45 protein-coding genes are annotated in these 57,671 nt (G+C 45.6%); 33 read left to right on the top strand and 12 right to left on the bottom strand.

What is annotated here, in order from left to right:
• Nucleotides 1-69: 69 nt before the first annotated feature.
• From NC796_RS09950 to NC796_RS09935, 4 genes are all read left to right on the top strand, one after another.
• Entirely contained in the window at nucleotides 70-1,362 is a 1,293-nt protein-coding gene (locus NC796_RS09950; RefSeq protein WP_310684240.1) for a hypothetical protein, read from the top strand.
• A gap of 89 nt (nucleotides 1,363-1,451) precedes the next feature.
• Complete coding sequence (locus tag NC796_RS09945) at nucleotides 1,452-2,063, top strand: YceI family protein (protein ID WP_310684239.1); 612 nt, start codon at nucleotides 1,452-1,454, stop codon at nucleotides 2,061-2,063.
• Between the two features lie 80 nt (nucleotides 2,064-2,143).
• Entirely contained in the window at nucleotides 2,144-2,761 is a 618-nt protein-coding gene (locus tag NC796_RS09940; RefSeq protein WP_310684238.1) for a YceI family protein, read from the top strand.
• Nucleotides 2,762-2,808: 47 nt separating this feature from the next.
• Nucleotides 2,809-3,450, top strand: a complete 642-nt coding sequence (locus tag NC796_RS09935) for a class I SAM-dependent methyltransferase (RefSeq protein ID WP_310684237.1) — start codon at nucleotides 2,809-2,811, stop codon at nucleotides 3,448-3,450.
• Here NC796_RS09935 and NC796_RS09930 read toward each other — a convergent pair.
• Nucleotides 3,447-4,892 (bottom strand): ATP-binding protein, encoded by a 1,446-nt coding sequence (locus NC796_RS09930; protein ID WP_310684236.1) that lies wholly within the window; start codon nucleotides 4,890-4,892, stop codon nucleotides 3,447-3,449. The genes NC796_RS09935 and NC796_RS09930 overlap by 4 nt on opposite strands.
• The gene (locus NC796_RS09925) at nucleotides 4,885-5,607 is read right to left on the bottom strand and encodes a response regulator transcription factor (protein WP_310684235.1); all 723 of its coding nucleotides are present in this window, start codon (nucleotides 5,605-5,607) and stop codon (nucleotides 4,885-4,887) included. Before NC796_RS09925 ends, NC796_RS09930 begins: the two co-directional genes overlap by 8 nt.
• 155 nt (nucleotides 5,608-5,762) lie before the next feature.
• Here NC796_RS09925 and NC796_RS09920 point away from each other — a divergent pair, with 155 nt between their 5' ends.
• The 16 genes from NC796_RS09920 to NC796_RS09845 all read left to right on the top strand — a co-directional run bounded on the left by NC796_RS09920 (nucleotide 5,763) and on the right by NC796_RS09845 (nucleotide 22,919).
• Nucleotides 5,763-7,583, top strand: coding sequence for a copper resistance system multicopper oxidase (locus NC796_RS09920; protein WP_310684234.1), 1,821 nt, complete (start codon nucleotides 5,763-5,765; stop codon nucleotides 7,581-7,583).
• 57 nt (nucleotides 7,584-7,640) lie between these two features.
• On the top strand, nucleotides 7,641-8,405 hold the full coding sequence (locus NC796_RS09915; protein WP_310684233.1) for a copper resistance protein B: 765 nt from the start codon (nucleotides 7,641-7,643) through the stop codon (nucleotides 8,403-8,405).
• A 57-nt stretch (nucleotides 8,406-8,462) separates the two neighbouring features.
• On the top strand, nucleotides 8,463-8,678 hold the full coding sequence (locus NC796_RS09910) for an SHOCT domain-containing protein (RefSeq protein ID WP_310684232.1): 216 nt from the start codon (nucleotides 8,463-8,465) through the stop codon (nucleotides 8,676-8,678).
• Between the two features lie 5 nt (nucleotides 8,679-8,683).
• On the top strand, nucleotides 8,684-10,150 hold the full coding sequence (locus tag NC796_RS09905; protein ID WP_310684231.1) for a multicopper oxidase family protein: 1,467 nt from the start codon (nucleotides 8,684-8,686) through the stop codon (nucleotides 10,148-10,150).
• On the top strand, nucleotides 10,150-10,599 hold the full coding sequence (locus NC796_RS09900; protein ID WP_310684230.1) for a hypothetical protein: 450 nt from the start codon (nucleotides 10,150-10,152) through the stop codon (nucleotides 10,597-10,599). Before NC796_RS09905 ends, NC796_RS09900 begins: the two co-directional genes overlap by 1 nt.
• Before the next feature lie 8 nt (nucleotides 10,600-10,607).
• Complete coding sequence (locus NC796_RS09895; RefSeq protein ID WP_310684229.1) at nucleotides 10,608-11,810, top strand: permease; 1,203 nt, start codon at nucleotides 10,608-10,610, stop codon at nucleotides 11,808-11,810.
• A 152-nt stretch (nucleotides 11,811-11,962) separates the two neighbouring features.
• Nucleotides 11,963-13,033: a DUF2231 domain-containing protein gene (locus NC796_RS09890; protein WP_310684228.1), complete on the top strand. Its 1,071-nt coding sequence runs from the start codon at nucleotides 11,963-11,965 to the stop codon at nucleotides 13,031-13,033.
• 16 nt (nucleotides 13,034-13,049) lie between these two features.
• Nucleotides 13,050-13,502 carry a nuclear transport factor 2 family protein gene (locus tag NC796_RS09885; RefSeq protein WP_310684227.1) on the top strand — a complete coding sequence of 151 codons (453 nt, stop codon included), beginning with the start codon at nucleotides 13,050-13,052 and terminating at the stop codon, nucleotides 13,500-13,502.
• Between the two features lie 172 nt (nucleotides 13,503-13,674).
• Entirely contained in the window at nucleotides 13,675-14,955 is a 1,281-nt protein-coding gene (locus NC796_RS09880) for a TolC family protein (RefSeq protein WP_310684226.1), read from the top strand.
• 37 nt (nucleotides 14,956-14,992) lie between these two features.
• Nucleotides 14,993-16,402: an efflux RND transporter periplasmic adaptor subunit gene (locus NC796_RS09875; RefSeq protein WP_310684225.1), complete on the top strand. Its 1,410-nt coding sequence runs from the start codon at nucleotides 14,993-14,995 to the stop codon at nucleotides 16,400-16,402.
• A 55-nt stretch (nucleotides 16,403-16,457) separates the two neighbouring features.
• Nucleotides 16,458-19,598, top strand: coding sequence for an efflux RND transporter permease subunit (locus NC796_RS09870; protein WP_310684224.1), 3,141 nt, complete (start codon nucleotides 16,458-16,460; stop codon nucleotides 19,596-19,598).
• Nucleotides 19,599-19,660: 62 nt separating this feature from the next.
• The gene (locus NC796_RS09865) at nucleotides 19,661-20,020 is read left to right on the top strand and encodes a P-II family nitrogen regulator (RefSeq protein ID WP_310684223.1); all 360 of its coding nucleotides are present in this window, start codon (nucleotides 19,661-19,663) and stop codon (nucleotides 20,018-20,020) included.
• 131 nt (nucleotides 20,021-20,151) lie between these two features.
• Nucleotides 20,152-20,532: a DUF411 domain-containing protein gene (locus NC796_RS09860; protein WP_310684222.1), complete on the top strand. Its 381-nt coding sequence runs from the start codon at nucleotides 20,152-20,154 to the stop codon at nucleotides 20,530-20,532.
• Nucleotides 20,533-20,681: 149 nt separating this feature from the next.
• The gene (locus tag NC796_RS09855; RefSeq protein ID WP_310684221.1) at nucleotides 20,682-21,002 is read left to right on the top strand and encodes a cytochrome c; all 321 of its coding nucleotides are present in this window, start codon (nucleotides 20,682-20,684) and stop codon (nucleotides 21,000-21,002) included.
• Between the two features lie 98 nt (nucleotides 21,003-21,100).
• Nucleotides 21,101-21,613: an AraC family transcriptional regulator gene (locus NC796_RS09850; protein WP_310684220.1), complete on the top strand. Its 513-nt coding sequence runs from the start codon at nucleotides 21,101-21,103 to the stop codon at nucleotides 21,611-21,613.
• Nucleotides 21,614-21,878: 265 nt separating this feature from the next.
• Nucleotides 21,879-22,919, top strand: a complete 1,041-nt coding sequence (locus NC796_RS09845) for a hypothetical protein (protein WP_310684219.1) — start codon at nucleotides 21,879-21,881, stop codon at nucleotides 22,917-22,919.
• A 55-nt stretch (nucleotides 22,920-22,974) separates the two neighbouring features.
• Here the strand turns inward: NC796_RS09845 and NC796_RS09840 are convergent, their stop codons facing one another.
• Nucleotides 22,975-24,129 carry a tyrosine-type recombinase/integrase gene (locus NC796_RS09840; RefSeq protein WP_310684218.1) on the bottom strand — a complete coding sequence of 385 codons (1,155 nt, stop codon included), beginning with the start codon at nucleotides 24,127-24,129 and terminating at the stop codon, nucleotides 22,975-22,977.
• 434 nt (nucleotides 24,130-24,563) lie between these two features.
• On the opposite strand from NC796_RS09840, the gene NC796_RS09835 reads away from it, so the two are divergent.
• The 3 genes from NC796_RS09835 to NC796_RS09825 all read left to right on the top strand — a co-directional run bounded on the left by NC796_RS09835 (nucleotide 24,564) and on the right by NC796_RS09825 (nucleotide 28,894).
• Nucleotides 24,564-26,117, top strand: coding sequence for a hypothetical protein (locus NC796_RS09835; protein WP_310684217.1), 1,554 nt, complete (start codon nucleotides 24,564-24,566; stop codon nucleotides 26,115-26,117).
• 532 nt (nucleotides 26,118-26,649) lie between these two features.
• A complete protein-coding gene (locus tag NC796_RS09830; RefSeq protein WP_310684216.1) occupies nucleotides 26,650-26,844 on the top strand; it encodes a hypothetical protein in 195 nt (64 codons plus the stop codon).
• Nucleotides 26,845-27,010: 166 nt separating this feature from the next.
• Nucleotides 27,011-28,894 (top strand): serine hydrolase domain-containing protein, encoded by a 1,884-nt coding sequence (locus NC796_RS09825; protein WP_310684215.1) that lies wholly within the window; start codon nucleotides 27,011-27,013, stop codon nucleotides 28,892-28,894.
• A gap of 165 nt (nucleotides 28,895-29,059) precedes the next feature.
• On the opposite strand, the gene NC796_RS09820 is transcribed toward NC796_RS09825, so the two are convergent.
• Together NC796_RS09820 and NC796_RS09815 are read right to left on the bottom strand one after the other, a co-directional pair.
• Nucleotides 29,060-29,821: an ABC transporter ATP-binding protein gene (locus NC796_RS09820; protein ID WP_310684214.1), complete on the bottom strand. Its 762-nt coding sequence runs from the start codon at nucleotides 29,819-29,821 to the stop codon at nucleotides 29,060-29,062.
• A 523-nt stretch (nucleotides 29,822-30,344) separates the two neighbouring features.
• On the bottom strand, nucleotides 30,345-31,925 hold the full coding sequence (locus NC796_RS09815) for a DEAD/DEAH box helicase (RefSeq protein ID WP_310684213.1): 1,581 nt from the start codon (nucleotides 31,923-31,925) through the stop codon (nucleotides 30,345-30,347).
• A 609-nt stretch (nucleotides 31,926-32,534) separates the two neighbouring features.
• On the opposite strand from NC796_RS09815, the gene NC796_RS09810 reads away from it, so the two are divergent.
• The 3 genes from NC796_RS09810 (at nucleotide 32,535) to NC796_RS09800 (ending at nucleotide 36,547) form a co-directional block, all read left to right on the top strand.
• On the top strand, nucleotides 32,535-32,750 hold the full coding sequence (locus NC796_RS09810; RefSeq protein WP_310684212.1) for a cold shock domain-containing protein: 216 nt from the start codon (nucleotides 32,535-32,537) through the stop codon (nucleotides 32,748-32,750).
• Nucleotides 32,751-33,565: 815 nt separating this feature from the next.
• Nucleotides 33,566-35,005, top strand: a complete 1,440-nt coding sequence (locus tag NC796_RS09805; RefSeq protein WP_310684211.1) for an alkaline phosphatase — start codon at nucleotides 33,566-33,568, stop codon at nucleotides 35,003-35,005.
• A 519-nt stretch (nucleotides 35,006-35,524) separates the two neighbouring features.
• Nucleotides 35,525-36,547 carry a medium chain dehydrogenase/reductase family protein gene (locus NC796_RS09800; protein ID WP_310684210.1) on the top strand — a complete coding sequence of 341 codons (1,023 nt, stop codon included), beginning with the start codon at nucleotides 35,525-35,527 and terminating at the stop codon, nucleotides 36,545-36,547.
• A gap of 440 nt (nucleotides 36,548-36,987) precedes the next feature.
• Here NC796_RS09800 and NC796_RS09795 read toward each other — a convergent pair whose 3' ends face one another.
• The 4 genes from NC796_RS09795 to NC796_RS09780 form a co-directional block, all read right to left on the bottom strand.
• The gene (locus NC796_RS09795) at nucleotides 36,988-38,352 is read right to left on the bottom strand and encodes a GntP family permease (protein WP_310684334.1); all 1,365 of its coding nucleotides are present in this window, start codon (nucleotides 38,350-38,352) and stop codon (nucleotides 36,988-36,990) included.
• Between the two features lie 538 nt (nucleotides 38,353-38,890).
• Nucleotides 38,891-39,658, bottom strand: coding sequence for a DUF5995 family protein (locus NC796_RS09790; protein WP_310684209.1), 768 nt, complete (start codon nucleotides 39,656-39,658; stop codon nucleotides 38,891-38,893).
• Nucleotides 39,659-40,233: 575 nt separating this feature from the next.
• Entirely contained in the window at nucleotides 40,234-40,449 is a 216-nt protein-coding gene (locus tag NC796_RS09785) for a cold shock domain-containing protein (RefSeq protein ID WP_310684208.1), read from the bottom strand.
• A 933-nt stretch (nucleotides 40,450-41,382) separates the two neighbouring features.
• Nucleotides 41,383-42,078: a DNA-binding domain-containing protein gene (locus NC796_RS09780; RefSeq protein WP_310684207.1), complete on the bottom strand. Its 696-nt coding sequence runs from the start codon at nucleotides 42,076-42,078 to the stop codon at nucleotides 41,383-41,385.
• 530 nt (nucleotides 42,079-42,608) lie between these two features.
• Between NC796_RS09780 and NC796_RS09775 the strand changes: the two genes are divergently transcribed.
• From NC796_RS09775 to NC796_RS09755, 5 genes are all read left to right on the top strand, one after another.
• Nucleotides 42,609-43,037, top strand: coding sequence for a DNA mismatch endonuclease Vsr (locus NC796_RS09775; protein ID WP_310684206.1), 429 nt, complete (start codon nucleotides 42,609-42,611; stop codon nucleotides 43,035-43,037).
• A 147-nt stretch (nucleotides 43,038-43,184) separates the two neighbouring features.
• Complete coding sequence (locus tag NC796_RS09770) at nucleotides 43,185-44,246, top strand: DNA cytosine methyltransferase (RefSeq protein ID WP_310684205.1); 1,062 nt, start codon at nucleotides 43,185-43,187, stop codon at nucleotides 44,244-44,246.
• Nucleotides 44,247-44,249: 3 nt separating this feature from the next.
• Nucleotides 44,250-47,147, top strand: a complete 2,898-nt coding sequence (locus tag NC796_RS09765) for an ATP-binding protein (protein WP_310684204.1) — start codon at nucleotides 44,250-44,252, stop codon at nucleotides 47,145-47,147.
• A gap of 5 nt (nucleotides 47,148-47,152) precedes the next feature.
• Nucleotides 47,153-48,802: a response regulator receiver domain gene (locus NC796_RS09760; RefSeq protein ID WP_310684203.1), complete on the top strand. Its 1,650-nt coding sequence runs from the start codon at nucleotides 47,153-47,155 to the stop codon at nucleotides 48,800-48,802.
• 3 nt (nucleotides 48,803-48,805) lie between these two features.
• On the top strand, nucleotides 48,806-49,570 hold the full coding sequence (locus tag NC796_RS09755) for a DUF3883 domain-containing protein (protein WP_310684202.1): 765 nt from the start codon (nucleotides 48,806-48,808) through the stop codon (nucleotides 49,568-49,570).
• Here the strand turns inward: NC796_RS09755 and NC796_RS09750 are convergent.
• Nucleotides 49,541-49,831, bottom strand: coding sequence for a hypothetical protein (locus NC796_RS09750; protein WP_310684201.1), 291 nt, complete (start codon nucleotides 49,829-49,831; stop codon nucleotides 49,541-49,543). The two genes, NC796_RS09755 and NC796_RS09750, sit on opposite strands and share 30 nt — an antisense overlap.
• Nucleotides 49,832-50,067: 236 nt before the next feature.
• Between NC796_RS09750 and NC796_RS09745 the strand changes: the two genes are divergently transcribed.
• Nucleotides 50,068-50,613, top strand: a complete 546-nt coding sequence (locus tag NC796_RS09745; RefSeq protein ID WP_310684200.1) for an REP-associated tyrosine transposase — start codon at nucleotides 50,068-50,070, stop codon at nucleotides 50,611-50,613.
• 423 nt (nucleotides 50,614-51,036) lie between these two features.
• Here NC796_RS09745 and NC796_RS09740 read toward each other — a convergent pair whose 3' ends face one another.
• Nucleotides 51,037-51,555, bottom strand: coding sequence for a hypothetical protein (locus tag NC796_RS09740; protein ID WP_310684199.1), 519 nt, complete (start codon nucleotides 51,553-51,555; stop codon nucleotides 51,037-51,039).
• Between the two features lie 619 nt (nucleotides 51,556-52,174).
• Here NC796_RS09740 and NC796_RS09735 point away from each other — a divergent pair.
• Complete coding sequence (locus NC796_RS09735) at nucleotides 52,175-53,197, top strand: radical SAM protein (protein ID WP_310684198.1); 1,023 nt, start codon at nucleotides 52,175-52,177, stop codon at nucleotides 53,195-53,197.
• Between the two features lie 980 nt (nucleotides 53,198-54,177).
• On the opposite strand, the gene NC796_RS09730 is transcribed toward NC796_RS09735, so the two are convergent.
• On the bottom strand, nucleotides 54,178-56,403 hold the full coding sequence (locus NC796_RS09730; RefSeq protein WP_310684197.1) for an amino acid permease: 2,226 nt from the start codon (nucleotides 56,401-56,403) through the stop codon (nucleotides 54,178-54,180).
• Nucleotides 56,404-57,671 lie beyond the last annotated feature (1,268 nt).

The raw sequence follows: 57,671 nt of genomic DNA, 5'->3' as shown, positions 1-57,671 counted from the left end.
TAAACAGACCTACTCTATGAATTTGAAAATTTTACTTTTTACTTATAACCCAAAAATCAAGACATCATTATGAAACTCCCAATTAAACATATCATATTCGGCGTTGTCGCACTCTTTTTAAGTGCGGGAAGCGCTTTCGCTCAACAGTTTGATCGTGAAATGCAATATTTCACATACCCTGATCAACGAGGGCTTAACCAGTTTGAAGCGCCCTTCTATACCGATGTTGAATTCGATGGCTTAAATATTCGCATTGGCGGGGCCAATACGCTACAGTTCCAAGGGCTGCGGCACGACAATGCAGCAGGCTCGCTATCCGAACTGGAGTCCAACTTTAACCTGGCTACGTCCAATCTGGATCTGGATGTTGCGCTTGTCAACGGCGTGCGCATGCACCTGCGTACCTACCTCTCTTCTCAAAACCATAATGAAGCCTATGTTAAAGGTGGTTACCTGCAGGTGGACCGACTCGACTTTATCCAGGAAGGATTTCTGGGCGGACTGATGGACAAGGTACGCTTTAAAGTGGGCCATATGGAGTTGAACTATGGCGATAATCACTTCCGAAGATCCGACAATGCCCAAGCCATTCACAACCCCTTTGTAGGCAACTACATTATGGATTCGTTTACCACCGAAGTGGCCGGTGAGTTGTACTACTACAATGAAGGCCTGCTAGCCATGTTCGGGGTAAGCAACGGCAAACTGAACCAAAGCGTGACCGATGCGGCCGAGGATGACTTTAAAACCAAACCCTCTGTGTACGGGAAGCTCGGTTACGACAAGCAGATCAACGAGGATCTGCGCGTGCGCCTAACCGGCTCCATCCTCAATATTGCACAGTCGGCATCCATTTACCTGTACTCGGGTGACCGGGCCGGTTCCCGCTATTACGATGTTATTACCCCGGGCAACTTTCGCGCCGGCCGCTTTGCCCCGAGCTTTACTCCGGGCTTCGGCCAGCCTGCAGCCCCCGGCGAAATGACCGCCTTCATGATCAACCCGTTCATCAAATATCAAGGACTGGAATTCTACGGTGTGTTTGAAAATACCAGCGGCAAAATCAAATCTGCCGATGACCGCCGCACCTTCAACCAGTATGGAGCCGAACTGCTGTATAGATTCGGTGCCGGTGAAGATCTCTATATCGGCGGTCGCTACAACCTGGTCGATGGTGAAATGACCAGTGGTGACATTGAAATCGATCGCTTCAACATCGGCGGTGGCTGGTTCCTGACCAAAAACGTACTGGCCAAGCTGGAGTACGTGACCCAGAACTATGATGGGGAAGGATATACCGGCTCGCCATTCGAAGGCGCTGAGTTTAACGGCGTTGTAATCGAAGCTGTCATCAGTTTCTAAAAATAGAGCAACCTGCGTTTAACGGCGCGGCTACAATCCGCGCCGTTAATTCACATAACCCTGCAACAATACCTGAATCCATAGTTATTATGAACATACTAAAAAACATGATATGGATAGCATCCATCTTGCTGCTTGTTCCCTTTATTGGATCGGCGCAGTCGGCAGAGTACACGCTCAACAAAAACAGCACTATGGTTATTACAGGAACTTCCACGATTCATGATTGGGAGGCCGATGTTGAGGAGATGGATCTTTCCGTTTCTTTGGACCCGGCTCTTTTAGACCAGAAAAATCCAGAAGCGCCGGTAACCTCCCTGTCTTTGAATATTCCGGTCAAATCTATCGAGAGTGGCAAGGGAGGAATGAATAGGAAGATTTACGGGGCGTTGAAAGAGAAAGATCATCCCCAAATTATGTTCAACCTTACTTCATCGGAACTGGCGGATACGGTACAGTCTGCTGAATCGTTTACCCTGAAGGTGAAAGGAAATTTGAATGTTGCCGGGACCGTAAATGAGGTTTCCTTTCCGGTGAAAGGAACCAAGGTTGGAGAAGACAACTACCGGTTTGAAGGAACCTATGGTATTAATATGAAAGATTATGGTGTTGATCCGCCTTCCGCAGTTTTTGGGACCATTAAAAGCGGAGAAGAAGTAACCATTAAATTCAATATTCTTTTAACAGCAAATCGACATTGAGACAACCACTATCACGGACCGGAAGTATTGTTGGATCTTTGGCTTCCAGTAATCTGACTCGCTCCAGCTGGATTTATATCATGCTACTTTTGAGTTTATTCTCAATGATCACTTTTCCGGCAGAAGCTCAAATTTCGCCACAAGGTGTGATTGAGATAGAACAGGGAGGCAAACTTTGGATCGAGGGATCTGCCAGCATTGTCGATTACAGATGTCAGGCCGAGCGGTTATCCGGCAACGGAACGATTGAAAATACCGGCAATCCTCAAGAAAATGTTAAAGGTCACGGTGCGGTTACTATCTCCGTCAGTATTCCGGTTTATTCCCTGGAATGTGGCAGAAAAGCCATGAACAACGACATGTATAAAGCCCTTAAGGCCGGGGAATACCCCTCCATTAGTTACAAACTCCTTCATGCGATCCTGGTTGATAGTACAACATCGTCAATCGATCAAAAGAACGACTGGATGAGTATCAAAACAACCGGAGTGCTCGAAATTGCGGGTATTCAAGATACTACGCAGGTGTACGTAAAAGGCAAGCTGCTCAGCGATGATCGGTTCAGGGTAAAAGGAAGCAAACAAATCAGCATGAAAACATATGATATAAAACCGCCTACGGCTCTGCTTGGATTAATCAAGGCCAGCAACAAGCTAACGGTCTATTTTGACGTAACGGTGCGACTTAAATCTTCCTGATAGAATTCCAGTGCAAAAAAATCTGCTGCAATTATAGTTAACATGAAATGATGGAACACAGCCGACAACATACCGAACATACCAAAAAGCGATATAACGCTACATCAGTTATTTATAACCTAATGGAGTGGCCGGTCGAGCAATTGTGGTATAAAAAATGGCGACAAAAACTATGGCAACAAATTCACGGACCAACGGTATTGGAAATCGGAGTAGGCACAGGCAAAAATATCCCCTACTATCCCGATGAGATTAAGTTAACAGGAATTGACCTTTCTCCGGGCATGCTAAAACGGGCCAAACAACTGCTTGATAAAAAGCAACAAGACCGTGTTACCCTTAAAGAGATGGATGCCCAAGACATGGACTTTCCTGACAACCACTTCGACGATCTGGTTGCCACTTTCGTGTTTTGCTCGGTGCCCGATCCCATATTGGGATTAAAGGAAGCCCTGCGCGTCACCAAGTCCAGCGGGAAACTGTATCTGCTAGAACACATGAAGCCGGAACAACCCGTTTTGGCCGGCATAATAGAAAAACTGGATGCTCCCATTCATTATTTAAGTGGCGTTCATATTGCCCGCCAGACAGTTGCGAATGTTGAAAAGGCTGGATGGAATATTGTACGGGTGCAGGATCTAACCGCAATGGGCATCTTCAAAAGGATTGAAGCAAAAAAACCCCATTAAACCTCCTTATCTTTTGCCAGGGGAAATTCGACTACAAACGTACTCCCTTTGTCTTGTCCCTCACTGTAGGCGCGAATTTTTCCGTTATATAATTCTACAATTGCCTTAACAAGTGGCAGCCCCAAGCCACTTCCGGACTGCTCCTGCACTTCTGACTCATTTGCGCGATAAAACCGTTCAAACAGGTGCTTTTTGGTCTCCTTATCAAAACCGATCCCAGTATCACTCAGGTGGATAACAGCTTTGTCACTACTTCGTTGAAGTTTCAGGTTTACCTTTCCGCTACCAGACGTATATTTTACCGCATTTTCAAGCAGATTATTGACAACCTCCTCAATATATGCTCCATGCGCGCGAACGTGCAGGTCGGGATCAATCTGCGTTTGAATATTGATGTTCTTGCCTTGGGCATTTTCCTGGTGTTTACTCGCTACTGCTTCTGTGATGCGGCTTATATTAACGATATCCGGCTCAGAACGATGCACCGATTCTACTCTTGACAGCTGAAGCAACAGATGAACCATCTCACTCATTCGACGGGTTTCTGTTAACATCCGTTGAATAGTTTCCCGATATTCTTCCTTGGATCGAGGTTTCCGCAGCATAATTTCCGCATCGCTTCTCAGGGATGATAGGGGCGTCATCAATTCGTGGGCCGCATCGGAGGTAAAGCGTTTTTCACGCTCAAAGCCTTTTTGCAGGCGATTAAGCATTATATTAAAGGTTTCTGCCAGCTCGGTTAGCTCATCCCGCACCTGGTAGTTGACCGGAATGCGATTATCCAAATCCGTCGCGGAAATGTTTTTAGCAGCCTCAATAATAGAAGCAACCGGTGACAGTGCCCGCCTGGAAAGCCAGTATCCCCCCAGAATCGAAAATGCAACACTAATAGCTATCAATATGATGATATACCGCCTGAAGCGGTTTAGCTCTTCATGAAGGGTCCACTCGAAGCCAGTAACCTCCAGCCAACCTCGTAGTTGATCATCGTTGTCTTTTATGGGATAGAAAAGCGTCCGTGCCGGCAGATCTTGCCACTGGCTGCTAAAGGAATACTCTTCGGTTGCATTGGGGATATCAGTTTCCAATGGCTGGTCGACATTGGTAAAGTTCGGACTCCTGTAGATAAGCTGCCCTTCTTGAGTATATATCCTAACGTAGGTGCCGTATTCTACACCACTTTTGAGTGCCGCATTCCTACTATACCCTGTAAGATCAATGGAGAGTGAATCTTCGGTGTTTATATGAGAAAACAACTGCTCAGCTTCAAAACGAAGGTGCCGGTCATAATTATGATGAATGGACTGATGAAACGTCTCGTACAGGAAATAGCCAAACAGACTGAGCATTAGGAATAAACTTAGCCCGTACCAAAATGCCAGTTTCTTGGAAATAGACAACCTGTCAAAAAAGGAGGTGACACGCGCCACTATACTATTCATTTGTCTGTGTTAAATTGCTATTAAGGCGATAACCTGCTCCTCGTATGGTTTCAATGACCTTTGAATTATCCTCCAGGAAATCTTCCTCGCATTCTTCAAATGATTCAGCCAGCTTTTGTCGTAGCGTAGAGATTGTGGCTTCAATCGTGTTGTCACTGACGTAATACGCCGATCCCCAGACCCGCTCGGCAATCTGTGTTTTGGAAAAGACGGTCTCCGGTTCATTGAGCAAAAGTTCTAAAAGTATAAACTCCTTAGGTCGCAACGAACGCTTAATGCCACAAACTTTTACCCAATGCTTCCGCGAATCTAGTTCAATAGGTCCTACAGAAACAGGGTCATTATTCTGCATCTCCGAGGAACGCCGTCCTAATGCTCGAACGCGTGCCAGCAGCTCCTCAAAAGAAAATGGCTTACCCATATAATCATCGGCTCCGGCATCCAACCCCGCAACCTTGTGATCCAAGTCTCCCAGTGCTGTTAACATAAGGACTGGAAAAGATCGGTCTTCTGCACGCCAATGCTCCAAAATTTGCTTGCCATCACGGTTAGGCAGCCGCCAGTCCAGTACTACCATATCGTAATCATTCACCAGTCCCTGTAGCTCAGCCTCCTCTCCGTCGTGCATTACTTCCACTACATGTCCCTCTTCTTCCAGTCCACGCTTGAGGGAACGGGCAAGCTGTTTTTCATCTTCAACTAATAATATCCACATAAAACTGTAATTCTATTTCATGAAATAACACCCTAAGATAAAAGACACTGACCAATAATGTTTTAAGCTTAATTTAAGGTTCAGTTTGTATGTTTCGGTTCGACATTTGGAAACCAACGTTTTAACTAATTAAAAACAATAGGTTACGCTGATTTATGAGTGACGATAATAATGGTATGAATCGCCGCACCTTTCTCCGATATGCTGGCTCCCTGGCAGCTTTTGCCGGGGCAAGTGCGGTATTGCCGGGCTACGCGTTAGCGGGCTTCGGCAGCAAGAATCGGGAAGTGTTAACTCCCAAGGGCCCCGACGATGTCATTGATTTGACAATCGGTAAAATGCCGCACAAGATTGACGGTAAGCGGGGCGAAGCCATTGGCATCAACGGTTCGGTGCCAGGGCCCTTAATCCGCCTGCAAGAAGGACAAGACGTAATGCTTCGAGTAACCAACAAACTGGATGATACGACTTCCATCCACTGGCACGGGATCCTGTTGCCCTTCCAGATGGATGGCGTACCCGGAGTTAGTTTTGACGGCATCGCTCCCGGTGAGACCTTTGAATACCGGTATCCGGTACGGCAGAATGGGACCTATTGGTACCATAGTCACTCGGGACTGCAGGAACAGCTTGGCCACTACGGACCGCTGGTCATTGATCCCGCTGATGAGGATCCGGTTGAATATGATCGGGACTACCCGATTGTACTTTCCGACTGGACGTTCGAAGATCCTCACGACGTGTTAGCCAACAACATCAAAATGGAGGGCTATTACAACTACCAGAAGCGCGACCTTGGCGAATTCTTCAGCGATGTTAAAAAGAACGGCCTTGGCGACACGATTAAAGACTATGCCATGTTCGGGAATATGCGGATGAGCGCCACCGATCTACTGGATGTCACCGGCGCTACCTACACCTACTTGATGAATGGCCACGGCCCAAACTCCAACTGGAACGCCCTGTTCAAGAAAGGGGAAAAAGTGCGCCTGCGATTTATCAATGCCTCAGCGGGTACTACTGCTTTTGATGTTCGCATTCCCGGCCTGGAGATGACTGTGGTAGCAGCCGATGGACAGAATGTAGAGCCGGTACCCATTGACGAATTTCGCATCGGTATTGCCGAAACCTATGATGTTGTCGTAGAACCCAAAGAAGAAAAGCCTTATACCATTTTTGCCGAATCCCTGGACCGCAGCGGCTATGCCCGTGGCACGCTTGCACCACGCAAAGGCATGTCAGCACAAGTGCCTGATCTCCGCTCCCGGCCCAAACGGGATATGAAAGACATGGGCATGATGATGTCAATGAGCGGCATGGATATGGAAGGCGACGACATGGAAGGAATGGACCATGGGGATATGAATCACGGAGATATGAATCATGGAAACATGGATATGTCCAAAGACTCCAAATTCCCCGTAAAACATGGTCCCGACAAGCACGGACCGGGCGCTGCTGCTATTGCCCAAAACCAGTTTGACCGGCTCGACGAACCCGGAATCGGCCTCGGCAACGACGGTCGTAAAGTTCTGGTCTATAATGATCTGCGGAGCTTGCGTCCCAATAAAGACACGCGCGACGCCCAGCGGGAAGTTGAACTGCACCTGACCGGCAACATGGAACGGTATATGTGGTCTTTCGACGGCAAGCAATTCCATGAAGTAGATGGCCCCATCGAGTTTACCCACAACGAGCGCCTGCGTCTCACACTGGTCAACGACACCATGATGGAACATCCCATTCACCTGCACGGGATGTGGATGGAGCTGGAAAACGGCAATGGGCAGCATAATCCCCGGCAGCACACCCTGCTTGTACAACCGGCGCAGCGCATTTCAGCCCTTATTACGCCACGCGACAAGGGACGTTGGGCCTTCCACTGCCACATCCTTTATCACATGGAGCGCGGGATGTTCCGCGTAGTTCAGGTGGCCGATGAAAATGGAAGTATTTACGGGCAGGACTATTCGTAAACAGACCCAGCGAGCCCTAAAAAACGAATTCTATCTGACATACAAATTTGTATCATAATGACCATAATTAAACGCGCCTCATTATTCATTCTCACTACAGTAGTTATTATTGTAATGGCTGGCAGCTCAGCCTTAGCACAGAAGGCACCTGAGTTCAGCAACGATCTGATGATGGACGATAAAACCTACGTCTACCTGATTGCTGAAAAACTGGAATACCGAAGCGTCAGCGGCATTAATCCCCTGATGTGGGAAGTGCAAGGCTATGTGGGCAAAGACCTAAATAAGTTCTGGTTTAAATCCCACGGCGAAGCATTGACCACCGAACGTGAGGCCGAGATGGAGTTTCAGGGCCTTTACAGCCGCGCCATTGGGCCTTACTTTGACATCCAAGGTGGAATCCGCTATGACCTGGCCTATGAAGGCGGGGGCAACAAGTCCAGAGGCTTTGCCGTGATTGGCCTGCAAGGCATGGCGCCTTATTTCTTTCACGTGGATGGCGGTATGTTCTTCAGTGAAGACGGCGACATTTCTGCCTCCCTGGAAGCTGTATATGACCTGTTGTTTACCCAGCGACTTATCGGTCAGCCGGTGTTTGAGACCAGTATTGCCGTGCAAGAAGTATCCGAATGGGGCGTCGGATCCGGCTTTAACAACATTGGGCTGGGCTTCCGGCTTCGCTATGAATTCGCGCGGGAGTTTGCACCCTACATTGGTATCAACTGGGAGCGAAAGCTGGGCGAAACCGCCGAAATGGCTCGCGCTGGGGGCGGAAATGCCAGCAACCTAAGTCTCCTGGGCGGAGTTCGCATGTGGTTTTAGTGAATTATTCTGATACTTTTGCTTTATAAAATCAATTGATACAATCAGAAGAGTATTATGCATGATTTTAATTTCTTTGGAGGTGGGTGGATGATGTTCGTCTGGTGGTTCATAATCATTGTACTGGTCATAATAGCCATTCGAGCTCTAATAAACTCCAATCAAAACAAACAGAACAACAAAACGCCCATGGAAATCCTTAAGCGCCGGTATGCCAATGGGGAAATTGATGAAGAGGAGTTCCACAGGCGAAAGCAAGAATTACAAAAATAATTTAAATGAATAGGAAAACCTTCTTAAAGTATACGGGAGCCGGTGCTGGATTCTTATTGGCCCCTTCTGTTATCACCTCCTGTATGAATGCCGGTAGTAATGATTCGGATGTCTATGGCTTCCCCCTACAATTTCCCGATACCCTGAATAGTGATCAGCTTCAGGCTTCTCGCAGTAACCTTACGATTGCGGAACAATATACTTTGGACGGCCTGCAGTTTAACGGGAGCCTGCCGGGTCCGATTGTTCGCATAAAAAGAGGAGAGCGATTCCATGTTCAATTTCAAAATGACATAGGCCAGGAAAGCATCATCCATTGGCATGGCATGATTGTGCCACCTGACATGGACGGACATCCCAAGGATGTTATTTCCGAAGGAAGCTACCCCTATGAGTTTACAATTAATCAGCGAGCCGGGACCTATTGGTATCATCCTCACCCACATAAAATTACAGGTCCACAAGTTTATCGGGGATTAGCGGGATTTTTTATCGTGACTGACGATGAGGAGCAAGCGTTAAACCTTCCTTCCGGGGATTACGAACTACCGTTGGTCATTCAGGATCGAAAAATAGATGACTCCGGGAATATTTACTATAATCCTTCTACGCCGGAGCGCATGATGACGGGTTATCTGGGTGGCCATATTTTAGTAAACGGCATACCCAATCCTTATCACGAAGTACAGCCTCGGCCCTACCGGTTGCGGTTGCTAAATGGCTCAAATGCCCGGATCTATAACATTGCATTCCGTAACGGAAATTCGTTTACAGTGATCGGTTCAGACGGGGGGCTTTTACCACAACCCGTTGAATCTAACGAGCTTTTACTGGCTCCCGGAGAACGTGCGGATATTTTGGTGGATTTTTCTAATGGATTCTCCAATAACTCCGCAGAATTAATCAGTAAGGAATTCTCAGTGCCATCTAATGGTGGCATGATGGGAAATATGTCCCAATTGATGGGACAAAGCGGACCGGAGCAAGGCAGCGAATTTCCGCTAATGGAGTTTCGGATAGGTAATGAGGCCGACTCTTCCGCTCCAATAGATCTTCCCCGGCAACTCTCTGATATTAATTTCCCCAATGAAGAGGATGCCGAGCGCACGCGAAGTATCGAGCTGAATATGGAGATGATGAGAGGCCACACCATAAACGGACGCCAGTTTGAAATGCTTCGAGTGGATGAGGAGGTATCCCAGGGAGATACCGAAATTTGGGAGTTTATCAACAACTCCGCCGTCCCTCATCCCATGCATATTCATGTGGTGCAATTTAAGGTGCTAAGCCGAAGCGGAAGCCGAGGCCTGCTCCCAACCGAAACCGGATGGAAAGATACTGTGCTGGTCATGCCCGGGGAACGAGTTCGCGTGATAATGACATTCGACGCTCCAAAAGGATTGTATGTATTTCACTGCCATAATCTTGAACATGAAGATGCGGGTATGATGGCAAACCTAAAGATAGTGTAATGAATCAGAATACAACTCTGCATATTGTTTTCTGGGCATTTATTCTACACACGGTATGGGAGTTTACACAGTGTTTATTTTTATATAGTATGTGGGACTGGCCTTTCTGGGAAGCTACTATTTGGATGTGGGCGGCTATTTTCGGTGATATACTCATTGTCTTGGGTATCTGGAAAATGACCACTCTTCTTATGCCCTCCCAACATATTCAACCTTCTAACTTAAAAGAATATGCACTACTGATAGGCATCAGTTTTCCCCTGAGTATTTTTCTGGAGTGGGTGGCAAAAGTGCTGGACCTATGGGAATATTCTTCGAATATGGCTGTAATTGAACTCTTGAATTATCAAGTAGGCCTGTCCCCAATACTGCAGATAACCTTTTTACCGGCCCTTAGCCTTTATCTTGCAGAAAAGAGCACAAAAAAGTTCAATCACCGGACAAAATAACCTTCATTATGGATTTTATTAATCTTTATGGCGAATCAGCAAAAACAGCCCTCGGGTTCTTCTGGAAATCCGGCTGGGCTTTTGTGCTCGGTTATTTTGTCAGCGGGATGATCCAGGCGTTTGTTCCCAAAAAAGAACTCACTAAATATATGGGCAACGCGGACCTTAAAAGCATTTCCCTGTCTACGTTCTTTGGCGCGGCTTCTTCCTCGTGTTCGTTTGCCGCACTGGCTGCCGCCCGTTCCCTTGTCAAAAAAGGAGCTCACTTTATTGCAGCTGTGGCCTTTATGTTTGCATCCACCAATCTGGTCATTGAGCTGGGAATTCTAATCCTCATCTTTCTGGGATGGCAATTCCTGGCCGCGGAACTTGTTGGAGGACTCGTACTTATCGCCATAAGCAGTTTGCTTATCAAATGGACCTATCCCGAAAGCTGGCTGCAGGCAGCCCGCGAAAAGGTGGAACAAGATGACGATGGACTGACCGAAGATTTCGACTGGAAAGAGCGCATCACCAGCAAAGAAGGATGGCAGTTGGTCGGACACAAGTTTGTCAACGACTGGAAGATGGCCTGGGAGGATATTTTGATTGGCTTCACCATCGCTGGATTTGTAGCCGTACTAGTACCCGAATCGTTCTGGACCACGCTTTTCCTGGCGGATGCCCAACATCTACCTGATTGGCTGGTGACGCTTGAAAATGCCATGGTAGCCCCGTTTGTGGCAGCATCCACTTTTATCGGCTCGATGGGCAACATCCCACTGGCAACGGTACTCAATCAAAATGGAGTCCTATTTGCCGGTATCATGGGCTTTATCTACTCCGACCTGATGGTACCCCCATTGGTCCATATCAATGCCAAATACTACGGCTGGCGGGTCGCTCTCTATATTGCAGGAATCATGTTTGTCAGCATTGTACTGACGGCCTTGATTCTGAACGGGCTCTTCTCATTTTTGGGCATTGTACCGGAAAGCAGGCGCGTAGTTTCGGAGATCACTCAATTCAAAATCGACTACACCTTCTGGATGAACCTTGTTTTTGTGTGGATTGCGGGAGCCTTGGTGTGGCTGCATAAAAAATACCTGCAGAGCCACGAAATGAAAATGATGGACATGGAAAGCGGTGGTAAGATTAAGAAAACCGCCGTTTACCTGTTTATCGCTATTCTTTCCGGTGGACTTATTTCATTTTTGGTTACTGCAATCTAGCTTCTGTAAATAGCTGATTACACTATGAAAAGAGTTTAAGCTTAATTTAAGGTTGGTACATTATCTTTTAAGTTTCGCAGACTGTCATTTTCTGTAATCACCATTAAATGTGATGTTATTTACAATTTAAACGTAGAGGTTTGAGGATTTTTATGGAATTGATTCCCGAATGGGCCCCCAACATACACCCGATGCTGGTTCACTTTCCCATTGCTATTATTCTGTTGGCAGTATTGATGGACTTGCTAAACTTCTTTCTACCCGATAAATGGTGGGATGATCTGAAATCTACCATCCTATATAGTATTGGCGCAGTATCAGGTATAGCCGCTTACTATACCGGGACCTGGGCGGCCGACAGCGTGTTTTTGCCGTCGGGAGCGCAATCGGTTTTGAATGAACATGCTGATTGGGCCCTGTGGACCGTCTGGTTCTTTGGAATCTATGCCGTATCGCGGATTCTGCTCCACTGGTATCAAAAAATGGATCATAAAGCGATTAGAATTGGGCTGTTTGCCCTTGCCTTGCCCGGAGTGTTCTTTCTCTATGAAACAGGAGATCATGGTGCTGAAATGGTCTTTGGCTATGGAGCGGGTACCGGTCAGCTAGTAGAGCAACAAAGCAATACCTCCGTCTCTACTGATAGTCTGCAACAAGATGAATCAACATTTAACGTCAGTGATAATGGCAACTGGTCATGGAAAATCGGTGCCAATGGTGTTAGTACCCTACTTTCTCGGTTCCGGTGGCTGGAAGGGTCAGCCTCCCAGCTGCAGCCAACCATAGTTAACAGCGGCAACAATCACCTGCTTAGGATATCGGCTGACTCTATCACGAATTTCTTTGTAGGAAAGGACTCATTTCAAAACGTGCAGGTTGACTACTACCTGGATCTGTCCGATTTCAATGGAAAGATATCTCTCGTCAATCACGTGCAGGATGACCAAAACTATGATTTTGTAACGCTTTCTTCCGAAGGAACCATATCCCAGGGACGGGTAAGCGGGGGCAACAGTCAAGTATTTGCCGAAGAATCCTATTCAGCTTCGGGCATGCTCTTTATTCGTACGGTTGGCAACGGCACGCATTTCCGCGGCTACATCAACAAAGAGATGGTAGTCCATGGCCATGGCGATGCTCCCGAGGCCGGAAGTGTGGGGCTAAAGCTAAATGGAACTGGAACCATACTTATTGATCGGATGACCTTAACGCAACTCAATTAATCATTAAAACTACGTTATGTTTACTCGAATATCATTAACTGCAGTTCTCCTATTCATAATTGGAACTTCCATTGCTGTAGGACAAAATTCTACGACAGAAAAAGAGGTAATCAACACGCTTGATGGATTCCACCAAGCTATTATTGATAATGACAGTCAGGCAGCCCAAAACCTACTATCAGAATCTGTACGAATCCTGGAAGGTGGAAATATCGAAACTAAGGAGGAATATTTATCTCACCACTTTCATTCTGATGGGAAATTTCTGAGTGCCATGAAGCGAGAAGTCGAATCACGAAATGTTACGATTGAAGGTAATACCGCCTGGGTCTCAACTCACTCGCAAACTTGGGGTACCTATAGCGATAGAAAATTAGATCTTAACAGTCTCGAACTGGCTGTTCTTAAGAAGGAAGAAGGTCATTGGCAAATCACCGCCCTTCATTGGTCCTCGGCTAGTCGAAACTAAGTCTTAGTTCATTACTTTGTCTCAAAGTCCTGCATTAATGGTGCAGGACTTTTTTTTATTAAAAACCCCGGGATGATTTAAGGTTCATTTAAGGTAGTTGGTGTTAGTTTAGTCAGAAATAAGATAAGAAACTCTTTTTTCCGTTGACTGAACTAAATACACAGCAATAACTATGAACAAAATCATCTTTGCGCCCCTGATCTTACTCCTTCCTTTTTTGTTGATAGCCCCATTAGCAGTAAAAGGACAGACTAATGATTCAACGCTTGTTCTGGATGAACTGATCCAAAAAGTATTGGTCCAAAATCCTGAACTACAATCTTCATTTCAGGGATGGGAGGCTAGCAAAACCAGAATATCGCAACAGGAAGCGTTGCCTGACCCAACGCTGGGTTTAAGTCTTATGAACTTGCCGGTCAACAGCTTTGCCTTGGACCAGGAACCAATGACCGGCAAGCAAATCTCCCTGATGCAGCACTTTCCTTTCCCGGGTAAGCTCGGCCTTAAAGGAGACATTGCACGCAGCGAGTCAGACATAACTTTGCAACAGTATCGTGAGCTCAAAAATCAGCTGATAAAGAAAACCAAGCAGGCCTATTACGATCTCTATTACATCGATCAAGCTCTTGCAACAGTAGCAAACAATCAAGAGCTGCTCAAAGAATTCGTAGAAATTGCGGAAACGCGATATGGTGTGGGCAAGGGCATTCAGCAAGATGTACTGCGAGCACAGGTGGCCCTTTCCAAGATGATTGACCGCGAACTCAAACTTCGCCAGCAGCGTGAAGCGATGCAGGCCCAAATTAACACACTGATAGATCAGCCGGCAGATGCCCCACTTGGGAGACCGTTGGCTTCTGAACCGAAACCGAAGAAGTACGATTTAAGCTCACTCATTCAGCAAGCCGACAGCACCAGCCCCATGCTTTCTGCATGGAAAACGGCTGTAAAACAAAGTGGGCAAAAGGTAGATTTGGCTCTCAAAGACCGCTATCCCGATTTTGCAGTAGGGCTGGCCTATACCCAACGAAACGAACTTCAAAACGGAATGCCGGGCTACGATTTTGTCTCGGCCATGTTCAATGTCAAGATTCCACTGTTTTACAACAAGAAACAGGACAAAAAGGTACAGGAGACCCGGATTAGGCAATCTTCCGTGGAATATCGCTACCTAAATGTAGCAAACTCCGTTGAACAAATGCTCCAGCAGTCGTTGACCAACCTAGAAAAACACCTGAGGCTGGTTGATCTCTACAAAACCGGCATTATTCCACAGGCCGAGGAGTCGCTTGAATCTTCGATCGCCGGTTATCAAAATGATAAAGTGGACTTCCTTTCCCTGCTCGACAGTGAACTGACGCTTTTTGAATTTCGCCTCGATTACCATCGATTTGTGGCCGATTACCATAAGGCCGTAGTAGAACTGGAAGCCCTAACTGGCACCGACCTTTAAACCATTTTAGAAAAACGGAACAATGAGGACCAACACCATGAATACCAAATCTATACTTCTTTCCCTAGCTGTAATTGCCATCTTTACACTGGGCGGCTACTGGCTAGGGACGCAAACTACTAACAATTCAGCATCAACTACTCAAACCGCTGAAGAGATGCAGGATACATCGAAATCCGATACCAAGAAACAGGGAGAACGCGAAATACTGTACTGGCAAGCTCCGATGAATCCGAGTGAAATTTATGACCAACCCGGCAAATCCAGTATGGGTATGGATTTGGTTCCGGTATATGCCGATGGAGCAAACAGCTCGGAAGGTATGATAACAATAAATCCGGTTGTCGTTCAAAACATGAATGTGAGAACGGCCCCGGTTCAAAAAAAAGACCTATCAACGGTCCTCCGCGCTGTTGGTAAGGTTGAATACGATGAGCAGAAGCTCTTTAATGTAAATCCAAAAATTTCCGGTTGGGTAGAGCAGCTATATGTGGATTACACCGGTAAAATGGTCCAGCGCGGACAGCCATTGTTCAGCATCTATTCTCCCGAGCTTGTTACAACCCAACAAGAATACCTGCTTGCTCTGAAAACACAGAATAAGGTAGCTTCCAGTAGTTTTGAAACCATTCGTGCCGGTGGCAACAGCTTGCTTGAGGCTACTCGTAAACGGTTAGAATATTGGGACATTCCCGATTCAGAGATAAAACAACTGGAACAAAGTGGGGAAGTTAAAAAAGCAGTCACACTGAAATCGCCTGCGAAAGGAATGGTGCTTCATAAAAATGCCGTGGAAGGCGAGTATATTAAAGCGGGTACACCGGCGTATAAAATAGCAGATCTCTCATCTGTTTGGATACAAACGAGCGTTTACGACTACGAAGTGCCCTGGATTGAAGAGGGTCAACCCGCCCAAATGGAACTTTCCTATCAACCGGGTAAAACCTACGAGGGTACAGTTGCTTATATATATCCCAGCCTGGACCAGAAAACACGAACTGTTCAGGTACGACTGGAGTTTTCCAACCCTAATCTTGAACTAAAGCCCGGAATGTTTGCCAATGTGCGTATTCAAACAAGACCTAAGAAGAATGTTTCAGTCATTCCGAATGAGGCTATCATAAGAACCGGGGAACGTAACATCGTTTTTGTAGCCAAGGGAGAAGGTGCCTTTGAACCTCGCGAAGTAACCTTGGGAATGGAAGGTGGCGAGCGAAACAATGAAATTGAAATACTGGAAGGCGTAAAACCGGGTGAAGAGATTGTGACCTCAGCCCAATTCCTTTTTGATAGTGAAAGCCGCCTGCAAGAAGCTATCCAAAAAATGCTGCAGCAAAAGTATGACACTTCTGATATGGAAATGGAGAACCCGGATATGTCCGGCGGGGAAATGAACCATGATGAGATGCCGGCCGACACTACCGATCATTCAAACATGAATATGTGAATCCATGGGTAAAGTTAAAGCACAAACCCTTTTTAACATTTTGGAGATTTAAGAAATGCTGCAAAAAATAATTGAACTTTCCGTTAACAACCGCTTTATGGTGATTATAGCCAGTATTCTGATACTGGCAGGCGGTACATATGCGATGTATCAAACCCCCGTGGATGCCATTCCGGATCTCAGTGACGTGCAAGTCATTGTCTTTACCAAATATCCCGGTCAGGCCCCGCAAGTTGTCGAGGACCAGGTCACCTATCCGCTAACCACTACTATGATGTCGGTGCCTAATTCAAAGGTAGTCCGAGGCTATTCATTCTTCGGGCTTTCCTTTATTTACATCATTTTTGAAGATGATACCGATATGTATTGGGCCCGAAGCCGGGTATTGGAATACCTTAATACTGCAAGTGGTAGCCTGCCGGAAGGGGTTACACCCACACTTGGTCCGGATGCCACTGGAGTTGGTTGGGTCTACGAGTACGTGCTGGATGGTGGAGACAAGTACGACCTCCAACAGTTGCGCTCTATTCAGGACTGGTTCCTTAAATACGAACTACTCAGTGTGGACGGGGTAGCCGAAGTAGCCAGCATCGGCGGCCATGTCAAACAATACCAAGTAGAAGTAGACCCTAATAAACTACTTGCTTACGATATTCCGCTGTCGAAAGTAAAAATGGCTATTAAACGCAGTAACAATGACGTAGGTGGCCGCTTGGTGGAGATGAGCGAAACCGAGTTTATGGTTCGTGGAAAGGGATACATTCAAACAGTTGAAGATGTTGAAAATGTGCCCATCGGTACCGATGGTAACGGCACGCCGGTGACTATTCGCAATGTGGCCAATGTACAAATTGGTCCGGACCTGCGCCGTGGTGTAGCTGATTGGAATGGTGAGGGAGAAACGGTAGGTGGTATAGTAATCATGCGGTTTGGTGAAAACGCTCTTCAAACCATTGACAACGTAAAGGCCAAATTGAAAGAACTTGAAAGCGGGCTTCCGGAGGGAATTACTATCAAAACGGCTTACGACCGCTCCAGTCTGATTAACCGGGCTATTGAATTTTTGGAGGAAAAACTGATAGAGGAAAGCATCGTTGTTGCTATCATTGTAATGATATTTCTGCTCCACTTCCGAAGCTCACTGGTAGCTATTATCAGTTTGCCGATTGGTATTCTGGCAGCCTTCATGGTGATGTATTTCCAGGGTATCAACGCCAACATCATGTCACTAAGTGGGATAGCCATTGCTATTGGAGCAATGGTGGATGCGGCCATCGTGATGGTGGAGAATGCGCATAAACACCTGGAAAAAGACCGGGGTAAAAAAGAGCATTGGCGGATTATTATAGATGCTTCCAAAGAGGTAGGGCCTGCATTGTTCTTCTCCCTGCTGATCATCACGGTCTCATTTCTACCGATCTTTGCTCTTGAGGGGCAGGAAGGCCGACTCTTTAAGCCCCTGGCCTTCACCAAAACCTATGCTATGGCCGCGGCGGCCCTGCTCTCGGTCACGCTCGTCCCAGTGCTGATGGGATACCTTATACGCGGAAAAATTCAACCCGAACATAAAAACCCCGTTAACCGGTTTTTAATATGGATTTACAGACCGGTAATAAATTTGGCATTACGTTTTAAATGGACCACCATCATAGCCTCCATTGCAATACTTGTGATATCTATCGTGCCACTGCAACGACTCGGTTCGGAATTCATGCCTCCTATCGAAGAGGGTGATCTGCTTTATATGCCGACCACCGACCCTGGCATCAGTATAACGAAGGCGAAAGAACTCCTGCAACAAACCGATAAAATTATCGCCACTTTCCCAGAAGTGGTATCGGTATTTGGTAAATCAGGACGAGCACAGACTTCTACAGATCCGGCACCGCTATCCATGTTTGAAACAATCATCCAGTTAAAACCTGAAGACCAGTGGCGAGAAGGGATGACCATGGATAAGCTGAAACAGGAAATGGATGCTGCCATTAAGATACCGGGGCTTACTAACGCCTGGACTATGCCGATCAAGACGCGAATAGATATGCTGTCTACAGGTATAAAAACACCGATTGGTATTAAAGTAACAGGGCCAGATCTTCAGACACTTTCCGATCTCAGTTCGGACATAGCCTCGGTAGTACGAGATGTACCCGGAACTTTGAGTGTCTTCGCTGACAAGACAACAGGAGGAAATTACCTGGATTTCAATATCGACCGTAAAGAAGCTGCTCGATATGGACTAACGACCGGTGACGTGCAGGATGTAATTCAGTCAGCTATCGGTGGTATGAACGTAACCGAGACGGTGGAAGGGCTGGAACGCTATCCGGTAAACGTACGGTATGCACGAGAGACCCGTGAAAATCTTACGGATCTTGGACGGGTATTGATTCCAACTCCTTCCGGAGCTCAAATACCCATTGAATACGTAGCCGACCTGCAGATCCGTAAAGACGCACCGGTGATTAAAACCGAGAATGCCCGCTATTCCAGCTGGATCTATGTGGACTTAACTACTTCTGATCTCGGAAACTATGTAAACCAAGCCCGACAGACCGTGGAAGAACGACTGGACATGCCCTCCGGGTACAGCCTAACCTGGAGTGGGCAATATGAATACATGGAACGAGCTAAAAAACGTCTACAAGTAGTAGTACCGATCACTTTGCTGATCATCTTTCTGTTACTCTACTTCAACTTCAAGAATCTCCAGGAGAGTTTGATCGTTTTGCTAACGCTCCCGTTCTCTCTGGTTGGTTCATTCTGGTTATTGTATATCCTGGATTATAATCTGAGTGTGGCTGTTGGGGTTGGTGCCATCGCCCTGGCTGGTGTTGCCGCAGAAATCGGGGTTATCATGCTCACATATCTGGATAATGCCTACAACGACCGAAAATATAATGACAAGATGAAGAACCTGGAAGATTTGAAACAGGCCATCTTTGAAGGATCTGCCCAGCGAATTCGCCCAATATTTATGACAGTTTGTGCCATCACCGGCGGGCTGCTTCCCATTATGTGGGGTGCGGGAACAGGAGCCACCGTCATGAAGCGGATTGCCGCCCCAATGGTTGGGGGTATGGTATCAGCAACGATACTTAGCCTTGTTGTAATACCGGTCATCTACTACCTCTGGAAAAGTCGGGAAGTGAAAAAATTAGCAGCAACAAGCGAAGACCAACAAATAACCAATTAGCAAACAAGAACAAGACCTGTCAGGTTTTGAAAACCTGACAGGTCTAACAAAAAGAGGCTATTATGAATGAAATAAAAGCATTTATTCGCAAACGAAAAGCAGAAGAAGTTATTGACGGATTGGAAGCCCAGGGCTTCTGTTGCATGACTCTAATGGATGTTATGGGACTAGGTAGGATGTCGGATCCCCAAAAAGCACAACTGTCGATCAGCATTGCTGAACGGTTTTCAAATATCATCAAGCTGGTTGTAGTGTGCGAGGAAAAGCACACCGACCAGGTTATCGACATCATTCGCAATCATGCAAGAAGCGGACAGCCCGGAGATGGTATTATCTACGTGACCCCGGTATCGCAATCGGTTCATATCCGTAGTGGAAAAACCGGTGGTGACTTCTTACAAAGTGAAAGGCATACGCACTAACAAGCTCGAAATAAATTCAGATAAATCTTATGAAATCGAAGACTTTTATATTTTTAGCATTACTAGTAATAGGTATAGCTGGATCCGTAACTTGGGTGATTATCAGTGATTATAATGAGCACCAAAACCATATGGCAACTTCGGTAACAGAAGCCGTTATGTATAAAAATTCCGGTTGCCAATGCTGTGATAAATGGGCAACCTATATGGAGCGGTATGAATATAATATTTCTGTTCAACCTGTAAGTAACATGCCGGAAATCAAGGATAAATACCATATTCCCAGCGATATGGAATCATGCCACACTACGCTCATTGACGGCTATACAGTAGAGGGCCATGTGCCGGTGGAAGATATCAACCGTTTACTTGATGAACGTCCCCAAGCCGTGGGAATATCAGCTCCCGAGATGCCGTCCAGCTCTCCCGGCATGAATACCTCGCTTAATACCCCTTATGATGTTTATCTTATAGATCAAGAAGGAAATAGCCAGGTTTATGCCAGCCATTAGCACTTTTAAGTTGTTGCAGTAAAGTGAGAACAAATCTACTAATTATTTTTACGGTAAGTGTCTTTATAGCTATCAGTTGTTCCAGCGAACCACCTGATCAAAAGGAACCTGTTACCAAAAGGCGTTGGTTTACTCAAAAGCAATTCCAGTTGGGCAAGCAAGTATTTACAACCAATTGCGCCAGTTGTCACGGCAACCAGGCTCAGGGTATTGTTGAAGACTGGAAACAGCGAAATCCCGACGGATCTTTTCCGGCACCGCCCTTGGATGGTTCGGCCCACGCCTGGCATCATCCCCTGAGTGTATTGGTTCGACAAATTAATGAAGGTGGTGTAAAGCTGGGAGGTACTATGCCTGCCTTTGGTGACACTTTAAGTGATGAGGAAGTTATTGCAGCAATAGCCTATTTCCAAAGTTTCTGGGATGAACAAACCTATGACCGATGGGTACAGATGAATGCTGACCAATAGTTTTAACTCTTCAATTATCCGAAAGTAAAGGACAATTTAAGCTTACTTTAAGCAAAGGTGTTGTTACTTGTAGGTAGAATCTTAAATACATATTGCCAATGAGTAGCAACACTCAAATATTATATATCAAGAATATGGTTTGCCCCCGCTGTGAGTATGTAATCAAACAGCTCTTGGAGGACTTGGGAACTACAGTACTTGCTGTAAGTTTAGGTCAAGTGGTAGTTAAATCTGACAATTTACCTAGTAAAGTCAAAATTGATGCAAGTTTGCAAGAGTTCGGTTTTGAGTTGCTTAAATCTAAAAAAGCACGTCAGGTCGAACGGATAAAAGTTTTGCTAATTCATCTGATCTATTATCAAAAATATCCGGTAAATAAATCCTTAATCACGAAATATCTTGAACTGGCCACGCATAATAGCTATGAGGAATTAGATGCATTATTCATCCCCGCCTGTGGGTGCACTATCATTGAGTACGTAAACTTATTAAAATTCGAGAGAGCTAAAGAGCTTATTTCATATAATGAGCACTCAATACAAGAAATTTCACAGAGGTTAGGATATTCCACTTCTGAAGATCTTTCACTGGAGTTTAAAAAAAAAGCTTAATTTGACGATTACAGAATTTATTTATTCAAAAGATCAGCACAGAATATCGATCGATTCTCTTATCTGAGATTATTATTAGTTTTATCACTCAAGAATATTTTCTTTCTGTAACAACCTGTTCCATTCTGTCCCATCCTAAAACAGGTAATTTCACATTATTCCAGCCCATACCAGGGTATTTTCCTTGATTTGAAATAGTGTTACTGATGGCATCAGTGATTGATTTCAATGACTCAATCACAACACTCTAACAAATACTAGTTCTATGGCCGAAACGCTGGAAAACATACCAAATAAGTCCCAACAACAGGATTATGCCACCTGCCTGCAAGAGTTGGAGCAAGGCCTCCCAATATTTGGATGCGTTACAGGCACTACCGATGATCTGAAGCAAGTCGATAAGGAACTACCGTTTAATTTCCGTCAACCGTTCAATGTAGTAAAGGCCATTTTCAAACTGCAACCCGGTCTTTATACGCTCCATACCGGAATGGATCATGAAATACAGATTGGTTTTCGCGTTGACCAAACAGAATCCGAGCTATCCGATTCTGGAGAGCCTACTAAAAAACCATTGGCTAAAAGTAATGCTTCCGATTCTGCCAACGACTACTATCGAAACAGGGCCCTTCGCCTGGAAGGTGAGCTTCATGACGGAGATCGAAAGATCCGTCAGTTAGTCGATGAAATCATGAATCTGAAGCGGAAGTTGTCAGAAGACAAAACGGCTACCCTACTTACCCATCAAAAAGAGCTTTCAGAACTCAAGGAAACCCATCGCAACGATATCGACCGCCTCAAAGAAGCTCATCGTGGTGAGCTAAAAGCCTTTGAAAAGCAGATCAGCGAGCTTGAAAAAGTGAAGTTCCGCATGGAGATGGAGCAACGGGCCGGCGGGCGCGATGCCGGTAGTCGCATGCTGGACATGCTGGAAGAAAATGCTCCCATGTTTTTTACCGTGATTTCTCAAATGTTTGCGGGCCAGGGCCAACAACAGATTGCCACGAGTTTATGTCAGGACCAATCTACCAACGGATTTGATATCAGTGAAGAAGAGGCCAAAGCACTAGCCGATTCATTAAAAAACGAAATGAGCACGCATGGCCACGGGCCATCCCGACCGAATGCCCACCTGACAAACCAAGCCAACCAATCCAAAGGTGATGGGGACCGACCTCCCCATCACCTTCCCGCCGATACAGAAGAACACGAAGAACTTACAGGCGGTGAAGATGACGAGACATTGAACGGCTTATTTGCCCCTGAGCAGCGCAACGGACACGGCGAACACACCATCAGCTTTTAGATAAATTTGGAGACTCCCGCTATATTACGGAACAAAAATGAGATTTTTGTTTTTCTTAGGTAGTAATCAGCCCATTACGATTGGCGGTAGCCAGCAAATCGTTGGCAACTAGGTGTACATACCTGTTCGTTACTTCAATGCGTTTGTGGCCCAACATATTTTTAACTTCTATTACGTTAAAGCCACTTCGAAGAAGAAAGGTTGCACACGAATGGCGGAGTCCGTGAAAATGAATCGAATCCTTAAATCCGGCTTTCTTGCAATACGATTTGAATTGTGTAGAGACCGTTCGACCTGACAGTTGGATTTGATTCTTATCCGATGATTTCGGACTGGGAAATACATAACCGGTTTGAGGATTTCCCATGAACTTCCACCAAGCGCGAAGTCGCCAGTAGACCGGATCAAAAATAGGGACGGTCCGTTCGAGGCCATTCTTGGTGTCGGTAACTCGCAAAAACCGTTCTTCCAGATTCACATGCGACCACTGCAGTTGGGTAACTTCCTTGAGGCGCAGCCCCGTATAAAAGGTTAGGGTAATCAGTGGTTTAAACCAAAATTGCATTTGGCCTGAATGCTTAATGGCCCCGGCTTTGCGCTGTATATGCTGATGCTTGCGGAAAGCTTGAAATAGCTCGCCAAGTTGTTGCTGGTCTATAATCTTTTCTACCAGATTATCTCGCACTTTGGGCAATCTGATGTCATCGCATGGATTGGCTTCAATAATATCTTGTTCTACCACCCAATTGAAAAAAGCCCGAAGATGGCCGAGGTAATTTTTCTGTGAGGCCAACGCTAAATCTTCCCGGAGGCAAAACTCTCGTATATCGCCTGTGTTAACACGACTGATGGGCATCGTTTCACCTACTAGATCGGCAAATTCTTGGAGAATGTAACGATAGGTCTGTCTGGTTTTCGCTGTGACATTTGTTTTTTGAGCTAAAAACTGCTCGCGCAAACTCTTAAGAAATGGACTGGTAAACGCAGTACCGTTGAGTTTCTGATTTTTCTCAAATTCTTTTAGATTCCAGTCGTCAGCAAAAGGATTAATTTGACCTGACTCATAGAGCCGTTCGTATTCTAATTTCTTTTGTTCGGCGACCTTTTTGTAACGGGTGCCCAGGGCATAGGTTTTGGTAATGGGTTTACCGTCTAAGTGTGTCTTGAAGACTAGGGAATAGTTGCCCCCTCGTTTTTTTAAGCTGGCCATATTTCGTAGGTTAGGATTGGTTAGAAGTCAATCCCAATGTACTACTATTTGTACTACCGGCAAAGGAAAAATGGTACTTCTGTGAAAAGAATTCATTTTTTAGACAGTAATAAGAAGATGAATTATAGCATATACGTTTGTTTGAGGGGTATTTAAGCATATTTTTAATGATTAAATAAAAATATACGAACCCCCATCATCCTGAACTTGTTTCAGGATCTCGCACGGTCCATAGTCATGGATCCAGGTAGATATTTGATAAATGACACTTGCCACTGGAGATCCGGAATCGTAGCGTAGTCGGAGTCCACGATGACACAGAGGGGATTTGTTTTTGCCATTTAATTTAATCCCTAAATGCCTTTAAATAATTCTAACTAACGTCTGATGAAAAGTATTGTTAATATAATAGCTCCCAAACAATACTAATCCCTATGTTCAGACGGCTCATATATCTTAACTGGTCGGCTTTCCTTGCCCGGCTCACCAAGCTGCAGTTAGTGCTGGTGGTGGGGTATATCGTATTTTTGCTGATTCTTTTTTCGAACCTTTTGGGGAGTGCCCTGCTGGTTATTATGTATGAACAGGCTCCGCAGGGATTCCAGGAGTTGCCATGGCTGACGCCTGCGGTTCGGGTGCTGATCCTTATCATATTTGCCAATGCGTTCTGGCTGCTTCACTTTTCTTTTACGAGCACGCGGTTGCTGAATATGGAGATGAACCGAAAGCTGCTGGCCTATGGATACCCGGTAAACAAGCTGGCGTGGCACCTCAACCTGATCGGCTTTTTTCACCCGCTCAACATCATTTATAATCTAACCTGGACCGCCTTCCTGCTCATGCAGGTGCAGCACCCCATGTACATCCCGGTGGTTATAGCGGTTGTTTTGCTTAACTACTCCATCATTTACTCCATTAAACACCGGTTCCTGCACCTCGTGGAGAAACGGTTCAAGCTGGTAGTGTTCAGTGGCCTCTTCATTATTTTTGGTACTGTCTCTGCCCTGGCTATCATTGCCCGTGATCCAGGCTTCATGATCGCACGCTACCTGCCCGATGTGCAGAGCCTGATCCAGATATTGACCTATTTCCCGGGTGGCCTGATGATGGCCTCAGCCACAGCCGAGTATGATCTGATTACGGCTGCTGTGATCTATGGGTTTTCATCGCTGCTCGTATTCCTGATCTTCAGAGATCATTTTTACAAAACGAAAGAAGGACTGCTAAATCCATCGCGTGATAAAGCAAAACAGGAACGGAGTCCACTGTGGGCTTTTTTGAAACGATGGCTCGGCCATAATGCAGGTAAATTCTACTACTATATTGTCACTCATCCCTATAACCGCCTGTTTTTACTTACGCTGGTGCTGGTACCCGCTATTTATATTCCTATTTTGCTTCAGTTGGAAAAAAGCTGGCTTACTTCTGTGCTTATCCCAACAATGCTGGCCGCTGTGCCTGTAGCACTACTGGCTATCGGTATGGCCAATATGTTTGGCTATGAGAACCGGGAACTTCTGCTGCACCGTCAGTTTCCGGAGTCGTTCGAGAAGCAGTTAAAAGAACGGTTCCTGGGTGTCATCACAGTACCTCTCTTCATTTTCTATTTGATAACAATCGGGGAATTAATCTACCTGCCGCAACTGGGAGAAGTGGCGGATATCTATATCGCCAATACCTTTTTCTTTCTCTGTTTTATGCTGGTGTTTTTGTTCACTTCGTTCTACTATTACAAAAAAGTCAGTTACAGCTCATTTAGTTTTAAGCACCCCATTATCCCACAGAAAGTGACATTTTTAATGACTTTCCTGATGTTTGGCCTGGGCTACACCATCTTTATCCCGATCGGGGAGTACAACATATATCGTCGTTGGGTGATGGTGGGACTCATTATCGCTATCAGCACCTACCTTTGGCGGAATATGCAAGTGCTCGTCCGGGCGTTTGAAAACCATATTTTAGAGCATGTCTGGGCAGATTCAGAGTAGTAAAATATCTCCTCACAGTTCCACAAGGAGTTTTGTAAACACCTCTGTATCTGAGAAGATTCTAGTGGCTTTTGAGAATGCCCTAATTATCATTTGGGTTCTTATTTATGTTGTGGGATTCATTTTTTGTACGACCAAAATCCGCCGGTAGTCGGACTGAAGAACTGCCCACCCAAAAGCCGCCAAAGAATCCTAGAAATTGCTCTATCCTAGCCTATAACTCATCTCGTTCCGTACCTCTGGTGCGGAACGCATTGACAGGTACCCCTGGTACCAACGCATCACTGCACCAGAGGTGCAAGCCCCGGCGTGCCCGACCAGAGGTCAGGCACGAGATAAAAACGCAAAAAGTCGAAGGGCGGACTGAATCAACAATTCTTTGTGAAACAAGCTCTTGGATCCACCCACGACACTTGGATTTGCGGAGCGTTCCGTGCTAGCCTTGCGAAAAATCCTGCTCAGTATTTCATTGATAGCTTTAGATTTCCCGGCCTTGGTAAAGGTGACCGCCCGGAAGGAAACGGAGTGAAGCGTGAAGAAAAAATCTGTGATTTTTTTAGTGGAACGTAGTGCCCTTCAGGTCAGCTTTACCTCAGCCGGCGATTCGTTCATTTTTTTTATCGCTATAAAAATGAACACCTCTGCTTTGGAAAAAGCTACCGATGAAGGCAGTCTTAAATATTCCAGAAACAGAAGCGCCTTTTTTAAGTACAATACTATGTTTTAACATCCTGTTGGGTTGCTCTGTCAGTGACATCCATTATCAAATTTACATTTTAGTTAAAAACAGATTGCGGATTTAATCGGCAGATCCTATCCTGAAATATGGGGATGAACACTTGCAAGCAATCGCTTTTTTCTGATCGGTTTTAACTCCTACACCTATTGATGCCATGAAAAAAATGTCTGTTCTGTGTTTTCTGCTCTTTTCAGTCGTGATTGGTGATCTCATTGCGCAACCTATAGCGGCTGACAGTGCTGAGGTAGAGGCATTCATGGACGGAGTCATAACGTCATTTATGGAGGAAAATCATATCGCGGGTGCCGCCCTCCTGATCTCCCAGGATGGTCAACCGGTGGTGCAAAAAGGCTACGGATTTGCCGACGTTGGCCGGCAACAAGAGGTGGATCCCGAGAGCACATTGTTCAGGATCGGTTCGATAAGCAAGCTGTTTGTCTGGACCGCTGTGATGCAGTTGGTAGAACAGGGACAGCTGGATCTGAATACCGATATCAATCAATATCTTGAGGAGTTCAAGATTCCCGATACCTACCCGGAGCCGATCACGCTAAAGCACCTGATGACTCACACGCCGGGTTTTGAAGACCGGGTGATCAATCTTTTTGCACTGGATAGCAGCAGTCTCAGGCCACTGGGGGAGATCCTGACCGAAGAGCTGCCGGCGCGTGTTCGCCCGCCGGGGCAGATGGCATCATACTCAAACCACGGGACCGCGCTGGCAGCCTATATTGTGGAACAGGTCAGCGGCCTTTCATTCCAGGAGTATGCAGACCAAAATATCCTCAACCCGTTGGACATGGATGCCACCACATTTCAACAACCCCTGCCCGAAAGGTTAGCCTCCTGGCTTTCAAAGGGCTATGCCTACAGTCAGGGTGAATTTGTGGAAAAACCGTTTGAATTTGTACCGATGGGACCGGTCGGCGGGGCCAGTACCACGGCCCGGGATATGCTTCCCTTTATGCAGGCCAACCTCAACCTGGGGCAATACCAGGGGCAGGCGATATTGGACAGCACCACGGCCCAACTGATGCAGAGCCCGGCATTTCGTCATGCACAATCTGTTAATCCGATGCGGTACGGATTCATTGACATGAGCCAGAATGGGATCACGATTTATGGTCATGGGGGAGATACCTTTTGGTTCCATGCGATGATGGCGCTGTTCCCGGAACAGGATATCGGCTTTTTCCTGGCCTTTAACAGCGAGGGGGGAGGGGGAACAACAGGCAAAGTCCTTGAAGCGTTTGTAGATCAATATTTCCCCGATTCGCTGGCGTCTAATTCCATTTCAGTCGACCAGGATTACCTACAGCAGTTTGCCGGGGAATACAGAAGCAATCGATACCCGCATAAACGGCTTACCAAGATCATCAGCATCATGTCCCCTACTACCGTCTCTGTTACCGAAGAGGGAACGCTAAGAACAGTAAACGCCGGTGAGGGAACACGGTGGATCCCAGTGGACAGCCTCACGTTTCGGGAAGTCAACAGTTCCAACCATCTTACTTTCGAGAGAAACAGTCTTGGGCAAATAACCCATTTTTATCGCGATGACCTGCCGATCATGGCATTTGAAAGAGTGCCGGTCACTGCCAGCCGAGACCTTCACCTGCCGATACTATCGGTAGCTGTGGTGGCATTCCTGGTAACTATCATCTACTGGCCGCTGGCCTACTTAATACGCCGCAATTACCGCCCCAGCCTGATTGCTAAACCCCCATTGCCTTTCAAATACAAGGTGGTTGCGTGGGTCAATAGCCTGTTACTGCTCATTTTTTATGTGGGAATGGGTACTTCTATTACGGGCCCGGAATCGATTGTGTACGGGATCAGCTCCGGGGTAAAAATATTACTTTGGCTGCCGGTGTTTTCTTTTCCGATTACAATTGGGATGTGCTACTTGAGCCTGAAAACCTGGCAGGAGCGGATGAGCGATTTTTGGAGCCGCATTAGTTATACCCTGTTGAGTCTCATCTTCCTGGTCTGCTTGTGGCAGATATACTACTGGAATTTCTGGGGAACCAATTACTAAAAAGCATGTTGCGGTTGAAAATGGCTGCGTTAGATATCTGTTTTGTCCATAACGCGGGAATTCATTCCCGGGCAAGTGATAGACCATTGTTCTCGATGGTTACAGTGTTTTAACCAACGTATCTATTTGTCTTGCATAAAATATAGGTGCTAGACTCAATAGGAATTACAACCACTTCAGCACATCATCCTTGGGATGCTCAACCTGCACATAGTGCTCAAAAATTTCGTTAAGTGAGGTGTCTTCTTTGAGCTCCTTGCGGGTGTTTGAGTCGAGGTAGGCTATAATTTTTTGGTTATGGAGAATGGCGATATCATCGCAAAGGTTTTCAACGATCTCAAGAATATGACTGGTAATAATAATTGTGACGCCGTTCTTTTTTAGCTGATTGAGAATGGTTTTCATTCGGCCAATGGATATGACGTCGATACTTTCAAACGGTTCGTCCAGGAACAGGATTTGTGGGTCACTCAGTACCGCTGCACAGAAGGACAGCTTTTTCCGGCTGCCGGCCGATAGCTTATCGATCTTGGTATGCTCGAATTTGGAAAGCCCAAGGTAATCAAGCAGCGAGTCCATTTTTCCCTTGCGGGCGTCCTTCCCGATCCCGTAAACATCACAGATGTAGTGGAGAAAGTCGTGGGAGGTAAAATGCTCAAAAAGCAGCGGTGGCTGCAGAACTGTGGCCACCTGGCGTTTGATTTCGAGTTCATTCTCTTCAGAGAGTGGCAACCCGTTGATGGTGACGCGCCCTTCATCATAGTCGAGCATCCCGATAAGAATGCCGATCAACGTGCTTTTGCCGGCACCATTCGGCCCGATCAGGCCAAAGATAGTCCCGGATGGCACGGCAAGATCAAAGTCCTCAAGAACCGGGGTATTCCCGTACGATTTTTGAAGTCCATTGATCTCTATGGCTAGTCTCATAAGGCCCTGTTACCGTCTGATTATTATAACTTTATAGGTGATTACGTAATGTAATACAGAGAGGAGAGAAATGATATTTGGTTATGAATTTCTAACCAGGGGAAATCCCCAAATGTCCGCGAGGTTTTAAAGTAGCAAAGTCGAAGTATGAAGGTTTATGTTGAAGGTTGGGATTTAATGCTAAGAAAATACCTCGTAGTAATTCCCACTCGCGTGGCCGGGTGGGTTCCCGGGACCATTCATCACTTAAAAAGTTTTTGTGGGCACAAGTTGCAAACTTGCGCCAGTTTGGACTTATAATTTTTGATACGCCTTATCAAGGACAAGCTCTTCAAAGTGTGCAGCCCACTGTGGAAGTTGACCGTCCCATATCAAAATAAACCATTGCGGTCCTCTGCACCTTCTTTGCGTATCCGAGTGGTTAGCATTTGAGGTATTAGAAGTGTTTGACCGATGAACGCCAGTCAAAAAAAAGCCCCATGGAAAAACCATGAGGCCATAAATTATCAACGTAAAAGAGAACTTATGCCACCTTTACCTTCACTTTTCGGCCCTTAACTTGGTTCTTGTGCATCCCCTTGATCACCTGTCCGGCGTAGTTACCGGGGATATCTACAAAAGAGTGGCTTCGCCGGATATCGATATTCCCTATCACATTACCCGGGATTCCGGTTTCTCCTGCGATAGCTCCCACCAGATCGCCAGGGTACACTTTGCTCTGCTTACCAACACTGAAAAAGAGCTTCACCATGGAGTTATCGTTGAACTCAACTTTATTGTTCTTCGCGAATGAGTTGTTGTCTTTCTCCTCTTCCATTTCACCTGATTTGAGCTTAAGAAGCGCTGCTGCAATCTCAACAGTGGTAAAGCGTTTGTCGGAAAATGATTCAATCTGTTCGATCCAATCCTTGAGTCCACCTTTTTCCAGCGTTTCCACAACCTCATCCATCTGGCTGGAAAGGCGCGATTCCCGCACTTCCGAATTGCTGGGCATATCAAGATAATCCAGCTTGGTCTTAATCTGTCGCTCAATAGTACGCAGCTGTTTGTTCTTGCGTCGCGTGGTGAAGGTGATCGCCTTCCCGGAACGACCCGCGCGGCCCGTTCGTCCGATGCGATGCACGTAATATTCCGGATCCTGTGGTACGTCATAGTTGAAAACCACATCCACGTCATCCACATCGATGCCACGGGCGGCCACGTCAGTTGCTACCAGGACATCAATTTGTTTTTTGCGGTATTTATCCATCACACGATCCCGCTGATTCTGGCTGAGATCGCCGTTAATGTAATCACAGCCATAGCCGCGTGATATCAGCTCATTGGTCAGCGATTCCGTTTTGCGCTTGGTGTTGCAGAACACTAGCGCCAGCTTAAAGTCATTAATATCCAGGAAGCGGCAGATCGCCTCGGTGCGTACCGAATCGCGGACTTCCACCAGGTACTGCTCAATATTTGGTGCTGTCACCGCCTTGCGCTGAATGGTTACCGTTTGCGGTTTTTCCATATACCGCTTCATAATGTCTCGTATGGCCCGGGGGACGGTTGCCGAAAACATAACCGTTTGGATGGGGCCGTTGGTATAGGAGAGGATCTTCTCCATGTCGTTGCGGAAACCCATGTTGAGCATTTCGTCCGCCTCATCAAAAACCAGCATCTCCAGCTGATCAATTTTAAGCGTACCGCGCTGCAGGTGGTCAATCGTCCGACCCGGGGTGCCAACTACAATCTGTGCACCGCGCTTTATAGCCTTAATCTGCTGCCCGATAGATTGGCCGCCATACACCGGGACCACCTTTAATCCGCCAACAAACTTACCCAGTTTGATCAGTTCACCGGTTACCTGGATGGCAAGCTCGCGAGTAGGACATTGGATAAGAGCCTGCACGTTTTTGCTGTTGGTATCAATCTTTTCAACCATCGGGATCCCGAAGGCTGCCGTTTTTCCGGTTCCGGTCTGCGCCTGTCCCACCAGGTCGGTGCCGTTCAATATCTTGGGAATGCACTCTTCTTGAATAGCCGTAGGGGCTTCAAAGCCCATTTCTGTGATAGCGCGTAGTATCTCATCGCTAAGTTGTAATTCTTTAAATGTTGAATCAGTCATAAAATAGTATCTGTTTAGAACCTGGCAGGAGATCTCTACACTTCTTCCATCATTGGAACCATTGGCACCAATCAGGCAAAATTCTAATTACCCAAGAAAATGTTTGGGATCTGTCTTCAGGTTGTGAAAATGATTAAAATGAATAAGTACCTGTTGTTACATGGGCACGCCAACCCGGCATGCACTGCTCCCACATGAAACGCTTTATGTAACGGGCACCGACAGATCTCAAAAGAGAAGAGAGTTGCAAGAACCAGTAAACCAAACACCTAATAGCGGGAATGGAGTAACTTCAGAACGAGCCCAATGTACGAATAATAGTTGAGAAACCTATATTTATTTTTCAGCCGAATTGTGGTCCAGCCAATCTAATCTTTTTCTCAACTATAAACCATAAAACAGGGCTGTAGTTGTTGATACCCCGAAAATTGAGGGATAACGCGGGGCGATTTTAAAATATTAATTTGGAAATTTCCTGAGCTATACCTTTATTAAATTGTTATTTTTAATTCCCACCTGCGATTGGTGTACTGATAATAAGTGACGCGATAACGCAATTCTTGCATTAGTTCATTCTACGTATGGTGGCAAAACACTACTATAGTTATTATGCAACAAGGTACAGTAAAATGGTTTGATACTGAAAAAGGATTTGGATTTATCAAGCCTAACGAAGGTGGCAAAGACATTTTTGTTCACCGCAACAACGTCGAGAATCTTGGGTACAACCAAGGACTTGAAGATGGAGAGAATGTTGAATTTGAAGTTGAAGAGACACCCAAGGGATTGAGTGCTATCAACGTTCAAAGTTTGGATTACGAATAACGAGTAATCCTGTGCAAAGTATTGACTGCCTGCTTCCTTCATTGGGAGCAGGTTTTTTTATTTGCGTGAGATGTGAGACGGCAGACGCGAGACGAACTGCTAAATCAATATGTGCTGTATTCCTGTCTTTAAGCTATATTAGAGGCATTGCGTTGCTGGAGACAAGCAATGCATCCTGAGCTTGTTTCAGGATCTCTTAAGACTTTGCAACCAATTATTTGATAAATCAAAGGTGGTTGAGTTGAGGCAATTTCTCATTCCTAATTTTCAATTCATAATTACCATACGTTATGCTACAGATGACCAGTAATATGCTGGGATTTCTACTGCTCGTGCTGGGCATCCTGGTGGGTGCGTTAATAGCCTGGATTGTTAATAAAAAGACTGGAGAGCAATAAATTGAGAATGAAAAATTGAACCGGCCTTGATAAAGTTGACTGCACGTAAGGAATCGAAGTGGAACGTGAGGAAAAATCTGTGATTATTTAAGTGAAACGCCGAGGTCTTCAGGTCAAGTTTACTCGATCCGGCGTTTTTTTGTTCAATTTTATCGTTTGAAAAATGAATACTATTAACTGTTAGATGGCTTTGCAAAATCCTAGTATATAAACTGTCATCGCGAGCCCCTTTTGTTATCTTGGGGGATTGCCGCACTCCATTCACTTCGCACACCTTTGCCAAGGCTACGGTGACACCATAGTATTTCAAAGCCCTCTGTTAACAAACATTTAACAGTTATTTCTTGATTTCTTACTTCACTTCTATAGGTTATCACTTACTTTCAATGGGAATGATCGTAAAACAGGTAGTGAAATATGTCTTCAATGAGTCGCAAAGAGTTTCTCCGAAATAGTGCCCTCGCTTCGTTGGGATTAGCACCAACCATTACAGCTGCTGGAACTCCAAGGCACTGGTTGCAACGCCTGAAAGGGAAACAAGGCCGGGCCAAGAACATCATTTTTATGGTCAGCGATGGGATGAGCAGCGGTACGCTGGCCCTGGCCGACCTGGTGAAGCAGCGCCAGTTTGGCCAGCAAACGAGCTGGTTGTCACTTTATGATTCAACAGGCAGGAAATACCACCGGGGACTGATGGACATGGCATCGTTGGATTCCCCTGTTACCGACTCTGCTGCAGCGGCCTCATCCTGGGGCGGAGGAAAGCGCATCAACAACGGAGCGATTAATATGTCGCCGGACGGCCGCAAATACAAGCCTATTGCCGAGATATTCCGCGACGCCGGCAAAAAGACCGGACTTGTTACCACCACCCGCATAACGCATGCCACACCCGCAGGATTTGCCTCCAACGTCCCCGATCGTAACATGGAGGACACCATAGCCATGCAATACCTGGAACGGGGATACGACCTGTTGATGGGCGGCGGAGCACGACATTTTGAGAAGGAGTCCCGCGAAGACGGGAAGGACCTGTTCGCTGGTTTCCGGGCCAAGGGATACAGCATTGTTAGCGAGAAAAGCCAGCTGCAGAGTGCCGGGAAGGATAAACTGCTCGGGATTTTTTCCGATTCTCACCTCCCCTATACAATCGATCGCAAAAACGATTCGGATTTGAATGCTTCCGTCCCTACCATTGCCGAGATGACCAAGGTAGCCCTGAATCGCCTGGACGGGTTGAGCAACGGCTTCCTGCTACAGGTGGAAGGAGGCCGCGTGGATCACGGTGCTCATGGCAACGACGCCGCGGCCCTTATCTATGACCAGATTGAATTCGATGAGGCTGTGAAGGTGGCGCTCGATTACACTGCCGGACGCGATGATACCCTGCTCATTATCACCACTGACCACGGTAACGCCAATCCCGCAGTAAACGGGGCCGGCGATCGATATTCCGATTCGGGTGCAATGCTCGACAATATCCAACAGTTCCGCCACACCAATGAATGGATCCTTTCTGAACTTGATCAAAACAGTACGAACAGTGAGATACTGGATCGTGTGGAAGAGGCTACTGATATCGGGATTACCAAGAAGCAGGCGCAGATGATACGAAAATCGATGAACGGTACACTGACCACGGTTTATGAAGCCAAAGACAGCCCCAAAGCCGTACTCGGTTCGGTGCTTGCCAACTATCTATCCATAAACTGGCTGGGCACTGTGCATACTTCCGATTACGTCGAACTTGCCGCCCTTGGCCCCGGCATTGAAGAGATGGACGCTTTTACCCGTAATACGGAACTGTTTGACATGATGGTGACATTGGCTGGAGTCACAGAATATGCGGCGGGGTAGGTTGGGGTCAGAAGGTCCCAGGGGATTGAGTTGTTGAGACGTTTAAGTGTTGAGGGCGAAGGTCTAAGGTCAGAAGGTCGAAGGTTGAAAGTTGTATGTTGAAGGTTGCGCAGGTCTGGTCGTATGTAGCCTGTTTATATCGGGATTATATTGAATTCCTTTTCAAAAATGGAATGTTGTGAACTTAAAGGCCATTTCTTGACCAAAAGATTAATTTCCCCAGTCACTAATGTTATCAAATAACAAATTAAGGCGTGAAGTGTAGCACGGAGTGGCACTAAGGAGATAAAAGCTGCAACAGAGAAAACCTTTTGCGAAGCTCTGCGTCTTCTCTGCGGTTAATTCCTCAAGAATCGTAGCAACTTCTCCCACCTGTTTGCCCCAGCTCTCCGTGGTTTTATTGCGCCTACCCTGTGTCGCTCCGTGTAACTTCTGAAAGTTGAGGAGGGAATCTTGTCCGATGTTTCCCATATTTTTATGTTAGCTATGTATAGCAAAGCAAACTAATTACCAACATAAATGAGACAGATACTGAATACCGGCGATGGCGGCTACGAGGTGCTGAAAGTAGAGGAGGTGGCGGATCCCACTCCGCAAAATAATGAGCTGCTTATCGATGTCAGGGCGGCAGGCATCAACTTTGCGGATATCCTGGCGCGCAAGGGAACCTACCAGGATGCTCCACCGAAACCGTGTGTAATGGGGTATGAGGTTTCGGGTGTCGTAGAGGCAATCGGTTCAGATATAGATCCCGATTGGAGGGGTCGGGAGGTTATTGCCACGACCCGTTTCAAGGGCCAGGCAGAGAAAGTGGTCGTAGCGCCGTCGCAGGTATTTGAAAAGCCAGATTCCCTCTCTTTTGAACAGGCGGCAGCCCTTCCGGTCAACTATATCACTGCCTGGGTATTGATAGAAGTGATGGGATCGCTACAACCCTATGAGTCGATTCTCATTCACAATGCAGGCGGTGGTGTGGGGCTGGCGGCCCTCGAGGTAGCCCGGCATATAGGGGCCACAACCTATGGCACGGCTAGTCCAGGCAAGCATGAATTTCTCTTGGAGAAAGGTCTCGATCACCCGATCGATTACCGCAACAATGACTGGTATGAAGAGGTCATGGAGATGACCGAGGGGCGGGGGCTTGAGCTGATCATTGATCCTCTGGGCGGAAAGGAGTGGAAGCGAAGCTACAAAGCACTGCGCTCAACGGGGCGACTTGGCATGTTTGGGGTCTCAAGTGCAAGCGACAGTTCTGGCGGATTTACTGCAAAATTGAAATTACTGGCAACGGTATTCAAGATGCCGTTTTTCCATCCTGTTCCACTGATAGATAAAAACAGGGGCGTTTTTGGGGTCAATGTCGGTCACCTGTGGCACGAGCAGGAAAAGGCCCGCCACTGGGTCCAGCAATTGCTGCAGGGGGTGGAAGATGGCTGGTTATCTCCCCACGTAGATGAGACTTTTACCTTTGATGAAGTGGCTGACGCCCACCGCTATATCGAAGAGCGCCGCAATATCGGGAAGGTTGTTTTGGTGCCTTAGGACGGTTAACCACAGAGAACACGAAGAACACAGAGGAACAAGAATGTTTTTTGGGGCTTTGTGATTTGGTGCGGTCCACTTGTCAAGTGGGCTGTACCTTTGATAAGTTTATCTTTGACGTTGAACCGCTGAAATGTTGAGTTGTTGAATCGTTTAAAACCCGTGAACTTGATTTCATCCCCCCAAAAAAATCAACACTTCAACAGCTCCAAACTGGCGCAAGTTTGCAACTCGTGCCCTTAAGGGAATAACCACAGAGGACACGGAGAACACAGAGAACGAAAGTTGGGACTATTCCGAATTCTGAATCCCCAACATTCAACATGCAACTTTCAACCTTCGACTTTTGACCTTCGACCTTCTGACTTTAACCTTCGCCCTCAACACTTCAACAACTCAACAACCTTGGACCTTCGACACTTATCAACAACTAAACGCCCTCAAACCAAAAACAGGCTCAGCAAAAACACCATCACCATCCCGGAAACCCCTGCCACTGCAGAGCCCGCCGTTTGCAGCCGATAGGCCTGTGAGACATCCATACCCGAGAACTGGCTGACCACCCAGAAATAGCTGTCATTCGCGTGGGACACGGTCATCGCCCCCGCCCCGATCGCCAGTGTCACCAGCACCGGACCTAGTCCACCGGCCAGACCAGCACCCGGCAGCAGCGGCAGCATGATCGACGCCGTGGTAATAATAGATACCGTTGATGAGCCCTGGGCCGTCTTCAGGGCCGCGGCAATCAGGAAAGGCAAGAAGATGCCGATATTCCAGTTGGCCAGCAGCTCACCCAGGAAGGTGCCGATCTCCGTGGCACGCAGCACACTCCCAAAAGCGCCGCCCGCTCCCGTAATCAGGATGATCGTGCCCGCACTTTTGAGCCCATCGCCGACCCACTCGCCATATACCTTGGGACCCCGGTTGACGCCACTGATGGTGCGAAAAGCCAGGAACACCCCGATAATGAGGGCCGTATTCGGGTCGCCCAGGAAGTTGATCGCCTCTGTAATCTCCCCCTCCCCAAACGGTGCGGACGGGAGGGAGGCCACCGAGCCCAGGGCGATAAGCAGCATGGGCACCAAGATAGGCAGCAAGGCGGTTACGGAATTCGGCCTGTCTTTTACAGGCATATTCTCATCCACTTCAGATCTGTCCAAATCAGTGGATAAACTTTTCTCGGGATCGATATAAATGCGACTGCCGATATACTTGGCGAACAGATAGGTAATGATAATAACGGGAATGGTTACAGCAACGCCGAGCAGAATAACGGAGCCGATATCAGCCTCCAGCGTACCGGCCGCCGCAATAGGACCGGGCGTGGGCGGCACAAAGACGTGAGTGGCATAAAGCCCCATGCTTAGTGCTACTGCAAAGGTGGCCAGCGACTGCTTAGTTTCGGAGGCGAGCGACCGGTTGAGGGGAGAGAGGATAACAAAGCCGGAATCACAAAAGACCGGGATCGAGACGATTGCCCCGGTGATACTCATCGCCAGCGCCGAGCGCGCTTTGCCGATCCAGTTGATCACCATGTCGGCGATAACCTGCGTGCTGCCGCTCTTCTCCAGCAACGACCCGATGATAGTGCCGGCGGCAATCACGATACCGATCGATCCCAGCGTGCCGCCGAATCCGTCAGTGATGGCTGAAACCGTTTCGGAACCCGGGAGCCCGGAGAAGATTCCCACCCCGAAAGCGGCCAGGATCAGGGCCAGGAAGGGGTGGAGTTTCCAGCGGGCGGTGCCCAGTACAATAAAGAGAACAGCGACAATCAGTAGCCCTAACAACAAATATCCGTGCATCAACATCCTTTCGTTTTTTAGATTCCAGTTCTAGTATAAAAATCTTTATTGAAAGTGCAACAGTGGTAGAATTCGGAATTAGGGGGGCAAGGGGGGAGGTGTTGAGACGTTGAAGTGTTGAGGGTGAAGGTCTAAGGTCAGAAGGTCAAAAAGTCGAAGGTTGAAAGTTGCATGTTGAATGTTGGGGATTCAGAATTCAGGATTTTTAATGATTGTAACACGGAGTTGCGTAAAGAAGACCCGAAGCTACACAAAGAGAAATCCTTGGTGATCCTTTTAAGGGCACAAGTTGCAAACTTGCGCCAGTTTGGAGACAAATTAAAGCGGTGAGCTGTACCACGGAGTGGCACTGAGAAAGCACAGAGTTTCACAAAGAACGTACTTTGTGGTCCTTTGCGCCTTCTTTGCGTATCTCTGCGGTTAGCTCTGAAAGTCGTTGAAAAGTTGAATTGTTGAGATGTTGAGGAGGGTGAGTCGTCATACGTGATGCGTAATCCGTAAGGGGGCGGCAAAATTATCACGCATTACGTATCACGTATCACGCCCTTAGTCTTTCAAGGATTACACGGACATCTTTTTTCTCGAAATAGCGAATCACCGATAGAACCCGCGGTAGTAAAAAGCCGGGAGGATAAGCCACCAGGCTGCCGAGCCCCGAGATCTGTTCATCCACGCGGCGTATCATCCGCTCCTGCGCCTCCTGGTCCCCATCCACCTGCGCCAGGTTGCGGGCAAATTTCCATGCATAATCTCGCGCCTTGGTGATACTAAAGTTAACAATAGCCTCATCATTGTTCTTTCCGATCAGATCCAGCAGAAACATGAGGGGGGAGACCCGGCTGATGCGCAGTTGTACTTCGTCCACCAGTTCTGCCAGCAGCTTGTTGACCAGCATAAAATCGTGCTCCAGGTCATAGATTTGGTCACCGGGGGCTGTCCGGGCTGCCGCAATGCCCAGGTCCAGGTTGATGTGCGCATTCATCCCCAGCAGCAGGTGCTGTATGATAATAGCATCCCCATTGTCAGCAGCATCAAAGGCCACCTCCCAGGAAAAGGAGATCGGCTGGTCATCCCGGTGATGCCAAAAAGCTTCGATATAGAGACAGGCGAAATCGACGTCAAAACGCTCCATTCGCTCCGGGTTTTCAAAGCGCCCCTGCTCAATTCCCTCTGCAATCTTGGCTGTGGTGCGGCGATACACATAGGCAAAGATCCCCAGGGGACTGTTTTCTTCTATCATCAAATCTACGATCTGGTCGAGTTCTGTAAGTACCTCGTCGATGGTCGTAATTTCGGTATTTGCCATAATTGGACCCCTTGTTTTCAAATTATTGTATGAACTAGCAGGATAACAGGCAAATGGTTGGTTGAGATGTTGAGACGTTGAGATGTTGAGTCGAAGGTCAAAAAGTCGGAAGGTCTAATGTTGAAAGTTAAGGTTGCATGTTGAATGTTGGGGATTCAGAATTCGGAATACAGTATTCTGAATAACTGTAACACGGAGTTGCGTAGAGAAGACACGAAGCTACTCAAATCCTTTGCGATCCTCTGCGCCTTCTCTGCGTATCTTTGCGGTTAACGTTAAGGTGTTGAAGTGTTGAGGTGTTAACGTTTGAATGTTTGGGGGATGAAATTGGGTTCACGGGTTTTAACGATTCAACAACTCAACATCAAAGATAAACATATCAAAGGTGCAGCCCAATGTGGGAAGTGGCCGCACCAAACAACAAAGCTGCACAAAGAGGAAACCTTTGTATCTCTGTGTTCTTCGTGCCCTCTGTGGTTAACGGGTTGGGAGGTGGACAGTTTATAAGCGAAAATCACAGCCATAAAAAAAGCCCGCCCTGAAAAGGGCAGGCCAAGTCTTCAATATCAGTAAGACTATTTGTAATCAAGGCTCGTAACGTTAATAGCGCTTAGGCCTTTAGGAGTTTCTTCAACTTCAAACTCAACGTTTTCATCGTCTTCCAGTCCTTGGTTTGGTCCAAGACCTTCAACGTTGTTTCTGTGAACGAAAACATCTTTTCCACCCTCGTCAGGCTTGATGAATCCAAATCCTTTTTGTGTATCGAAAAACTTAACTTTTCCTTGTTGCATATCGTAAATTGTATGTTTTATATCACCTATGGGCTTATCTGATGAAGAGTTGCATTAACGCACCGTTTCAAAATTACACTTTGTAGGTGGGTAAATTGAAAATAACACCTAGTATAAGGTTTTTTTTGGGAGATGCCTAATAAATCCACTTTTATCAATTATTTAGCCATCCAGGGCATTGTGCTGGATGTTGAAGAGTTGAGATGTAGATTAATGTCAGAAGGTCGAAGGTCAAAAAGTCGAAGGTTGAAGGTTGCATGTTGAATGTTGGGGATTCATATTCGGAATTCTGAATAGAAATCCTTGGCGGTTCTCCGCGCCTTCTCTGCGTATCCTTTGCGGTTAATATTAATGTGCTGAAGTGTTGAGGTGTTAACGTGTGATTGTTTGGGGGGGGATGAAATTGGGTTCACGGGTTTTAAACGATTCAACAATTCAACATTTCAACGGTTCAACGTCAAAAATAAACTTATCAAAGGTGCAGCCCACTTGACAAGTGGACCGCACCAAATCACAAAAGAAATACCTTCGTGGTTCTCTGTGTTCTCGGTGTACTCTGTGGTTAACCCATGAAAAACGTGCATCAAGCAGTATACCGGTAGACAAAGTGATGGATTTTTTGCCCATAGACTACTACACGCCCGGTAGTGGGCTACTACTTCGCAGGGAGAGGCCCACTCAGATGCTCCTGGCAGACTACTCAAACCGATTGAGTAACCCACTCAAGCATTGCTGGTAGTCCACCCAAGCGTCTTTGGTAGTCTGCTCAAGCGTTCTTGCTAGCCTACCCAAGCATTATTGGTAGTCCACTCAGAGATATTTGGTAGTCTAGTGCAGACACTTTGAGTAGTGCACCCAAGCTTCTTTACTAGTAAGGGGAGGGAAGGCCACCCTGCCTGTCAGGGCAGAGAGGCCACTTATGAGAACAACAATTTAGGGCGCTACTAATGTTGCGTCTAGTTTACCTGCTCTTATATCGTTTTGACCGTGGGGTACCGTCCGCACCTCCAGCTCATACTCCCCGCTGGCCAGGCCCTCCGGCACCATAAAGATCAGGTTGGAGGGCATGTTGCGCATGATGGTTTGCACCTTGGTCTCCGTGCCGTCAGAGGCGATGAAGAAGATGCCCTGGTCGTCCGCCTCCGGGTCCACCTTTAGGTGGCTGCCCCTGAGCTCCGCGGGCTCCCCGGGCGTGACGGTATCGTTCTTGCTTTCGGTGGTATAGTCGCGGAACGTCACCAGCACCGGCTGTATCTTGCTTGCCTCCACCTTCTCCACCGACAGCTCTTCAGCGATCTCCCCAATGCGCGGTCCCGGGTTGACGTTGAGGCGCACGTAGTGGCGCTCACGGTCGAAGTCGTCGCTGCCGTCTTCAAAGACACCCGATATAGAAGCGTTCGTACGGAACAGCGGCGTGTTGATGCGGTCGCCGTCCGCCAGGAACTTGGCGATGACGGCGTGATAGCCCTCCACCACCGAAATGATATCCTCTTTGGTTACTGTAGAACCCCGAAAGTCCATCTCCTCGATGATATCATCCATGTCTCGTGCCGTTTGGTCCTGCACGATCGCCATGTGATCATCGGGATTATCCGTAAGGTGATTGGGTATTAATGAATATTTAATCATAGCAAACTTGATGTTTAATTAGAATTATAACTCTGTAGGTGCACTAGTTGGCTAGTGCACTTGTTAGACCGCTTTCAAAGCAAATCCTTACAAAATAATATTCCCCCATTTGTGAGGTGGGGGTGAAACGGGGTTTATAGGGTGTGAGGCGGGATTATCATGACTAGAATGACATGCTGATTAATTTAGGGTATAATGGTTTTTGCCGGGTACAGGACTATTAATTACGTGAATTGTGCGTGTGAATAAGGCTAAAATTCTTTAAAGCCTCTCAGTCATCCTGAACTTGTGCTACGAAGCCCGTGGGCGTAGTTGTACTTGATTCAGGATCTCGCAGCGGCAATTAGCTTTGATATAGATTTTGGGCGTAACCAGCGTTACTGTTCTCTACGAGATCCCGCATCGCGGTGCGGGATGACTGAGAGACCTGGAACAACCACACAACACGTATATGCTCTTTAAATTAATGGAATAGTCGAGTTCATTTTTGTTAGTTTTACAGGTTGCAAAACCGAATATAATTACTTGTGATGGCAGACGTCCACGAACCGGAAACCCGCAGTTATAATATGAGCCAGATTCAGGGCAAGGATACCAAGCCTGAAATGCTGGTTCGCAAGTTTCTGCATTCCAATGGATTTCGATACCGGTTGCATGTGAAAGATCTGCCGGGCAAGCCGGACTTGGTTTTGCCCAAGTATAATTCTGTGATATTTGTCCACGGCTGCTTCTGGCACGCCCACGAAGACTGTAAATATTTTAAGATTCCCAAGACTCGTACCGAGTGGTGGAAGGAAAAACTTTATGGGAATAAGGAACGGGATGAGAGAAATATTGAGGAGCTCGAGGAAGAGGGATGGAATGTGATTGTGGTTTGGGGGTGTGAGTTGAAGTCTAGAGAAAGAGAAAATGCACTCGTAGATTTATTGGAAACGTTAGAAGAGGTAGGAAAAAGCTAAATGCTCCTCACCCTTTATCCTTATATGCATATGCAATTCATAATACGTTGGCGTGCAGTCGCTTTTTTAAAATTGTGCTTTCCAAGATATTCCTGCATATTTAGCCTAATAATTGTTTGGCTATAGAAATAAAGCATTAAATTTTGTATGGGCACCAATTCAAGGGATAAAAATCATAAGTTCAGGGCCGTCGATTTTTTCTGTGGCGCTGGTGGTGTAACTTGTGGATTTGAAGAAGGAGGAATTGATGTTATTCTTGGAATTGATAAAGATGGGTCCTGCAAGAAGACCTATGAAGAAAATAATGAAGCTAGTTTTTTAGAAGCTGATATTAGCAAGCTAGATAAAGAATACCTCTCTGAAGATTATGGGATAGAAAGAAATGATGACAATCTGATATTTATAGGTTGCAGTCCTTGTCAGTACTATACCAATTTGAAAACTGATAAGACTAAATCAAAGGCATCAAGGCTATTATTAGAGGATTTCCAAGAGTTTGTAGAGTATTATAAACCTGGTTTTATTTTTATTGAAAATGTACCTGGTATTGAAAAAAAGGAAGAGAGCCCGCTCAAGGATTTTAAATGTTTTCTATCAGCCGAACAGTATGAATATGATGAAGATGTGATCAATGCCAAATACTTAGGAGTCCCGCAGAATAGAAGAAGATATGTGTTGGTTGCGACGAGAGTAAGAAAAGATATTCATTTACCGACAGAGAATAAGGACGAAATAAAGACTCTTAAAGAGGCTATTGGTGATTATAATACCTTTCCTAAAGTTGAAGCAGGGAATACTGATGATTCAGATTTTCAGCATTCTGTAGCTAATCTTTCCTCGTTAAATTTGAAGAGAGTCAAAAATACTCCTAAAGATGGAGGTTCAAGGTTAAGTTGGGCAGATGATGAGGAGCTTCAACTAGATTGCTACAGAAACCATGACGGTCATTACGATGTGTATGGAAGAATGCATTGGGATAGGCCCTCACCAACTATTACTACTAAATTTAGATATACTTCAACGGGACGATATACTCATCCAGAACAAGATAGGGGTATATCATTGCGAGAAGGAGCTACTCTTCAGTCTTTTCCGTTGGATTATGTTTTCCATTCTAAGAGTCAAAATGATATAGCAAAAATGATTGGCAATGCAGTCCCACCGATGCTAGCTCAAAAAGTAGCTAATGCTATAATCTATAGTAATTAAACGATGCCTCATTTTAGGACGAAAGCACGAGCAGTTGATCTATTAGGAAAAGGCCAAATAGCAGATTTACCTACTGCTATAACAGAGCTTTGGAAAAATGGTTATGATGCTTATGGAGATAATTTAGAAGCTCATCTGTATTTCTCTGAGTACAAAAATGTTAAAGACCCTTTTTTTGTTATCTCTGACGATGGAAAAGGGATGTCTGAAAAGGATATTCTAGAAAAATGGATTGTCCTGGGTACGGATTCTAAAGTTAGAAGACAGCTTCCTGAAAAAGGTCCTAAAACTTTATGGAAAAAACCCCGCCTGCCAACAGGTGAAAAAGGAATTGGCCGACTCTCTGTTGCTTACCTTGGTTCTCAAATGATAATGCTTACTAAAAAGATAGGCCATCCTCTGCAGGCCTTATTTTTTGATTGGCGAATTCTGGATAACTATAATTTATTTGTTGAAGACATAGACTTGCCACTAAAACCTATTAATTCGACTGATAACTTTGATTCTATATTTTCAAGTTTAATAGCAGATTTTAAAGATAACATACCATCAGAGAATTCGGATGATTTCTACAAGTGGGAAGAACATACAGAAATGATTCAAGAATTAAATGATGGAATAAAAGCTATTGACATCCCCTCTTTTTTTGAAAATGAAATTGTATCACCACTTATCGACATTGAAAATGCCCATGGGACTAAATTTGTAATATTAAATCCTATAGACCAATTAGAGCTACTTAAAAACTTTGACAAGTCTGAAGATGAAGAAAAGGATACAGTTGATTTCATTTTTTCTTGTTTAAGTGGCCTCTCTAATGTTTTTAAAACGAAAAGAGAGGATACCCCATTTGATACGAAATTTTTTATTTATGATGATGAAATACCTAATGAGGTAATTTCGACGAGAGATTTTTTTGATACTGAAGACTTTGGCAATTGCGATCATGTAATACAAGGTAAGTTTAACGAGAATGGACTTTTTGATGGAAAAGTAAAAATCTATAATCAAAGTATAGAACACCAATTTCGTGCAAATAGGCCTCCTGGTGGAACACCTTATGGACCCTTTGAGTTGAAATTTGGCTATGTGGAGGGAGTCAAATCAAAGAGTTCTTTAAATAACGAACAGTATAGAAGCATCAGAGATAAATTAGATTTATATGGTGGGTTATACATATATCGGGATGGATTTAGAGTTCTACCTTATGGGCGGTCTGACTATGACTTTCTGAAATTGGAGGAAAGACGTTCTAAAAGTGCTGGCTACTATTACTTTAGTTATCGAAATATGTTTGGATATATAGAAATATCCAGAGAAACGAATAGTTCGCTACGCGATAAAGCTGGGAGAGAAGGTTTTATCAATAACAAAGCTTATCAAGAGTTCAAATCTGATTTACAAGCCTTTTTTTATGACCTGGCCAGAAAATATTTTGGCACAGATGCAGAAGAAGATTTCCGTGAAACACAGAAAGAAGAGATTGAACAAGAGAAACTTGAACATGAAAGAGAAAAAAAAGAGAGAAAAGAGTTTGCCAAAAAACTAACTCAGCTACCAAAAGATTTAAATACAGTTGAGAACAAATTATCAGATCTAAACCGACAATTACAGAAAAAGCTTGAGCAAGCAACTGTAGTATATGATGAGATTGAACAGATTTTAAGAAAGATAGAAGAATGCAAAATTGAAGCAGGAAATTTAGCACCACCTGAGCCAGTTCGTTTCGAACCTACGGATCATCAACGAAAGAAGTTATATGAGTATGAAAAATATTATAAGGAGTTCAATCAGTCTATATTAAATAAAACAGAAGATATAGTTTCTTTAGCTCAAGAAAGACTAAAAGAAAGAGAGCTGATCGAAGAATTTGAACGAAAGGTTAGCCAGTATGAAGATTCCCTTAAGGAATCGATTGAGCAGTACAAGTCTAAGTTTTCAGAAACTTTTGATAAGCTTAAAAAAGAAATTGACAATCAGAAAAGGGAAGAGTTAAAACAGTTCAAAGAAGACTATTCAAGCTTAACTCCAGTTAAGCCAAATTCAGCAATAATAACTAAAAACTTACAACTCATTGAGAACTTTTTTAAAGAAAGAAGAGAAGAAGCCAAGAAAAAAATTGAACCATTAGTCGATCATATCGATAAGCTAACCCTTGGGGTAAATGAAGATATTCTTGTTGGTTATTATAAATTGCAATATCAGCAGTTAAAAGAAAGATGGGAAGAAACACAGGAGCTTGCTCAATTAGGTATTGCTGTAGAAATAATTGATCATCAATTTAACGCTACTTATGCTCGGCTTTCTAATATTATTTCAAATTTAGATGGTTCGCTGAAAGAAGATGAGGATAGCCAAAGATTGTATGACAATTTACGTAGTCTATTTAGTCATCTGGAGGACAACTACAAATTACTTACACCTCTCTACAGAACTACCGGCAGAGTACGAAAAGACATATCCGGGGAAGAAATAAAAAACTATATCAAAAGCTTTTATCGAAAAGAGCTTGAAGAAAAAAATATTCAGATAACAAGCAGCAAAGACTTCGATAAAGCTACCTATTTTACCTATGAGTCGATACTAAAGCCTGTATTTATTAATATTGTCAATAATGCTATTTATTGGTTGCGATCTTCAGAAGAACGTAAAATTCATTTTGACTATATAGATGGGAAGATGTTGATTATGAATTCAGGAGAACCAATTGAAGATATATACGTCCGGGATGGAGATATATTTAAATTGTTTTTTACAAGGAAACCAAAGGGGCGTGGTATTGGACTTTATTTAGCAAAAACTACTTTGAATAGCGTTGGCTTTAATATTGAGGCAAGTAACGATCCCAAATTTAATAAACTAGATGGAGCTTGCTTCATTATTGAAAAACAAGAAAAATAATTGTTATGAGTGAAGGAGAATTTACAGAAGTAGCGAAAGGAATAGTCAAGGAGTCCATTAGCTCGGGCATTTTTATTGATGATAAAACTTTAATGGCCTTTGAAGAGAAGGGGGAGGACGCTGATTTAGATAATCCTTCAGAACTATACAATAGCTTTAGGAAAAGAAATTGTTCATTAGATATTTATCGATATCAACCTGATAGTTGGGAGGGTGATCTCGATTATATTCTAAATAACAGAGATTTAATAATACTTGATTGGCAACTAGATGGAGATGAACCTAATTATGTTCCAGCCCTCAATATCCTAGAGTCCGCTATAAAGGCAAAGAACATACATTTTATTTGTATCTATACACAAATACCAGAGCCGGAACTTCTTGAGAAAGTTGTATATCAGATATTGGGTTATTTTTGTAATAACACAGAAAACTTCGATAATGCACAATTTCGACAAAATTTAGATCAAAAAGGTTTAGTAAGTGACGAAGTCATTGAGAAGCTAAGCCCTATATTAAAAGAATTAGCTATATATAAAGATAACAGAGAGAAAAGAGGTTCCATAAAAGGAGATCTCGTTAAGTATTTGAATGAAAAATTTGAAGATGGTATAGAGGAGTTTCGGAATCTAATAGAAGAACATTTCTCAGATTTTGATCAAGGTATATTAGAACTTGGCTATCATTTAAATAGAACTGAAGTACGTGATGAAATCGAGGACAATAAGTTTGATTTAAGAATATCTGAAGAAGATGATGAAAAAACCGTTTTTATAAATCAAACAGTCATAAAAATTAGAGCTAAAAAAGATATTGATAAAGATAGGCTATATGATAATTTCACCGATTCTTTATTAAATGAGCACAATATTTTCTTGACTCTTCTTGGTTTAGAGTTAAGAAATCTTTTTAGGAAAAGTTCTGCATTTATAGGAAAGGAATTAGAAGGAATCGATGAATTAGCTTTTTTTCATCATCATGATCAATATACAGAGGAAGACACTGTTGAAGCTTTTTATGAATTCTTAAGAGAAATTTGGCGTGATCAAGCTTCTTCATTTTTATTAGAAGAAAACCCGCAACTACTAAAATTCCTCAATAAATATAAAGCGGAGAATGGTATAGTAGGCAAGTTAGAAGAATTTAAAAGTGATAGTAATTTTAGTGAAAGCCTTTCTACTTTAAATCTTGTATATAATAAACTAAATGTAATTCGAAAGACGGATGATATAATAAGATTTGGGGATGTTTTTTATTCTGAAATTGATGATGAAACCAAATTTTTTATCTGTTTAACTCCTCACTGCGATTGTTTAAGAGCTGAGAAAATAGATCATAATTACTTTTTTACTGAGGGTAAGGAAATAAATTTAAGTACTGGTTTAGAAAAGGCTGAAACTGACTTTGTTTCATTTATAATGAATAATCAAGAAAAATTGAGTTGCATAGATTGGGAAAAATGTAAGCCGTTTAGCTTCTATATTTCAGATAATCAAATCGGATCAAAAATAGAGGTTGCTTATAAAGGCGCAGAGATTGAGTTACATTACCTTTGTTCGATTAAAGAAAATTATGCTCAGCGGATCGCTAATAATGCTTTTAGTAATCCAATGCGTGTTGGTATTGTTATGGCAAATACTAAGGAAGCTGAATAATGTATGCCAGGTAATGATTGGAAACGAGAAGAAGTAGCTGCAATAGTTCCAGATTATTTTGATATGCTCACAAAAGAGCTGTCAGGGAAAAATTATGGGAAAGCTGAGCATCGTAGGCAATTACGAAAAATTATTTATCGTTCCCATGGGGCAATTGAAAGAAAGCACATGAACATAAGTGCTATTCTAGTCGAAAAATACCTACAGGCACATCCTGAACTAGATCCACTTATAAATGAGTTTCTGTTGAGTGACATAACAACTCCAGAAATAAAAAATATTCTAAAATCAGAAGTCGAAGTTCCAGATTTTGATAAAAGGTTTAATGAAGATCGTATTGAATATGTTAATGAATCAGAGACAAATTATTATGTAAGGGAACAAAGAAATAAAAAGCTTGGTTTGCTTGGAGAAAAATTTGTCATCAAATATGAGAAGCAAAAGCTATTAACCATAGGACAAGAAAATTTAGCAGACAAAATTGAACATATATCTCAGACCGTTGGAGATTCGGCTGGATTCGATATTCTATCTTTCGATGATAAGGGAAATGAAAAATTTATTGAAGTAAAGACGACGAAATTAGATAAAAATTCACCTTTCTATTTTACCCGAAATGAATTAGGCTTGTCAAGAAATAAGAATGATCAGTACAGCCTGTATCGTGTTTTTCGTTTTCAAAAGAAGCCACAATTCTATCAGTTACAGGGTGCGCTTGACAAAACCTGCAAATCAATTTCAACGGAATACATGGGGTGGCCTAAATAAAAAATTCTCATTCACTACCCCCCCCATCTGTCCCAGAATATTCTCATTCCATGAATCGAACATAAAACCAAGCCCACTGGGTTCCTCTATATTAAGTACGGGGTTCATCCACGTACGGGCTTGCGTGGCGTACTGTATCGCTTCACCAAAGGTGCCGACTTCAACATCCTCGGGGGCTATACCCTCAATGGAGGACGCAGAGCGTCCAGACGGTTCAGCCGCAGAGCGAACTGAACCAAGCGATTCTGCTGGAGGGCGCAAAGGGTCCGAATGGTTCAGCCACAGAGCTCCCTTTCGTTAAAACTACAGAGGATAGGCGACTGAACTGAGATAAAATTTTTAAAATAATTGCTCGGTCCCGACGCTCTGCGTTGGGACCTGCTGTACGCTCTGCGTACCACTATTTATAAAAACGTGACCATGCGAAAATTTTCTTGTAAGGATTTGCCTCTATAGCGGTCTATTAAGTAAACACTAATAATAACAGCCTGTTAACCATGGCAAATCGTGATTACAAGATATATGATGAGAGCTATCCTTATTTCATTACTACCAGTATTCGTTTTGGCCTGCCTTTATTTAGTGATCCTGGCGCGGTCCAAATAGTACTTGAAAATATCAGGTTCCTGCGGAAGGAAAGAGGCGTTAACGTATTTGCCTATGTAATTATGGCGAATCATACTCACGCTATTATGCAAGGTACGGATCTCAAGAATAAAATCAGTCGCTTTAAATCGTATTCTGCGAGAAAGATTGGTGATCTGTTTAGGGAGCGAGGGAGAAGTCGCTGGTTAAAACGGCTCAAAAAAGTAAAACCCGAACATAAAACAGATCGACACTTCCAGTTTTGGGAAGAAAGTTTTCATCCCAAACAGATTGAAGGTGATGACATGATGGACCAAAAGATTACCTATATCCATCAGAATCCGGTGAAACGTGGATATGTCGATAAGCCCGAGCATTGGCGGTATTCTTCGGCACGTAATTATTTGGGAAGTGAAGGGCTTATCGAAATTGATGGGTTCGAAGGACGGATAGTGTAACAGACAGATATTGTGCCTGTGGGACGCAGAGCGTCCGCCGTGTTCAGCCGCGGAGCGAACTGAACCAAGCGATTCTGCTGGAGGGACGCAAAGTGACCGCACAATTCAGCCGCAGAGCCCCCTTTCGTTAAAACCAAGATAAATTGTTAAAATAATTGCTTGGTCCCGACGCTCTGCGTTGGGACCTACACTACGCTCTGCGTACAGAAAAGACATGGTTACTAAAAGCAGTGGTTCCGATACAATTCGATTAACAGAATTGGATAGGGTAGTTGACGCAGAGCGCTATTTATGTGTTGTGGGTCAGCAGTATCCCCCACCTTTTTTCGAAGATGAGCGACTTAAATCAGGGCGTTCAAGTTCGGGTTCCAGTGGTAAATATTGATGGTTTTTCAGGCGCAATTTTTTGCGGATCGATTCTACTCATTCTATGCGCTGCCACACCTCCTCAAGTTGTAATTCCTCTATCTGACCGGAGTGATACCAGGTGTCACCTTCGATCCGGCATTCGTAGGGGGTTGGGCCCGCTTCAAGGGCCATCGGGTTGGAATGGTACTCCCGTTCGACGGTATGGGTGTTTCCCGTAGTGCTGTGTTTTCCACCACCCCCCGTTAATTCTCCTGTCTCGGGTGACTTGGAGATGAACATCCAATGCGTAGGGGTGACGAGCTTCAGTGATTTCCTCTGCGACGCGTCAACAACGACCGTTGAGTCAGGATAGATGATCGTGGCGGAGACAAACTCCCAGGCGCCTTCGATGTTGTCGCAAGTTCCCTTAGTTGTATTGCCCTCTTGTCCAAAGGTGGTATTCGTTAAGAGTATAAGGAGTACGAGTGAAAGAATTGTTTTCATTATAAACCTCGCTTGTTTGAGTGAACAGTTGATTGTTTGTTGGAATCCCTCTCTTCTAATTATCCCAATAAGCTCATCGGAATAATACATTACCTTAATATATTAATTTTACTAAGTTTAAAGGATGTAAATTACAACGAATAAAAGACGACGTGGAGCGTCCGCCGTGTTCAGCCGTGGAGCGACTGAACTAAGAAATTCTGCTGGAGGGACGCAAAGTGTCTGCACAGTTCAGCCGCGGAGCACTCTTTCGTTAAAACTACAGAGGAAAGGCGACAGAACTGAGGTATAAATTATATTTATCTCGTCCCGTACCTCCGGTGCGGGACGCATCCGGTCAGGACCTCAGGTCCTAGAGGCCCATGGATTTGCAGTGATTCTCTGAGATCTTCGATCCGGAGAAGTAGGCTGCACCAGAGGTGCGGCTTTGGCGGGCCAGACCGGAGGTCAGGCACGAGATAAAAATTATATTAGCTGCTCGGTCCCTAAAGTTTACCCTACGAAACTTTAGTGAAGTTGGGCTCCGCGTTGGGGGTAGTGTCCCAATATCTTTCTCGCAAGTACAGATCTTCCTTTAACTACAACACCGTTATCCTGCTTCACCACCAGGTGGGCCTTGGGTAACAACCGGTACTTGAATAATTTTTCCGGTTCCCAAACATTGTATACATAGCAGGTAACGCAAAAAATCATTTCAAGAAATAGTGCCATGCTGCAACAAGCCCCCGAATATATCCGGGATCCGCGGTGGAGGCTTACGCGTGACGACTTCACCCCCGCTTACCTGAAGCTGTACGAGGCCGACCGGTCCGCCTTTAAGGAGCGCATCGAAGAGGGACTGCAGCAGCTCCGGAACTGCCGCGTCTGCCCGCGGGACTGTGAGGTGGACCGGATAAATGATGAGCACGGCAAATGCCGCACCGGTCGTTGGCCATATGTGGGCAGCTACTTTCCCCATTTCGGAGAGGAAGACTGCCTGCGCGGATGGAACGGGTCGGGAACCATCTTTTTCTCCTTTTGCAACCTGAAGTGCGTGTTCTGCCAGAATCATGAGCTCTCCTGGGAGGGAGCCGGGGAGGCGGTAACGCCCGACGAGCTGTCCGATATGATGATTGAACTGCAGGAGCGGGGGTGCCACAATATTAATTTTGTGACGCCCGAGCACGTGGTGCCCCAGCTGCTGGAGGCCCTGCCGCCGGCTATCGAAAAGGGCCTGCGGCTTCCCATTGTCTATAACACCAGCGCGTTCGATTCGATGCACTCCCTGGAGCTGATGGAGAATATTGTGGATATCTACATGCCCGATTTCAAGTTCTGGGATCCGGACCTCTCCCGCTACTACACCACCGAGCGGAGTTACCCGGAGGTGGCCCGTGCCGTCATTAAGGAGATGTACCGCCAGGTCGGCGATCTGATGCTCGACGATGACGGGCTGGCCCTGCGGGGACTGATCGTCCGCCACCTGGTGATGCCGAACGGGACGGGCGGCGCCGAAGATATTTTCCGGTTCCTGGCCGAAGATATTTCGGAGGACACCTACGTAACGGTGATGGACCAGTACCGTCCCGACGCGCAGGTGCAGAGAAAACCGGAGCGCTACGATAAGATCAGCCGGCCCACCAACCGGCAGGAGTTCCGTGAAGCCCGTCAGGCGGCGCGGGACGCCGGCCTCCACCGGCTGGACGAACGCTGGAGAGATCCTCGTTCCTTCCGCAGAATTCCCCAATTTTAGGGCGTCAACTTGCCGTTATGGCTGCTTAAATAGGGCTTTCTTATAACATGGTAATGACTGAGCAGTTAAAATGGTTGATCGAAATGCAAGGTTTTCTTGGTTTTTTAAAATTATCCTGCACTTTTGAAGCCAGCATAAAACCATTGCTATCCTGAGATCCTGTTTCAGTCGGCAATCTCGGCATGGGGTGTTCATTTTTTCAGCGATGAATCCGCCGGTAGTCGGACTAAAGAACTGAACGAAATCGCCGGCTAGGGTAAACTTAACCTGGAGCTGACGTCTATACGCTAAAAAAATCATAGATTTTTTCTTAACGCTCCCATCCGCCCTCTTCCGGGCGGTCAACTTTACCAAGGCCGGAAGCGGGAGGATGATCTTATTTTATTAAGCCTGTTTACATGGGAGATATTGAATTCCTTGCCAGCCCCTCGTCAAACAGAGATGCTTCGGTTGTTCATTATTTGCTGCAGCTCTTTACGTAATATCTTCGGCCTTGCGATTTATGAGCAAACGGAGCGGAGGCGTGAAGAAAGAAATTCTGTTTAGTTTGTAGTTAAAAGCTATGAAGGCGGAAGATCTATGCATCCAGAAAAGCCACAAGTCGATAACTTCTAGATTTCTTTTATCCCGAAAGCCTTCGGGAGAATAAATCCCAGCCGGTGAATTTTTTGGTGGACAGTTCGCTAGTCTGGCCACCGGCGGATTTTCTTCAATGAAAAAATGAAGGCACTACGGGTGGAGGCCTATGGATTGATAAATAGGGGGGGCTTGAACCTCTATGCATTAATTTATGGTAGATAGGGATTATTTCTTTACAATCGAAGTGGTCACCCAAGCCCCACCCCTTCGTTTAAAACTACGGAGTGCATGCTTCGGACTTCACTTATTGCTTTTTATTTGGGGATAGCCATAAGGGGGATACCTTTTAAACCCCCACCCCGACAAAAAATAACTGATAACAAGTAACTAATAACCAAACCCTACGCCAGGATATTCTCGTTGCCTGAATCGGCCACAAAAACGCAGGCCGACTGGGTTTGCTCTACATACGTACGGAGCTCATCCAGGTCCGGGTCATCAGGCAGGCCCAGAAGATCAAGGTCGGCTTGCGGGGCGTGTTGTATCGCTTCGGCAAAGGTGCCGATTTCAACATGGGACTGTGCATCCGGCAGGCGTGCGGCATCCAGCAGGTTCTCGAGATAGCGGTATGCTTCTTCAACCTGTTCCTCTTCTACGACGGTGATGACCCGCATCTGGGCATTCCAGTTTATCTTGAGCTTGTAGGCCGTAAGCAGCGCCAGGTCCATATTGCCCAGCTCCATACTCAAATCCCAATCGGGACTCTTTTCCCTGATCCACACATTCACGGACGAACTTCTCCCCAGCTGTGCTATGGGATCCTCGACATAGAGCTGAATACCCATGTTGTGGAGTCGTGCCTCTTTGAGAATAGAGTAGAGTTCTTCATCGTACCGTTTATGGCTCGGCAGTCGAAGAAAGAGGATGTTGGGCCTGAAAAATGTGCCTTGCAGGGTCTGGAGAGAGGTTAGAACCGCCTGCTTGAAATCATTCGAATCAATGATGCTCCACCGGGTATACACATTTTCCCTGCTGAACGACATGGCAAAATCCATCAGCGAATCCCTGAACGCACTGCTGTCGTTGTTGCCGCTCATCCCCACCAGTTTTACCGAGCCCTTGGGATACACCAGGTTCCGGATCAGGCTAAAACTACCCCGCAGCTCACGCGCACTGCGCACCGGCACCAACAGGTTGGCTTTCCAGGCCCGTTCATTGGTTTCAGGGAGCAGGGATACCCGCTTGGCCGCCCACTCAGCCAACGACACAAACAGGCCGCTCCGCATATCGCCGTAGGGCACCTCAAGCTTCCTGTTGGTCAGGTACAGGTAGGTGATAATGACAAAGCCGAGTGCGATGAGTCCAAAGGTGGAGTTGATGATAAACATCGTAAACAGGCAGCCCACCGTGCCCAGGAACGGCACAAATCTGGGAATCTTGAATGTCGGGCGAAAACTGATCATGTCGAGCCGCTGCTCGATAAACACCACCAGGTTGATCATCGTGTAGGTGATCAGGAAGAACATGGTGATAAGCGGGGCGATGGTGTTCAGGTCCCGGACCAGCAGGGTTGCGAGTACTAAGCCACCGGTCAGCAGGATGGCGTTGCGGGGTTCGCCGTTGTCGGCAAGCTTGGAGAAGACCTCTCCGCCCGGGAATATCTTGTGGTCCCCCAGCGCCTGCAGGATCCGGGGCGCACCCACGATAGAAGCCAGCGCCGATGAAAACGTAGCCCCCAGCAGTCCGCCCAGCACCGCCGGAGCCCAGAATGCGTAATCGATCATTACATTGTAGTTGCTCACCAGCTCATCCACGGGTGCCACCTTGGCCATCCAGTAGCCCGAAGCCATGTAAATCAGGTAACTGATGGCAATGGCTGACAGCGTACCCAGTGGAATACTCCTCTTTGGATTTTTGAGCTCCCCCGACATGTTGGCCCCGGCCATAATGCCCGTGGCGGCAGGGAAGAATACGGCAAAGACCACCCAAAAGCTGATGCCCCCAAAATTATTTTCGGGCTCGCCGGGGAACGTTCCCCACCACTGGATGCTGTGTTCCATCGCCCCGGTAAAAACAGTGGCCACCACCGAAACCAGTGCTGCGATAATGACCGCCAGTATGATGTACTGGATACGAAAAGCCAGTTTGGCACTTAAGAATGCAATAATAAAGAGAAGGCTGAATACGATGACATCGACGATTATGGCATAATGATCGGGAAAGATATAGAGCCAGCCCTCTCTGAAACCGAAAATATACATCGTGATGGCGAAGGTCTGCGCCAGGTACAGCGGAACGCCTACACTGCCTCCAACCTCCAGTCCCAGCGACTGCGATATAATGGAATACGCCCCACCGGCTTTAATCCGGATGTTTGTGGTAATGCACGACATCGACAGCGCGGTAAAAGTTACAATGACGAAGGCAAGCGTGATAGTGAGCCACCCGCCCAGTAACCCGGCATTCCCGATCACCCAGCCCTGCCGCAGAAACAGGATGACACCGAGAATGGTCAACAGTGTTGGGACAAAGACGCCGCCAAAGGTGCCGTACTTCTGCTGTATGGTGGACTCATGTTCCTCAACTTGATCTTGTAGCGTGGTTTCCTCTGTGGATTCTTTATTCATAGATCCCCATCGTTAATGCCGGCTAAAAATACCTTCCTACTCTAATCAAAGTATAAAATCGGTTTTAATGAGCAAATATGTTTCTTTTACAGTGGGAAGAGACTTCAGGTAATTAATTGGAGTCTCGAATCCCAATGGGGCTGTCCATTTTTTGAGTGATAAAAAAACAAATATCAAGGCATATGGACTCCAGGTTTATAAATAGGAGTTAATACCCCAATGGAGGTGTCCCTTTTGTCTTAAAACAAAAGAGACGAAAAATTCAAGAAGCATTTAACTCCTCCCCGCTGAACTCACCGGAAGCCTCTGGTTGTGCCCCTTGCCAGCGGCTCGTCAGACAGAAATGCTTCAGGTTTTCACCTTTTGCAATAACTAGTTATTTATGTCGGGTTCCTCTATAAAAAATGTTTTCCTTTGGTGACCCACTCCCCGAAAGTCTTCGGGACAGGCTTGTTCTCTCCCTACCAGCAGGGAGAGAGACTCGTTGATTGTATTCAGAGTTTACTCACCTCTGCGTTCCGCCCTTCGAAATTTTTGTTGAACAAAGTGACCGGAACCGAAGCGTTAAGAAACCATTTCTGTTTGAGGTCCGCGCGGCTCAGCGGAGCGAGTTAAATGGTTTTATCCCGGCAGCTGTCGGGAAACCAAAATTTCATCTGGCGGCGATTTTTTTCGTTCGTTTTTTTGATCGATCAAAAAATGGACAACATTATATCAATGAAAGCCACTTGGTTGTTAACTAAGAACAGGTTCTTCTTAAGCAGGTGTCGCTTTTATCTTGATCACGCCGGTAGTCGGACACGAACAAAAGAGGGACGAAAAAAATTCAAGCACCAGTTGGGGGCATTAATCTTTAAAAAAGCCACATCAAGGTGCAGCCCACTTTAGAACTGGACCGCACCGGTTTCAAACAGAAATACTTCGGTTTTTCACCTTTGCTGCAAATAGATAAATATTGAGCAATGAGGAAAGAAATGGGCAATATGTTCCGGAGTCCAGAGAATCCCTGCAGGTAGCTTACGTTAAAGCTAAAGATGTTCCAAAGCAATTAGCTATTGAAAGGCATTAAAGAACAACATCTGGGATTCTTTGGCGGCTTTTTTGGCCGTACAAAAAATGAACACGACAACAGGGAGAGATCTCTAGTGTCATTACCACTAAATAAAAGGGGTAAATGTGATTGGGTTTTTGTATTTTTCGAATAAAACATCATGGATAAACTCACCTTTCCCGACCTCTCTCAACAAGTCAAAGATCAACTCCTTACT

Source organism: Aliifodinibius sp. S!AR15-10 (assembly GCF_031569985.1).
GTDB lineage: Bacteria > Bacteroidota > Rhodothermia > Balneolales > Balneolaceae > JAMQKA01.
The sequence above is the reverse complement of the archived record's forward strand: the minus strand, read 5'-3'. Positions and strand labels throughout refer to the sequence as shown.

Bases quoted from the DNA above. Each gene is read 5' to 3' on its own strand.
- NC796_RS09865 (WP_310684223.1), top strand. From the start codon at position 19,661: ATGAATGAAATAAAAGCATTTATTCGCAAACGAAAAGCAGAAGAAGTT.
- NC796_RS09785 (WP_310684208.1), bottom strand. From the start codon at position 40,449: ATGCAACAAGGAAAAGTTAAGTTTTTCGATACACAAAAAGGATTTGGA.
- NC796_RS09900 (WP_310684230.1), top strand. From the start codon at position 10,150: ATGAATCAGAATACAACTCTGCATATTGTTTTCTGGGCATTTATTCTA.
- NC796_RS09845 (WP_310684219.1), top strand. From the start codon at position 21,879: ATGGCCGAAACGCTGGAAAACATACCAAATAAGTCCCAACAACAGGAT.
- NC796_RS09835 (WP_310684217.1), top strand. From the start codon at position 24,564: ATGTTCAGACGGCTCATATATCTTAACTGGTCGGCTTTCCTTGCCCGG.
- NC796_RS09740 (WP_310684199.1), bottom strand. From the start codon at position 51,555: ATGTATTATTCCGATGAGCTTATTGGGATAATTAGAAGAGAGGGATTC.
- NC796_RS09885 (WP_310684227.1), top strand. From the start codon at position 13,050: ATGTTTACTCGAATATCATTAACTGCAGTTCTCCTATTCATAATTGGA.
- NC796_RS09760 (WP_310684203.1), top strand. From the start codon at position 47,153: ATGAGTGAAGGAGAATTTACAGAAGTAGCGAAAGGAATAGTCAAGGAG.
- NC796_RS09920 (WP_310684234.1), top strand. From the start codon at position 5,763: ATGAGTGACGATAATAATGGTATGAATCGCCGCACCTTTCTCCGATAT.
- NC796_RS09820 (WP_310684214.1), bottom strand. From the start codon at position 29,821: ATGAGACTAGCCATAGAGATCAATGGACTTCAAAAATCGTACGGGAAT.
- NC796_RS09755 (WP_310684202.1), top strand. From the start codon at position 48,806: ATGCCAGGTAATGATTGGAAACGAGAAGAAGTAGCTGCAATAGTTCCA.
- NC796_RS09895 (WP_310684229.1), top strand. From the start codon at position 10,608: ATGGATTTTATTAATCTTTATGGCGAATCAGCAAAAACAGCCCTCGGG.
- NC796_RS09795 (WP_310684334.1), bottom strand. From the start codon at position 38,352: ATGCACGGATATTTGTTGTTAGGGCTACTGATTGTCGCTGTTCTCTTT.
- NC796_RS09860 (WP_310684222.1), top strand. From the start codon at position 20,152: ATGGCAACTTCGGTAACAGAAGCCGTTATGTATAAAAATTCCGGTTGC.
- NC796_RS09730 (WP_310684197.1), bottom strand. From the start codon at position 56,403: ATGAATAAAGAATCCACAGAGGAAACCACGCTACAAGATCAAGTTGAG.
- NC796_RS09875 (WP_310684225.1), top strand. From the start codon at position 14,993: ATGAATACCAAATCTATACTTCTTTCCCTAGCTGTAATTGCCATCTTT.
- NC796_RS09935 (WP_310684237.1), top strand. From the start codon at position 2,809: ATGATGGAACACAGCCGACAACATACCGAACATACCAAAAAGCGATAT.
- NC796_RS09930 (WP_310684236.1), bottom strand. From the start codon at position 4,892: ATGAATAGTATAGTGGCGCGTGTCACCTCCTTTTTTGACAGGTTGTCT.
- NC796_RS09870 (WP_310684224.1), top strand. From the start codon at position 16,458: ATGCTGCAAAAAATAATTGAACTTTCCGTTAACAACCGCTTTATGGTG.
- NC796_RS09840 (WP_310684218.1), bottom strand. From the start codon at position 24,129: ATGGCCAGCTTAAAAAAACGAGGGGGCAACTATTCCCTAGTCTTCAAG.
- NC796_RS09800 (WP_310684210.1), top strand. From the start codon at position 35,525: ATGAGACAGATACTGAATACCGGCGATGGCGGCTACGAGGTGCTGAAA.
- NC796_RS09850 (WP_310684220.1), top strand. From the start codon at position 21,101: ATGAGTAGCAACACTCAAATATTATATATCAAGAATATGGTTTGCCCC.
- NC796_RS09790 (WP_310684209.1), bottom strand. From the start codon at position 39,658: ATGGCAAATACCGAAATTACGACCATCGACGAGGTACTTACAGAACTC.
- NC796_RS09910 (WP_310684232.1), top strand. From the start codon at position 8,463: ATGCATGATTTTAATTTCTTTGGAGGTGGGTGGATGATGTTCGTCTGG.
- NC796_RS09925 (WP_310684235.1), bottom strand. From the start codon at position 5,607: ATGTGGATATTATTAGTTGAAGATGAAAAACAGCTTGCCCGTTCCCTC.
- NC796_RS09805 (WP_310684211.1), top strand. From the start codon at position 33,566: ATGTCTTCAATGAGTCGCAAAGAGTTTCTCCGAAATAGTGCCCTCGCT.
- NC796_RS09890 (WP_310684228.1), top strand. From the start codon at position 11,963: ATGGAATTGATTCCCGAATGGGCCCCCAACATACACCCGATGCTGGTT.
- NC796_RS09775 (WP_310684206.1), top strand. From the start codon at position 42,609: ATGGCAGACGTCCACGAACCGGAAACCCGCAGTTATAATATGAGCCAG.
- NC796_RS09945 (WP_310684239.1), top strand. From the start codon at position 1,452: ATGAACATACTAAAAAACATGATATGGATAGCATCCATCTTGCTGCTT.
- NC796_RS09940 (WP_310684238.1), top strand. From the start codon at position 2,144: ATGCTACTTTTGAGTTTATTCTCAATGATCACTTTTCCGGCAGAAGCT.
- NC796_RS09735 (WP_310684198.1), top strand. From the start codon at position 52,175: ATGCTGCAACAAGCCCCCGAATATATCCGGGATCCGCGGTGGAGGCTT.
- NC796_RS09765 (WP_310684204.1), top strand. From the start codon at position 44,250: ATGCCTCATTTTAGGACGAAAGCACGAGCAGTTGATCTATTAGGAAAA.
- NC796_RS09770 (WP_310684205.1), top strand. From the start codon at position 43,185: ATGGGCACCAATTCAAGGGATAAAAATCATAAGTTCAGGGCCGTCGAT.
- NC796_RS09815 (WP_310684213.1), bottom strand. From the start codon at position 31,925: ATGACTGATTCAACATTTAAAGAATTACAACTTAGCGATGAGATACTA.
- NC796_RS09810 (WP_310684212.1), top strand. From the start codon at position 32,535: ATGCAACAAGGTACAGTAAAATGGTTTGATACTGAAAAAGGATTTGGA.
- NC796_RS09950 (WP_310684240.1), top strand. From the start codon at position 70: ATGAAACTCCCAATTAAACATATCATATTCGGCGTTGTCGCACTCTTT.
- NC796_RS09905 (WP_310684231.1), top strand. From the start codon at position 8,684: ATGAATAGGAAAACCTTCTTAAAGTATACGGGAGCCGGTGCTGGATTC.
- NC796_RS09915 (WP_310684233.1), top strand. From the start codon at position 7,641: ATGACCATAATTAAACGCGCCTCATTATTCATTCTCACTACAGTAGTT.
- NC796_RS09745 (WP_310684200.1), top strand. From the start codon at position 50,068: ATGGCAAATCGTGATTACAAGATATATGATGAGAGCTATCCTTATTTC.
- NC796_RS09780 (WP_310684207.1), bottom strand. From the start codon at position 42,078: ATGATTAAATATTCATTAATACCCAATCACCTTACGGATAATCCCGAT.
- NC796_RS09880 (WP_310684226.1), top strand. From the start codon at position 13,675: ATGAACAAAATCATCTTTGCGCCCCTGATCTTACTCCTTCCTTTTTTG.
- NC796_RS09825 (WP_310684215.1), top strand. From the start codon at position 27,011: ATGAAAAAAATGTCTGTTCTGTGTTTTCTGCTCTTTTCAGTCGTGATT.